General features: G+C 71.2%; 40 protein-coding genes and 1 pseudogene. 20 read left to right on the top strand and 21 right to left on the bottom strand.

Features of this window, described 5'->3' with window-relative positions:
• Positions 1–40: 40 nt before the first annotated feature.
• The 8 genes from AC5P1B_RS31355 to AC5P1B_RS31320 all read left to right on the top strand — a co-directional run bounded on the left by AC5P1B_RS31355 (position 41) and on the right by AC5P1B_RS31320 (position 9281).
• The gene (locus tag AC5P1B_RS31355) at positions 41–718 is read left to right on the top strand and encodes a response regulator (protein ID WP_493891376.1); all 678 of its coding nucleotides are present in this window, start codon (positions 41–43) and stop codon (positions 716–718) included.
• Positions 719–952: 234 nt separating this feature from the next.
• Complete coding sequence (locus tag AC5P1B_RS31350) at positions 953–3793, top strand: DNA translocase FtsK (protein ID WP_493891375.1); 2841 nt, start codon at positions 953–955, stop codon at positions 3791–3793.
• Between the two features lie 198 nt (positions 3794–3991).
• Positions 3992–4786, top strand: a complete 795-nt coding sequence (locus AC5P1B_RS31345; protein ID WP_493891374.1) for a helix-turn-helix domain-containing protein — start codon at positions 3992–3994, stop codon at positions 4784–4786.
• Positions 4787–4888: 102 nt separating this feature from the next.
• Positions 4889–6406, top strand: a complete 1518-nt coding sequence (rimO, locus tag AC5P1B_RS31340; protein WP_493891373.1) for a 30S ribosomal protein S12 methylthiotransferase RimO — start codon at positions 4889–4891, stop codon at positions 6404–6406.
• Entirely contained in the window at positions 6403–7050 is a 648-nt protein-coding gene (pgsA, locus tag AC5P1B_RS31335) for a CDP-diacylglycerol--glycerol-3-phosphate 3-phosphatidyltransferase (RefSeq protein ID WP_493891372.1), read from the top strand. The genes rimO and pgsA overlap by 4 nt, the downstream gene beginning before the upstream one ends.
• 167 nt (positions 7051–7217) lie before the next feature.
• Positions 7218–7700: a CinA family protein gene (locus AC5P1B_RS31330; protein ID WP_493891384.1), complete on the top strand. Its 483-nt coding sequence runs from the start codon at positions 7218–7220 to the stop codon at positions 7698–7700.
• A gap of 109 nt (positions 7701–7809) precedes the next feature.
• The gene (locus AC5P1B_RS31325) at positions 7810–8193 is read left to right on the top strand and encodes a helix-turn-helix domain-containing protein (RefSeq protein ID WP_493891371.1); all 384 of its coding nucleotides are present in this window, start codon (positions 7810–7812) and stop codon (positions 8191–8193) included.
• A gap of 605 nt (positions 8194–8798) precedes the next feature.
• Positions 8799–9281 carry a Dps family protein gene (locus AC5P1B_RS31320; RefSeq protein WP_493891370.1) on the top strand — a complete coding sequence of 161 codons (483 nt, stop codon included), beginning with the start codon at positions 8799–8801 and terminating at the stop codon, positions 9279–9281.
• A gap of 1013 nt (positions 9282–10294) precedes the next feature.
• On the opposite strand, the gene AC5P1B_RS31315 is transcribed toward AC5P1B_RS31320, so the two are convergent.
• The gene (locus tag AC5P1B_RS31315; RefSeq protein ID WP_493891369.1) at positions 10295–11155 is read right to left on the bottom strand and encodes an Fpg/Nei family DNA glycosylase; all 861 of its coding nucleotides are present in this window, start codon (positions 11153–11155) and stop codon (positions 10295–10297) included.
• A 221-nt stretch (positions 11156–11376) separates the two neighbouring features.
• The gene (locus AC5P1B_RS31310) at positions 11377–16404 is read right to left on the bottom strand and encodes an Lhr family ATP-dependent helicase (protein WP_493891368.1); all 5028 of its coding nucleotides are present in this window, start codon (positions 16402–16404) and stop codon (positions 11377–11379) included.
• Between the two features lie 165 nt (positions 16405–16569).
• Between AC5P1B_RS31310 and AC5P1B_RS31305 the strand changes: the two genes are divergently transcribed.
• The 3 genes and pseudogenes from AC5P1B_RS31305 (at position 16570) to AC5P1B_RS31295 (ending at position 19347) form a co-directional block, all read left to right on the top strand.
• Positions 16570–17439, top strand: coding sequence for an AraC family transcriptional regulator (locus tag AC5P1B_RS31305; protein ID WP_493891367.1), 870 nt, complete (start codon positions 16570–16572; stop codon positions 17437–17439).
• A 673-nt stretch (positions 17440–18112) separates the two neighbouring features.
• Positions 18113–18787, top strand: a pseudogene (locus AC5P1B_RS31300) (AzlC family ABC transporter permease); the annotation flags it as partial.
• 251 nt (positions 18788–19038) lie between these two features.
• On the top strand, positions 19039–19347 hold the full coding sequence (locus tag AC5P1B_RS31295; protein ID WP_493891366.1) for an AzlD domain-containing protein: 309 nt from the start codon (positions 19039–19041) through the stop codon (positions 19345–19347).
• Positions 19348–19431: 84 nt separating this feature from the next.
• Here AC5P1B_RS31295 and AC5P1B_RS31290 read toward each other — a convergent pair whose 3' ends face one another.
• Positions 19432–20376 carry a hypothetical protein gene (locus AC5P1B_RS31290; RefSeq protein WP_493891365.1) on the bottom strand — a complete coding sequence of 315 codons (945 nt, stop codon included), beginning with the start codon at positions 20374–20376 and terminating at the stop codon, positions 19432–19434.
• A gap of 79 nt (positions 20377–20455) precedes the next feature.
• Between AC5P1B_RS31290 and AC5P1B_RS31285 the strand changes: the two genes are divergently transcribed.
• From AC5P1B_RS31285 to recX, 4 genes are all read left to right on the top strand, one after another.
• Positions 20456–20650 (top strand): DUF3046 domain-containing protein, encoded by a 195-nt coding sequence (locus AC5P1B_RS31285; RefSeq protein WP_493891364.1) that lies wholly within the window; start codon positions 20456–20458, stop codon positions 20648–20650.
• Positions 20651–21009: 359 nt separating this feature from the next.
• Positions 21010–22227: an AI-2E family transporter gene (locus AC5P1B_RS31280; protein WP_493891363.1), complete on the top strand. Its 1218-nt coding sequence runs from the start codon at positions 21010–21012 to the stop codon at positions 22225–22227.
• A gap of 258 nt (positions 22228–22485) precedes the next feature.
• Complete coding sequence (gene recA / locus AC5P1B_RS31275; protein WP_493891362.1) at positions 22486–23610, top strand: recombinase RecA; 1125 nt, start codon at positions 22486–22488, stop codon at positions 23608–23610.
• A 3-nt stretch (positions 23611–23613) separates the two neighbouring features.
• A complete protein-coding gene (recX, locus tag AC5P1B_RS31270; protein ID WP_493891361.1) occupies positions 23614–24249 on the top strand; it encodes a recombination regulator RecX in 636 nt (211 codons plus the stop codon).
• A gap of 19 nt (positions 24250–24268) precedes the next feature.
• On the opposite strand, the gene AC5P1B_RS31265 is transcribed toward recX, so the two are convergent.
• From AC5P1B_RS31265 to AC5P1B_RS31230, 8 genes are all read right to left on the bottom strand, one after another.
• On the bottom strand, positions 24269–24703 hold the full coding sequence (locus AC5P1B_RS31265) for a rhodanese-like domain-containing protein (RefSeq protein ID WP_493891360.1): 435 nt from the start codon (positions 24701–24703) through the stop codon (positions 24269–24271).
• Positions 24700–25272, bottom strand: coding sequence for a cupin domain-containing protein (locus AC5P1B_RS31260; RefSeq protein WP_493891383.1), 573 nt, complete (start codon positions 25270–25272; stop codon positions 24700–24702). Before AC5P1B_RS31260 ends, AC5P1B_RS31265 begins: the two co-directional genes overlap by 4 nt.
• Before the next feature lie 172 nt (positions 25273–25444).
• Positions 25445–25531 carry a putative leader peptide gene (locus tag AC5P1B_RS31255; protein WP_493891382.1) on the bottom strand — a complete coding sequence of 29 codons (87 nt, stop codon included), beginning with the start codon at positions 25529–25531 and terminating at the stop codon, positions 25445–25447.
• A gap of 134 nt (positions 25532–25665) precedes the next feature.
• A complete protein-coding gene (locus AC5P1B_RS31250; RefSeq protein ID WP_493891359.1) occupies positions 25666–27459 on the bottom strand; it encodes an FAD-dependent monooxygenase in 1794 nt (597 codons plus the stop codon).
• 641 nt (positions 27460–28100) lie between these two features.
• Positions 28101–29024 (bottom strand): amino acid ABC transporter permease, encoded by a 924-nt coding sequence (locus tag AC5P1B_RS31245; RefSeq protein WP_493891358.1) that lies wholly within the window; start codon positions 29022–29024, stop codon positions 28101–28103.
• Positions 29021–29671 carry an amino acid ABC transporter permease gene (locus tag AC5P1B_RS31240; RefSeq protein ID WP_493891357.1) on the bottom strand — a complete coding sequence of 217 codons (651 nt, stop codon included), beginning with the start codon at positions 29669–29671 and terminating at the stop codon, positions 29021–29023. The genes AC5P1B_RS31245 and AC5P1B_RS31240 overlap by 4 nt, the downstream gene beginning before the upstream one ends.
• Before the next feature lie 121 nt (positions 29672–29792).
• Positions 29793–30695: a glutamate ABC transporter substrate-binding protein gene (locus AC5P1B_RS31235; protein ID WP_493891356.1), complete on the bottom strand. Its 903-nt coding sequence runs from the start codon at positions 30693–30695 to the stop codon at positions 29793–29795.
• Positions 30696–30730: 35 nt separating this feature from the next.
• Positions 30731–31507 (bottom strand): amino acid ABC transporter ATP-binding protein, encoded by a 777-nt coding sequence (locus tag AC5P1B_RS31230; protein ID WP_493891355.1) that lies wholly within the window; start codon positions 31505–31507, stop codon positions 30731–30733.
• Between the two features lie 645 nt (positions 31508–32152).
• Between AC5P1B_RS31230 and AC5P1B_RS31225 the strand changes: the two genes are divergently transcribed.
• Together AC5P1B_RS31225 and AC5P1B_RS31220 are read left to right on the top strand one after the other, a co-directional pair.
• Positions 32153–32857 (top strand): response regulator transcription factor, encoded by a 705-nt coding sequence (locus tag AC5P1B_RS31225; RefSeq protein WP_493891354.1) that lies wholly within the window; start codon positions 32153–32155, stop codon positions 32855–32857.
• Between the two features lie 12 nt (positions 32858–32869).
• Positions 32870–34300 (top strand): sensor histidine kinase, encoded by a 1431-nt coding sequence (locus AC5P1B_RS31220; RefSeq protein ID WP_493891353.1) that lies wholly within the window; start codon positions 32870–32872, stop codon positions 34298–34300.
• A gap of 347 nt (positions 34301–34647) precedes the next feature.
• Here the strand turns inward: AC5P1B_RS31220 and AC5P1B_RS31215 are convergent, their stop codons facing one another.
• From AC5P1B_RS31215 to AC5P1B_RS31190, 6 genes are all read right to left on the bottom strand, one after another.
• Entirely contained in the window at positions 34648–37719 is a 3072-nt protein-coding gene (locus tag AC5P1B_RS31215; protein WP_493891352.1) for an alpha-mannosidase, read from the bottom strand.
• Between the two features lie 116 nt (positions 37720–37835).
• Entirely contained in the window at positions 37836–39962 is a 2127-nt protein-coding gene (locus tag AC5P1B_RS31210) for an endo-beta-N-acetylglucosaminidase (protein ID WP_493891381.1), read from the bottom strand.
• A gap of 119 nt (positions 39963–40081) precedes the next feature.
• Positions 40082–41458 carry a glycoside hydrolase 5 family protein gene (locus tag AC5P1B_RS31205; RefSeq protein WP_493891351.1) on the bottom strand — a complete coding sequence of 459 codons (1377 nt, stop codon included), beginning with the start codon at positions 41456–41458 and terminating at the stop codon, positions 40082–40084.
• Positions 41459–41550: 92 nt separating this feature from the next.
• On the bottom strand, positions 41551–42468 hold the full coding sequence (locus AC5P1B_RS31200; RefSeq protein ID WP_493891350.1) for a carbohydrate ABC transporter permease: 918 nt from the start codon (positions 42466–42468) through the stop codon (positions 41551–41553).
• Positions 42465–43292, bottom strand: coding sequence for a carbohydrate ABC transporter permease (locus tag AC5P1B_RS31195; RefSeq protein WP_493891380.1), 828 nt, complete (start codon positions 43290–43292; stop codon positions 42465–42467). Before AC5P1B_RS31195 ends, AC5P1B_RS31200 begins: the two co-directional genes overlap by 4 nt.
• A gap of 391 nt (positions 43293–43683) precedes the next feature.
• Positions 43684–45030, bottom strand: a complete 1347-nt coding sequence (locus AC5P1B_RS31190; RefSeq protein ID WP_493891349.1) for an ABC transporter substrate-binding protein — start codon at positions 45028–45030, stop codon at positions 43684–43686.
• Between the two features lie 449 nt (positions 45031–45479).
• On the opposite strand from AC5P1B_RS31190, the gene AC5P1B_RS31185 reads away from it, so the two are divergent.
• The 3 genes from AC5P1B_RS31185 to AC5P1B_RS31175 are packed head-to-tail and all read left to right on the top strand — an operon-like array spanning position 45480 to position 53537.
• Positions 45480–51317 carry a glycoside hydrolase family 38 N-terminal domain-containing protein gene (locus tag AC5P1B_RS31185; RefSeq protein ID WP_493891348.1) on the top strand — a complete coding sequence of 1946 codons (5838 nt, stop codon included), beginning with the start codon at positions 45480–45482 and terminating at the stop codon, positions 51315–51317.
• Positions 51292–52425: a LacI family DNA-binding transcriptional regulator gene (locus tag AC5P1B_RS31180; RefSeq protein WP_493891347.1), complete on the top strand. Its 1134-nt coding sequence runs from the start codon at positions 51292–51294 to the stop codon at positions 52423–52425. Before AC5P1B_RS31185 ends, AC5P1B_RS31180 begins: the two co-directional genes overlap by 26 nt.
• On the top strand, positions 52422–53537 hold the full coding sequence (locus AC5P1B_RS31175; protein WP_493891346.1) for an ROK family protein: 1116 nt from the start codon (positions 52422–52424) through the stop codon (positions 53535–53537). Before AC5P1B_RS31180 ends, AC5P1B_RS31175 begins: the two co-directional genes overlap by 4 nt.
• A 44-nt stretch (positions 53538–53581) precedes the next feature.
• Here AC5P1B_RS31175 and AC5P1B_RS31170 read toward each other — a convergent pair whose 3' ends face one another.
• The 4 genes from AC5P1B_RS31170 to AC5P1B_RS31155 form a co-directional block, all read right to left on the bottom strand.
• Entirely contained in the window at positions 53582–54637 is a 1056-nt protein-coding gene (locus AC5P1B_RS31170; protein ID WP_493891345.1) for a TAXI family TRAP transporter solute-binding subunit, read from the bottom strand.
• Between the two features lie 485 nt (positions 54638–55122).
• The gene (locus AC5P1B_RS31165; RefSeq protein WP_493891344.1) at positions 55123–56238 is read right to left on the bottom strand and encodes a methyltransferase domain-containing protein; all 1116 of its coding nucleotides are present in this window, start codon (positions 56236–56238) and stop codon (positions 55123–55125) included.
• 74 nt (positions 56239–56312) lie between these two features.
• A complete protein-coding gene (locus AC5P1B_RS31160; RefSeq protein WP_493891343.1) occupies positions 56313–56465 on the bottom strand; it encodes a hypothetical protein in 153 nt (50 codons plus the stop codon).
• Positions 56466–56957: 492 nt separating this feature from the next.
• The gene (locus AC5P1B_RS31155) at positions 56958–57353 is read right to left on the bottom strand and encodes a hypothetical protein (RefSeq protein ID WP_493891342.1); all 396 of its coding nucleotides are present in this window, start codon (positions 57351–57353) and stop codon (positions 56958–56960) included.
• Positions 57354–57671 lie beyond the last annotated feature (318 nt).

Genomic DNA, 57671 nt, shown 5'->3' with positions numbered 1-57671 from the left:
GAGCTGGGGTGACCCCATGCCGGGACGAGGAGGACGGGGCATGGTGCAGAAGGCCAAGATCCTCCTGGTCGATGACCGGCCGGAAAATCTGCTGGCGTTGGAGGCGATTCTCTCCGCGCTGGATCAGACGCTGGTCCGGGCATCGTCAGGGGAGGAAGCGCTCAAGGCGCTGCTGACGGACGATTTCGCGGTCATCCTGCTGGATGTGCAGATGCCGGGCATGGATGGCTTCGAGACGGCCGCGCACATCAAGCGCAGGGAGCGGACGCGGGACATCCCGATCATCTTCCTCACCGCGATCAACCATGGCCCGCACCACACCTTCCGCGGGTACGCGGCTGGTGCCGTGGACTACATCTCCAAGCCGTTCGACCCGTGGGTGCTGCGCGCGAAGGTCTCCGTTTTCGTCGAGCTCTATATGAAGAACTGCCAGCTCCGGGAGCAGGCGGCGCTGTTGCGGCTGCAGCTGGAGAGCGGCCAGCAGACCGTGGAGGAGGCCAAGGAGCCCGTCGGTCTCCTCGCCGAGCTCTCCGCCCGGCTCGCCGCCGTGGAGGAGCAGGCCGAGGCCCTGTCCAAGCAGCTGGACGAGTCCGCGGACGCGGCCGCCGTGGCGACCGCGGCGCACCTGGAGCGCAAGCTCACCGGCCTGCGCCGCGCGCTCGACGCGCTGGAGCCGGGCGCGGGCAGCAGCGCCGGAACGGTGCCCCCGCAGGGCTGAGGCCCCGGGCTCACCGTTCCCCTGGCGATCGTTCTGACGTCATGTCAGCGAGCGTGGTTCTCACGCCGGCTACAACCCGGTGCCGACGCCACGGCGCCCGGCGCGGCCTTTCCGTCCGCGTCTGCCGCCGGGCCCGTTCCCGGCGTTGCCCCGTGCCCCGTCGCGGTGCCGTTGTCACAGCCGTAACCGCGGGCGTACGTGCCCCGTACGGCTGACGCGGGTAATCTCGGCGCCATGGCCTCTCGTACGTCCGGCAAGGGTTCCCAGAGCGCGGCGGGCACCTCGAAGCAGTCCGCCGGACGCGCCGGGGGACCCGCCAAGAAGGCAGCCGCCAAGCCCGCGAAGAAGGCGGCAGCCAAAAAGGCGCCCGCCAAGAAGTCCGCGGCGCCGAAGAAGGCGCCCGCGAAGAAGGCGGCGCCCAAGCCCGCCCCGTCCCCCACCAACGGCCTCTACCGCGTGGTGCGCGCGATCTGGCTGGGTCTCGCCCACACCGTGGGCGCGATGTTCCGCGGGATAGGGCGCGGTGCGCGCGGCCTCGACCCCGCGCACCGCAAGGACGGGCTCGCACTGCTGCTGCTCGGCGTGGCGCTGGTCGTGGCCGCCGGGACCTGGTCCAATCTGCGCGGCCCCGTCGGTGAACTGGTCGAGATGCTGGTGACCGGGACGTTCGGGCGCCTGGACCTGGTGGTGCCGGTCCTGTTCGCGGTCATCGCCGCCCGGCTGATCCGGCACCCGGAGAAGCCCGAGGCGAACGGACGGATCGTCATCGGTCTGTCCGCGCTGGTCATCGGCGTCCTGGGTCAGGTGCACATCGCGTGCGGCGCGCCGGGGCGCGGTGAGGGCACCGAGGCCATCCAGGACGCGGGCGGGCTGGTCGGCTGGGGCGCGTCCAAGCCGCTGATCTACACGGTCGGCGAGGTCCTGGCCGTGCCGCTGCTCGTCCTGGTGACGGTCTTCGGCCTGCTGGTCGTCACCGCCACGCCGGTCAACGCCATCCCGCAGCGGCTGCGGCAGCTCGGGGTCCGGCTCGGCCTGATCGACGACGCCGAGCACGAGTACGTCGATGACGACGCCTACGCCGACGCCTACGGTGATGAGTACGCCGAGGAATGGCGTCAGACGCCCGCGAGGCGCCCTCGCCGTGCCTCCCTGGACAAGGGCGGCCCCGAGCGGGAGGAAGACCCGGAGCGGGCCGAGGAGGAGGCGCTCAACAAGCGCCGCCGGTCACGCCGTTCCGCCGCGTCGGGCACGGGCAGCGTCCAGCCGCCGTCGGGCCGCCCGATGGACGCGGTGGATGTCGCCGCGGCCGCCGCGGCCGCCCTCGACGGGGCGGTGCTGCACGGCGTCCAGCCGTCGCCGATCGTCGCCGGGCTCAGCAGCGGCATCGTGGGCGAGCGCGGCACCGGTGTCCCCCCGGCGCGCGGCGCGAAACAGGACGGTGCCGCGCAGGGCGGCTCCGCGGGGCGCGACGGCGACGCGGGCGCACGCACGCGTGGGGACCGCGACGACTCCACCGGCATGGTGCCCGACCTGACGCGCCCCGCGCCCGAGCCGGGGCAGCCACTGCCCTCCCGCGCGGAGCAGTTGCAGCTCTCCGGTGACATCACCTACTCGCTGCCGTCGCTCGACCTGCTGGTGCGCGGCGGCCCCGGCAAGACACGCAGCGCCGCGAACGACGCCGTGGTGGCCTCACTGACGACCGTCTTCACGGAGTTCAAGGTGGACGCGGCGGTCACCGGCTTCACCCGAGGGCCGACGGTCACACGCTACGAGGTGGAGCTCGGCCCGGCCGTGAAGGTCGAGCGGATCACCGCGCTGACGAAGAACATCGCGTACGCCGTCGCGAGTCCGGACGTGCGCATCATCAGCCCGATCCCCGGCAAGTCGGCCGTCGGCATCGAGATTCCCAACAGCGACCGCGAGATGGTCAACCTCGGCGACGTGCTGCGGCTGGCCGACGCCGCCGGTGACGAGCACCCGATGCTCGTGGCGCTCGGCAAGGACGTCGAGGGCGGCTATGTGATGGCCAACCTGGCGAAGATGCCGCACGTGCTGGTGGCGGGAGCGACCGGCTCCGGAAAGTCGTCGTGCATCAACTGCCTGATCACCTCGGTCATGATCCGGGCGACCCCGGAGGATGTCCGGATGGTGCTGGTGGACCCCAAGCGCGTGGAGCTCACCGCGTACGAGGGCATCCCGCACCTGATCACGCCCATCATCACCAACCCCAAGCGGGCCGCCGAGGCGCTGCAGTGGGTCGTACGCGAGATGGACCTGCGCTACGACGACCTGGCGGCGTACGGCTTCCGGCACATCGACGACTTCAACGCCGCCGTCCGCGCGGGCAAGGTGAGCTCGCCCGAGGGCAGCGAGCGTGAGCTGTCCCCGTATCCGTACCTGCTGGTCATCGTGGACGAGCTGGCGGACCTGATGATGGTCGCGCCGCGGGATGTCGAGGACTCGATCGTCCGTATCACCCAGCTCGCCCGCGCCGCCGGCATCCACCTGGTGCTCGCCACCCAGCGGCCGTCCGTCGACGTCGTCACCGGTCTGATCAAGGCGAACGTGCCCTCCCGGCTCGCCTTCGCGACCTCCTCGCTCGCCGACAGCCGGGTCATTCTCGACCAGCCGGGAGCCGAAAAGCTCATCGGAAAGGGTGACGGGCTGTTCCTGCCGATGGGCGCGAACAAGCCGATCCGTATGCAGGGCGCCTTCGTCACCGAGGAGGAAGTGAGCGCCGTGGTCCAGCACTGCAAGGACCAGATGGCGCCCGTCTTCCGCGAGGACGTGACGGTGGGCACGGCCAGGAAGAAGGAGATCGACGAGGACATCGGCGATGACCTCGATCTGCTGTGCCAGGCCGCTGAGCTGGTGGTATCAACCCAGTTTGGCTCGACCTCGATGCTGCAGCGGAAGCTGCGTGTGGGCTTCGCGAAGGCGGGCAGGCTCATGGACCTGATGGAGTCGCGCAGCATCGTCGGCCCGAGCGAGGGGTCGAAAGCGCGCGATGTCCTCATCAAACCGGACGAACTGGACGGAGTCCTCGCCGTTATCCGTGGTGGGGAACACTCGTAAGGAGGACGCGGGCAACCGTTTCCTCTGCTGATACGTCAAGTTGAGGGAGGGGCCGGATGATGCGTCTCGACCGGACCACCGGGGACTGTGTGGCCATTCCGATGGCGTACAAAGACCGGCCTCCCGCTTGCCCGACCCTTTCGTACCACCCCTAGACTGAACCTCCAGCAGGTGGCTACACGCTCGAAAGGCGCCCCCGTGTCCATCGGCAACTCCTCCGCAGACGACCGGCCTTCCGTCGGTCGCGCCCTTCAGCAGGCCCGTATCGACGCAGGACTGACCGTCGACGAGGTCAGTACCGCCACCCGGGTGCGTGTCCCCATCGTGCACGGCATCGAGCAGGACGACTTCTCCCGCTGCGGTGGTGACGTCTACGCCCGGGGACACATCCGCTCGCTCGCCCGCGCCGTCGGACTCGATCCCGCCGGCCTCATCGATCAGTACGACGAGGAACACGGCGGCCGGCCCGAGCCCACCGCCGCCGCCCCGCTCTTCGAAGCCGAGCGCATCCGCTCCGAGCCGCGCCGCCCGAACTGGACGGCGGCGATGGTCGCCGCGATCGTCGCCGTCGTGGGGTTCGTCGGCTTCACGCTGTTCAGCGGCGGTGGCGACGGCGAGGGCACGACCGCGGAGAGCGCCCCGTCAGCGACGTCGACCGGCAAGCCCACCCCGACCAAGCCCGCCGACCCCAAGCCGGACCCGTCCGGCAGCGCCATCGCCGGTGTCCCGGCCAACAAGGTGACCGTCAAGCTCACCGCCGCCGACCGGCAGGCGTGGATCTCGGCGAAGGACCACAACGGGCGGCTGATCCACGTCGGTGTGATCAAGCAGGGCGCGTCCAAGACGTTCACCGACAGCAAGCGCCTCGACCTGGTGCTCGGCGACGCCGGGGCCGTGCAGCTTTTCGTCAACGGCAAGGAAGTCAAGCACCCGGGCGAAGACGGGCAGGTCCAGCGCCTGACGTACACGAAGGGTGATCCGGAGGCGGGCTGACCTGGCCGAGCGGGGGGCGGCGCACGGGGTGGTCGTCGCCCGGCGAGCGTTCGGTGTGCCCTTGGCGCGGGGACCGGTGCCGGGACAAAGTAGTCTGAGCGTATGCCCGAACGCCGTACCGTCGCCCTTGTCACTCTTGGCTGCGCCCGTAACGAGGTGGACTCGGAGGAGCTCGCAGGCCGCTTGGCAGCGGATGGCTGGGAGCTCGTCGAGGAAGCCTCCGACGCCGATGTCGCCGTCGTCAACACCTGCGGCTTTGTCGAAGCCGCCAAGAAGGACTCGGTCGACGCCCTCCTCGAAGCGAACGATCTCAAAGACCACGGCCGCACCCAGGCCGTCGTAGCGGTCGGCTGCATGGCCGAGAGATACGGCAAGGAGCTCGCCGAGGCGCTGCCCGAAGCCGACGGCGTGCTCGGCTTCGACGACTACGCCGACATCTCCGACCGGCTGCGCACCATCCTGTCCGGCGGTGTGCACGCCTCCCACACCCCGCGTGACCGGCGCAAGCTGCTGCCGGTCAGCCCCGCGCAGCGGCAGGGCACGACGGTGGCGCTCCCCGGCCACGGCGGCGTGGACGGGGCGGCCCCAGCGGCGGCCGAGCCCCCCGCCGACCTCGCGGACCTGGTGGACCTCCCCGAGGGCGTCGCCCCCGCCTCCGGCCCGCGCGCCCCGCTGCGCCGACGGCTGGGCACCAGCCCCGTCGCCTCCGTCAAGCTCGCCTCCGGCTGCGACCGGCGCTGCTCCTTCTGCGCCATCCCGTCCTTCCGCGGCTCGTTCATCTCGCGCCGCCCCTCGGACGTTCTGGGGGAGACGCGCTGGCTCGCCGAGCAGGGCGTGAAGGAGATCATGCTGGTCTCCGAGAACAACACCTCCTACGGCAAGGACCTCGGCGACATCCGGCTGCTGGAGACGCTGCTGCCCGAGCTGGCCGCGGTGGACGGGATCGAGCGCGTCCGGGTCAGCTACCTGCAGCCCGCCGAGATGCGCCCCGGCCTCATCGACGTACTGACCTCGACGGACAAGGTCGCGCCGTACTTCGACCTGTCCTTCCAGCACTCGGCGCCCGGTGTGCTGCGGGCGATGCGCCGGTTCGGTGACACCGACCGCTTCCTGGACCTGCTCGGCCAGATCCGGGCCAAGGCCCCGCAGGCCGGTGCCCGCTCCAACTTCATCGTCGGCTTCCCCGGCGAGAGCGAGGCCGACGTCGTCGAGCTGGAACGGTTTATCAGCGAGGCGCGACTGGACGCCATCGGGGTCTTCGGCTACTCCGACGAGGACGGCACCGAAGCCGCCACATACGGGGACAAGCTCGACCCGGATGTGGTCGCGGAGCGGCTGGCGCGCGTCTCACGGCTCGCGGAGGAGCTGACGGCGCAGCGCGCCGAGGAGCGCCTCGGTGAGACGGTGCGGGTGCTCGTCGACCGGGTCGACGAGGCGGACGGCACCGTCGGGCGTGGCGCGCACCAGGCACCCGAGACGGACGGGCAGACGGCCCTGCTGACCGACCGCGAACTTGTCCCCGGCCGTATCGTCGAGGCGAAGGTGATCGCGGCGGAGGGAGTGGACCTCGTCGCGGAGCCGCTGGCCGACGAGACGGGTCCCAAGGGGGCGGACAGATGACCGGAGTTCCGGCCTCCGCGACGGGAGGTGCCCGTGCGGTGGTGACCCCCCGGCCTGCCGGGTTGTGGAACATCGCCAACATCCTCACCATGGCCAGGCTCGCCCTGGTGCCGGGCTTCGTCATGCTCATCATGCACGGCGACGGCTACGACCCCGCGTGGCGCTCCTTCGCCTGGGCGGCGTTCTCGGTGGCGATGATCACCGACCTCTTCGACGGTCATCTGGCCCGCCGCTACAACCTGGTCACCGACTTCGGGAAGATCGCCGACCCGATAGCGGACAAGGCGATCATGGGCGCGGCGCTGATCTGCCTGTCCCTCCTGTCCGACCTGCCCTGGTGGGTCACCGGCGTCATCCTCTTCCGGGAGATCGGCATCACGCTGATGCGCTTCTGGGTGATCAAGCACGGCGTCATCCCGGCCAGCCGTGGCGGCAAGATGAAGACGCTCGCGCAGGGCACCGCCGTGGGGATGTACGTCCTCGCGCTGACGGGCCCGCTGGCGACGCTCCGCTTCTGGGTGATGGGCGTGGCCGTGCTGCTCACGCTGGCGACCGGGCTCGACTACGTACGGCAGGCCGTCGTCCTGCGCCGCGCGGGGCTGGCCGCCGAACGGGAGCGTGCGGGCCGGGAATCCGTGCGGTGAGCCTTCGTACGGTGCGTACGGCCAGTGGTGCGGGAACGGGTTCGCGGGTGACTGTGGAGGCGGACGGGCCTGGTGATGCCGCTGGTGGCCGTGGTGATGCCCTTGGTGCCGGTGGAGGGGTGGTTGTTCCGTCGGCGCGTGCGGCGCTCGTGGCCGAGGTGCTGTCCATGCTCGGCGGGCGCGGCGAGACCGTGGCTGTCGCCGAGTCGCTGACGGGCGGTCTGCCGGCCGCGGCCCTGACCGATGCCCCCGGGGCCTCCCTCGCTTTCCGTGGCTCCGTGACGGCGTACGCGGCCGATCTGAAGTCCCGGGTGCTGGGCGTGGACGGGGCGCTTCTGGACGAGCGCGGAGCGGTCGACGCCGAGGTGGCGCTGCGGACGGCGCAGGGCGTACGGCGGGCGCTGGGCTCCGACTGGGCAGCGGCGACCACGGGCGTCGCCGGACCCGAGCCGCGGGACGGTCAACCCGTGGGCACCGTCCACATAGCGGTCGCCGGGCCGCGTGGCGCGGCGGCGTCGGAGCGGCTGCGGCTCTCCGGAACCCGCGCGGAGATCCGCGCGCGGAGCGTCGTATCGGCCCTTGAGCTGCTACAGAGCCAACTGATCGAAAATGCGCGGGCACAGGATACGGAACAACGTGGGGGGATTTGATGTTTGCAGCCCTGAGTGAACACGACATCGCCCCCCGCACGGGTGGAGCCCGAGGCGGTACGGTGGGGCGAGAAGGAACCGGATACGCGGTCCGAGGAGGGAGCCAGCGATGATTCTGCTCCGTCGCCTGCTGGGTGACGTGCTGCGCCGACAGCGCCAGCGCCAGGGCCGGACTCTGCGCGAGGTCTCCTCGTCCGCTCGGGTCTCCCTCGGCTATCTCTCAGAGGTGGAGCGAGGGCAGAAGGAAGCATCCTCCGAGTTGCTTTCCGCCATCTGTGACGCCTTGGACGTACGGATGTCCCAGGTGATGCGGGAGGTGAGCGACGAACTGTCGCTGGCCGAGCTGGCGCAGTCCGCCGCAGCGAGCGAGCCCGTGCCCGCACCGATGAGGCCACGCCTGAATTCGGTGTCCGTGACGTCGGTGACGTCCGTGCCCGAGGAGCGGGTGACCATCAAGGCGCCCGCGGAAGCCGTCAACGTGGTCGCGGCCTGAGGAAACTCTCACCTGGTCTGCGACTGTTGTGCCTGTAAGCCCCGATCGGCTCCACGCCGACGGGGTTTCCTGGTTTTCGGCCTCCTGCGTCCGCGTGGGCGCGCTCCGGGCGGCTGGGGGCCGCACGGGGCACCGCACGGCCGCTCGGGGCTGCTATGGGCTGCTAGGGGTGTCCGACGGATCATGCGTGCCCGGGCATCGGGCTGCGCATGGGCCTTCCGGGCCCGCCAGGCCCAGGGGAAGCCCAGGGGAAGCCCAGGGGAAGCCCAGGGGAAGCAGCCCTGGCACAGCGAAAGGGTGTGCCCCGTCAGGGGCGCGGGGAACTGCGCGACCAGCCACGACGCACCCGCACTCCACGACGCACCGACAGGGGCCCAGCGCGATCCGCCGCCGGACGCGGCGTAGGGCTATCGCGGGGGCTGCACGCCTGCTTGGCGGTAGCCGGGTGCCGATGGCGGCCGCGGTGGGTGCGGCGGCAGGTCACTGGGGGCTGGGGAGGCCCGCCTGGTGGGGCAGGTCACCCTTGTATACGGCTCATATGACTGGGTAGTCGCGACTATGGGAAGGTGGATAAAGGGACTTTTCCGTCAATCAGGAGGAATTGGATGTCTGTCGTGAAGAGCTCGCTGTCCGAGGGCGACCGCAAGATCGTCGGCGACTGCCTCCAAGGCGCGCTTGTCGACCTCGTGGACTTGTCCCTGGTTGCCAAGCAGGTGCACTGGAACGTGGTCGGCCCCCGGTTCCGTTCCATCCACCTCCAGCTCGACGAAGTAGTGGAATCGGCTCGTACGCACACCGACACGGTGGCTGAGCGGGGGTCCGCGATCGGTGTCAATCCCGACGGGCGCGCGGAGAGCGTCGCCAAGACGAGCGGTATCGACACGGTGAAGGAAGGCTGGATCAAGGACACCGATGCCGTGAAGATCCTCGTCGGAGCCCTCACCGCCGTCATCGAACGGATGCGTCGGCGCATCGAGGCGACGGACAAGCCCGACCCGGTGACGCAGGACATCCTGATCGGGCTGACCGCCGATCTTGAGAAGCACGCGTGGATGTTCCAGGCCGAGGCCGTCACCGCTACTCAGTAGCGGCGGGGCTACGCGGCGCGGGCGCTCCGGCACCGACCACGGTGCGGCCACGCGCGCGGTGACGGCGCCGGTACGGCCCGCAGGTGGCGCTCAGGCCCGCGCATGCGGGTGGCGCTCAGACCCGCGGATGGCGCCCATGACGCCGGATGCGGCCGTGCGGCAAGCAGGCAGGCGAGGGAGACGGAGACGGCGCCCCGGCAAGAGGGCCGTGACAACGAAGGTGCCGCAGCGCGACGGCGGAAGGTGCTCGGACATGTCAGCTCTGGCAGCGCATGACCGGGGAACGGCGGCCCGTAAGCCCCGATCCCCTTCGTACGCGAAGGGCGAGCGGGCGACGGCCTGTGGTGTCTGAGCCCGCCCGGTGGGCTTGCGCGGTCGTGCTGGGCGGCGTGTGGTGGTGGGCTGCTTTCCGCCTCGCCGCCCAGCCCGCGCAGGCGGGGCCGCTCGAAGGGACGCTCGTGGCGGGCGGCTGGGGACTGAGCCTGTTGCCCGTGCACTGCGTACCGTGGTCCCGGCGGGTGAGGACGGCCCGCAGCCGGGCTGAAGGCGAACGGGCCGGACGTACGAGCGGTGATCGGACGTACGAGCAGTGATCGGTCGGCGCCCGGACCTTCCTCGCCGCCGTCCGCGATGACTGAACCTCCCCCCGCCGTCGGCCGCGACGACTGAAACTTGCTCGCCGTCGGCCGACCCACCGGGTCGGGGTCAGGGTCCGCCGTAGCTGCGACGTCCACCCGTAGGGGGGCGTTGCTCGTCCCCGACCGTCCGTACCGTCCCTGACTGTCCGTCCGCCCCTGGTTGAGCGTCCGGCCCCGGCTGTGGTGACGGTCCTCGGCCGTGACGCTCCCGGCTGTGACGTGGCCACGGGGCAAACAGGGGGTGTGCCGTCAGCACCTGTGCCCACGGGGCGCTCTGCGGGGCCTTGGGAACGGTGCCCGCCACAGCGCCGTCGTAGCACCGGAGTCGTCTCCGCGCGGGCTCTCGTCTGAGTCGTTTCCACGCGCTCTGCGTCTCTACGTGCCCGGTGCCGGCCCGGCCTGGCAGTGGGGGCACCAGTACGTGATGCGGGCCTGGCTCTCTCCGTTGGCCCGCCCGTCTCCCTGTTCGGCCGACCGGATCGGGGTCCCGCAGCGCACGCATGGCTTTCCGCCCCGGCCGTACACCCACAGGCGCAGGTCGGGGTGGCGCTCGGCCGTGGTGACGCGGACGGGGCGGGCCTTGTTGACCTCAAGGAGCTTCTTCGCCAGCGTGGTCAGCCGCTGGGGCGCGCCGAGCTCCGACACGGGCAGCCACGGCGTGACACGGAGCATGAAGCACAGCTCCGACTTGTACACATTGCCGATCCCCGCGAGGTTCCGCTGGTCGAGCAGGGCTTCACCGAGCGGGCACGCCGGGTCGGCCAGCAGACGGCGCAGCGCCTCAGCGGGGTCCCAGTCCGGGCCGAGCAGGTCGGGTCCGAGGTGGCCGACCACGGTGGGTTCGTCGGCGGTACGGATCAGGGCGAGCACCGGGAGCCGGTAGCCGACGGCCGTGCGGTCGGCCACGCCGAGAACGGCCCGGATCTCGTGCCCCGGGCCACCGCGCCAGCGTTCCCCGTTGCCGAAGACCCGCCAGGCGCCGTCCATACGCAGATGGGAGTGGAGCGTCAGACCGCCCTCCACCCGGATGAGGAGATGCTTACCGCGCGGCACCGCTTCAAGCACCCGCCGACCGGTCAGGTCGAGCGCGGCGAGACTGGGTTGCCGCTCACCCCACGCGTTCGGCCGCGTGGCGGGCCGGGAGGGGGCGCGCAGCTCCCAGCGGGTGAGCGGTTCGCCCGCCAGCGCGTCGTGCAGGCGGCGGGCGGTGCGCCAGACCGTGTCTCCCTCAGGCATGACCCCATGATGCCGCCATGGGTCTCAGGGAGTCGGGACCGGCCGGTCGCCCGACTGAGCCCGCGACGGGCGGGTCGGTCGACCGGGACCGCGACCGGCGCCCGACCGGTCGCGGTCCGGGATCTCACGGTGGTTGCGGGATCTCACGGTGGTGGGGGCATCGGCGGCGGGGGTTCGGGGCGGCGTCGGTACCTCTCGGTACCTCTGGATGCCTCCCGGTGTCACTGGGGTGAGCGCAGCCGTAGTCCGCGAGGGGTGGCGTGGAATCCGGCGGCTTCGAGCATGGCGCCGAACGGGGAGGACAGCGCGGCGGCGCCGTTGACCCGCTCGATGGTGATCGTGCCGAGCGCGCCCGCGCGGGCCGCCCCGGCCAGCGCCTCGACGGCCAGCGTCAGCCTCGTGTCCCCGCCCTCCCCGTCACCGGAGCCGGACGTGGCACCGGGGTATGCGGGGAACGGGCCGAACGCCGTCCCTCCAGGCCCCGCGCCCGGCAGCCCGGCCCCGGTCGGCCCGGTCGGTCCGGACCCCGACTGGCCGGATTCGGCCGTGCCGGGCCAGGCCAGCAGCGTCTTGCCGCCGCGCTCCATGTAGAGCACCAGCTCGCCGTCGACGAGAACGACGAGCGAACCCGCCTTGCGGCCCGGTTTGTGCGTCGAACCGGGCGGCGGGTCCGGCCAGCCGAGCGCGGCCCCGTACGCGTTGGCGGGGTCGGCCGCCGCGAGGACGACGGGCCGTGACGACTCGGCGGTCCGGCTTGAGCCGGTCCCGAAGCCGGAGCCGGGCCCCGGGTTCCGGTCGCGTGCCGTGCTGACGGCGCGCAGCCGGTCCACCGCTCCGTCCATGGCGAACTGGGCGGCGCCCAAGCCCTCCACCACATAGCCGCGGCGTGCCTGCCCGCTCTCCTCGAAGACGGACAGCACCCGGTAGGCGGCCGCGAATCCGCCCTCCACGCCCTCGGCGGCCACCGCGCCGCGCGTCACCACCCCGTGCCGGTCGAGCAGCGTGCCTGCCAGGGCATGGGCCCGGTGGGTGGGGTCTCCGGCGGGCTCGGGCAGCAGGGACCAGCGGCCCGCGACGGTGGGCGGCCCGCCGAACGAGGCGGTGGGCCGGACGCCGCGCCCCCCGACGCCGGGGCGGCTCGTGAGCGACCCGTACCGGCCCCGGGGCACAGCCCGCTTGGCGCGGTGGGCCGTGGCTCCCGCGGTGCGCCCGGAACCGAGGAACGCGCGCAACGGGGCGAGAGTGTCGTTGGTCAGGCGGCCGGACCAGGCGAGATCCCAGACCGCGTCGGCGATGTCGGCGTCGGCGCCCGCAGGGCTCGCCGGGGCGAGACCGGCGGCTCGTACCCGGTCCGCTATCTGGCGGAAGAACAGCCCGTAACCTCCCGACAGGGCGTCGAGCACCGCCTCGTGCAGCGGACCCAGCTCCAGCGGGCGCGCGCCGGGCAGCAGCAGCGGCGCCGCGTCCGCTACGTAGAGGGCGACCCAGCCGTCCTTGCCCGGCAGGGCCCCGGCGCCCGCCCAGATCACCTCTCCGGCCGCCGTCAGTTCGTCGAGCAGCGCCGGGGAATAGTCCGAGACGCGCGAGGACAGGACGAGCTTTTCCAGCGCGGACGCGGGAACCGCCGCGCCCTGCAACTGCTCGATGGCGCGGATCAGGCCGTCGGCGCCGCGCAGGCGCGCGGCGCCCAGATGCTGCCACTGCGGGAGGAAGGAGGCGAGCGCCGCGGGTGGGACAGGCTCAAGTTCCTGGCGCAGAGCGGCCAGCGAACGGCGCCGCAGGCGGCGCAGCACCGTGGTGTCGCACCATTCCTGGCCGACCCCCGCCGGATGGAACTCGCCGTGGACGACGCGGTTGTCGGCGGCCAGCCGGTGCAGCGCGCCGTCGGTGATGGCCGTGCCCAGGCCGAGGCGGGCGGCGGCGTCCGCTGAGGTGAACGGCCCGTGGGTGCGGGCGTAGCGGGCGAGGAGGTCGCCGAGCGGGTCCCGTACGGGCTCGGTGAAGGCCTCGGGGACCCCGACGGGCAGCGCTGTGCCCAGCGCGTCCCGCAGGCGGCCCGCGTCCTCGATGGCCGCCCAGTGGTCGCGGCCCGCGATCCGCACCCGGATGGCGCGGCGGGTCGCTTCCAGTTCGCGCGGCCACGCCGGCTCAGCACCGCGCTCGGCCAGCTCATCGTCGGTGAGCGGGCCGAGGACGCGCAGCGCGTCGGCGACGCCCTCAGCGTCCTTGATCCGGCGGTCCTCCGTGCGCCAGGCCAGCTCCCGCTCCAGTTCGGCGAGCACGTCGGCGTCGAGGAGCTCGCGGAGCTCGGCCTGACCGAGCAGTTCGGCGAGCAGCCGGGCATCGAGGGAGAGGGCGGCGGCACGGCGCTCGGCGAGCGGCGAGTCACCCTCGTACAGGAACTGCGCCACGTAACCGAACAGCAGCGAGCGGGCGAACGGGGAGGGCTCAGGGGTGGTCACCTCGACAAGCCGGACCCGGCGCGCCTCGATGTCGCCCATCAGCTCGGTCAGCCCCGGCACGTCGAACACGTCCTGGAGGCATTCGCGGACGGCTTCGAGGACGATGGGGAACGACCCGAACTCGCTTGCCACCTGGAGCAGCTGGGAGGCGCGCTGGCGCTGCTGCCACAGGGGGGTGCGTTTTCCGGGGTTGCGCCTCGGGAGCAGCAGAGCGCGGGCGGCGCACTCCCGGAAGCGGGCGGCGAACAGGGCGGAGCCGCCGATCTCGTCGGTGACCAGCTGAGCCACCTCACCCTGGTCGAAAGCGACATCCGCGGCGCCGACGGGAGACTGCTCACTGTCGTACGCCGTGCCCCAGTCACGGCCGGGCGTGGTGCCCGGTGTGGCGCCGGAGGCGGAGGGGGTACCGGGCGGGGCGTCGGTGGGCATGGGCCCGTCGAGCAGGTCGAGACCCAGCAGGTCGGCGTCGGGCAGGCGCAGCACGATGCCGTCGTCGGCATGCATGACCTGGGCGTCCATGCCGTAGCGCTCGGCGAGTCTGGCACCGAGGGCGAGCGCCCACGGCGCGTGCACCTGGGCACCGAAAGGGGAGTGGATGACCACCCGCCAGTCGCCCAGCTCGTCGCGGAACCGCTCGACGACGATGGTCCGGTCATCGGGAACGTGGCCGCAGGCGCGCCGCTGCTCGTCGAGGTAGGACAGCACATTGTCCGCCGCCCACGTGTCGAGACCAGCGGCGCTCAGCCGCGCTCGGGCGGTCTCGGGCGCCAGAGAGCCGATCTCGCGGAGGAACGAGCCGAGGGCGCGGCCCAGCTCCAGCGGCCGTCCCAGCTGGTCGCCCTTCCAGAACGGCAGCCGCCCCGGCACCCCGGGGGCGGGCGAGACCAGGACCTGGTCGCGGGTGATGTCCTCGATTCGCCAGGAGGTGGTCCCCAGCGTGAACACATCGCCCACCCGGGACTCGTAGACCATCTCCTCGTCGAGCTCGCCGACCCGCCGCCCACCGCTCCGGCCGGAGCCGCCCGACGCGCCCCCGGACCCGCCGCCGCTCCCGGCCGACTGGGAGCCGGCGAGGAAGACGCCGAACAGGCCCCTGTCCGGGATCGTGCCGCCGGAGGTGACAGCGAGCCGCTGCGCTCCCGGGCGGCCGGTGACCGTACCGGCGACGCGGTCCCACACGACTCGGGGCCGCAGCTCGGCGAAGGCGTCGGACGGATAGCGCCCGGCGAGCATGTCGAGGACCGCCGTGTACGCCGACTCGGGAAGCGTGGCGAACGGGGCGGCCCGGCGCACCACCGCGAGCAGTTCGTCGACGTCCCACGTGTCCATCGCCGTCATGGCGACCAGCTGCTGGGCCAGCACGTCGAGCGGGTTGGCAGGGACGCGCAGGGCTTCGATGGCGCCGCTGCGCATGCGTTCGGTGACGACCGCGGCCTGCACCAGGTCACCCCGGTACTTCGGGAAGACCACGCCGGTGGACACCGCCCCCACCTGGTGACCGGCGCGGCCCACCCGCTGGAGCCCGGAGGCGACCGAGGGCGGCGACTCGACCTGGACGACGAGGTCGACGGCGCCCATGTCGATGCCCAGTTCGAGACTGGACGTGGCGACCACCGCGGGCAGCCTGCCCGCCTTGAGGTCTTCCTCCACCAAGGCCCGCTGTTCCTTCGACACGGAGCCGTGGTGGGCGCGCGCGAGCACGGGTGGAGCGCCCTTGGCCGCGCCTGACTCCGCCATCATCTCGGCGGGCGAGTGATGCTCGGGCAGCGGCTCCCCGGTCGCCCGCTCGTACGCGATCTCGTTGAGGCGGTTGCACAGCCGCTCGGCGAGACGCCGCGAGTTCGCGAAGACGATGGTCGAACGATGCGCCTGGACCAGGTCGGCGATCCGCTCTTCCACATGCGGCCAGATCGAGGGCCGCTCCCCTTCCTGCCCCTCCTGGGCGGGAGAGCCGCCCAGCTCACCGAGGTCCTCGACAGGGACCACGACCGACAGGTCGAACCTCTTGCCTGACGGCGGCTGGACGATCTCCACCTTCCGCCCTGGCGAGAGATAGCGCGCCACCTCCTCCACTGGCCGCACCGTCGCGGACAGGCCGATCCGCCGCGCAGGACGGGCATGGCCATAGCCTGAGGGGCCCGCGCCGCGCAGCGCGTCGAGCCGCTCCAGCGACAACGCCAGATGCGCCCCGCGCTTCGTGCCGGCGACCGCGTGCACCTCATCGAGGATCACCGTCTCCACCCCGGCCAGGACCTCCCTGGCCGCGGACGTGAGCATCAGGAACAGCGACTCGGGGGTCGTGATCAGAATGTCCGGCGGTCGCGTGGCCAGCGAACGGCGCTCGGCGGCAGGGGTGTCGCCCGAACGGATTCCCACCCGCACCTCGGGCTCCGGCAGCCCGAGCCGCACCGCCTCCTGCCTGATGCCCGTGAGCGGACTGCGCAGGTTGCGTTCCACATCCACGGCGAGGGCCTTCAACGGCGAGATGTACAGCACGCGGCAGCGCTTCTTGGCCTCCGCCGGCGGGGGAGTGCCGGCCAGCTGGTCGAGGGCGGCCAGGAAGGCGGCGAGGGTCTTACCGGACCCGGTAGGCGCGACGACCAGCACATCGGAGCCTTCGCCGATCGCCCGCCAGGCGCCCGCCTGCGCCGCCGTCGGCGCGGTGAACGCCCCCGTGAACCAGCTGCGGGTCGCCGCGGAGAACGCCGCCAGAGCGTCGGCGTGCCCTGCCGCACCGCCCGGGTCCCCGCTCCCCGTCGGCTCGTCGCGCTGATCAGTTCTCGCCATGCCCCCCATCGTGCACCGCACCACTGACAACCGCCCGAAATGGCAGGTCACAGCGGTCGTCGCGCGGTTTGGCCGGACCGGCTGACGCGCTGACGAGCCGACGGATGAACCGGAGGGACGCGGCCTCCGGGCAACGTCCGCCGGGCGGCGGCGCAGAATGAACCCATGGCGGAGCGGGAGAGGGCACGGCACTGGCGCTACTCCGAGCTGCCTGGAGTGGATCTGCTGCGCGCCCGGTACGTCGGCCACTCCTTCCCCCGCCACACACACGACGGATACGTACTCGGTGCGATCACCGGCGGCGTCGAGGAGGTCACGCTGCCAGGCGGTGTCGAACGCGTCGGCCCCGGTGGCGTCGTCATGATCAACCCGGACGTCGCGCACACGGCCCGCGCCGGTGTCCCCGAGGGCTGGGCGTACCACGTCCTCTACCCGGCCGCCGCCACGGTCGCCGAGATAGCGGCAGAGGTGACCAGCGTCCGCGGGTCAGCCGGATTCTCCCGCCCCGTCGTGAATGACCCGGAGGCGGTCCGGCTCATCATGGCGGTGCACCGCGCCGCGGAGGAGGGCAACGCGCTCGCCGCCGACACCGTGCTGCGCGGCACCATCGCCCGGCTGCTCCGCGGCCATGGCGGAGCGCTCCCCCCGCGCACGGAGCACGGCGCGGGCGCCCGCACCGCCGTACGCGCTCGCGAAATCCTGGAAGACCGGATGGCCGACCCGCCGACCCTGGAAAAGCTCGCGGCCGAAGTGGGGACGAGTCCCTTCGCCCTGCTGCGCGCCTTCCGTACCGTGTACGGGATGCCGCCGCACACCTGGCTGACCGACGCCAGGGTCCGCCGCGCCCGCCGGATGCTGGAGTCCGGCACGGCGCCCGCGGAGGCGGCGACGCTCGTCGGCTTCACCGACCAGCCCCACCTGAACCGGCACTTCACCCGCATTGTCGGCGTGCCACCGGGCGCGTACCGGCGCGAACGCGCCGCTGGCCGTGACCGTCCAGCCGATCATGATCGTCCAGTGGGCCGTGACAGGTGAGCGGGCGGCGTCGGGTTTGATCGGGTCGCGTCGGCTCAGTTGGTCGTGACCGCCCAGCGCGGTCGTGAGCTTCAAGCGCGGTCGTGACCGCTTAGCCGGTCACGACCGCGCCAAGCCCTGTCGTCTCCCGCCACGGTGACCTGCGAGGGCGCAAGAACGTACAAGACAGAGCCGCAGCACGGCTCGTAGCGTCACGGCCGTGTCAGAACGAGCGGAAAGCGCCAAGGAACGGGGCCGCGCACGAGGGGCAGTGCGCCGTGTGACGCCCATGGAGCCCATCGAGCCCATCGCGACCGTGGACCCTGCGAGCCCAGTGACTGCGGTGACCAGTGTGAGCTCAGTGACCCCTGTGAGGTCTGCGAGCCCTCTGGAGCCTGTGATTGCCGCCGGTGCGGCCAGCCTCGGTGACCCGCCAGTCCCCTGCGGAGGAGGTCACTCCGACTCGGCGGGTTCGGCCGGACGCGCGGAGCGAGCCGTAGGGACGGGGCACGGAGCGGCTGGCACGGAGCACGGGGCGGGTTCGTCGTCTGTGACTCGCACGGAGGACGGGGCCGGGGCCGGGACGGGTCACGGGGCGCCGGGGACGGAGCACGGGGCCGCGGTGAACGAGGCGGAGGCAGGGGTGGGCAGCTGCCCACCGGGCGAGTCAGTCGGCTGTCACGACGGGGCGGACATCGACGAACGAGCGGTGATACGTGACGCGCTCGGTGTCGGTGTCGCTGTCGGCCTGTCCGGGTTCGCCTTCGGAGTGACCTCGGCCGGGGCCGGAATCAGCCTTCTGCAGACGTGCGTGCTCAGCCTTCTGGTCTTCACCGGGGCCTCGCAGTTCGCTCTCGTCGGAGCGCTCGCCGTGGGCGGGAATCCGCTGACCGCCGCTGCCGGGGCGTTCTTCCTCGGAGTGCGCAACGCGTTCTACGGGCTGCGCCTGTCCCAGCTTCTGGCGCTGCCCCGCTCCGTACGCCCCTTCGCCGCCCACTGGGTCATCGACGAGACCTCCATCGTCGCGCTCGCCCAGCGGAACCGGCGAAGTGCGCGCCTTGGTTTCGTCGTCACCGGTGCGTCGCTCTACGTCCTGTGGAACCTGACCACCTTCGTGGGCGCGGTCGGGGCGTCCGCCCTCGGCGACCCCCAGGACTGGGGACTGGACGCCGCCGGGCCCGCCGTCTTCCTGGCCTTGCTGGCTCCGATGCTCAGTACCGCTCTGGAGCGGGTGGTGGCCGGTCTCGGCGTACTGCTGGTGCTCGTGTGCGTTCCGCTGCTGCCCGCCGGGGTCCCGGTACTGGTGGCGGCACTCGCCGCGCCACTCGCGCTCGCTGTCGATGGACGCCGCACCAGGTCTGCCGCGCCAGGGTCCGCGCCCGGGCCGGAGTCCGAGTCCGTGCCCGAACCGAGTGGGCCGCCGACGACCCCAACGCCCGCGACCGCGACCGCGTCCACCCCATCAGCGCCTGCCACCCTCGCGCACCCGCGCGCGTGCTCAGCCTCCGCCGCGACCGCTACGACGGACGGAGCCCCAGACCCTGCCGCTGCCGCGCCTGCGGCTCCCGCCGACCGTGCCGCTCGCCGGGGTGCGCACCACGTCACCGAAGGAGAAGACCGATGAGTACGTGGATCGCCATCGGCGTCACCGTGGTCGGCTGCTACCTGGTGAAACTGCTCGGCCTCTCGGTTCCGTCCGGGGCGATGGAACGCCCCGTGGTCAAGCGGCTGGCCGCCCTGCTTCCGGTGGCGCTGCTGGCCGCCCTGATAGCGCAGCAGACGTTCAGCACGGACAGCGCCCTGGTCATCGACGCCCGTGCGGCCGGGCTTGGAGCGGCAGCCCTCGCCCTGGTGCTCCGCGCACCGTTCCTCCTGGTGGTCGCCATCGCCGTCGCTGCCACGGCGGCGGCACGGGCCCTGGGCGGCTAGCGGGGCCACCCTTCCGGCACGGCGGCGCGGCAGTGGCGGAGACGGAAGCGCCCGCTTCCGTCTCCGCCGCTCTCCGCCGCGCCGTCAGCCCAGACTTCGCCCGTACGCGCGCAGCGTGAGCAGGGCCTCGATGGTCACCATGGGGCGGCATTCCAGTGCCGTCCCCGGTGCCCACTCGCGCCAGTTGATGGGCCAGCCGCCGTCCTCCTCCTGGGAAGCCGCGAGGAAGTCCAGTGACCGCTCCAGCTCCGCGTCCGAGAACCAGGAGCGGGCGATGGACTGGGGCGTGCGCGCGAAGTCGTGCGGGAAGTGGTGCTCCCCGGGCCCGTACCCCTCGGGAACCGGGTAGTCGTCCGCGTGCTGGGGCTCAAGCACCACGAGCCGCCGTTCCCTGACATGCGTGCCCAGCCGTTCCGCCACCACGCTGGCGCGCGCCCGGTCCGGCGCCCCGTCCAGGAAGGCCACGGCGGCGATCACCTCGTACGGATGCGTCCGCGCGCCGTCAGCCAGTGCCTCGACCGCCGACCAGCAGAAGTCCGTGGCACGGAACAACCAGGCATGCCACACGCCGTTGCGGTGCAGCAGACCCGTCACGGGGCCGGTGGCGAGCAGATCGCTCGGGGGATCGTCCACCACCGGAATCCAGGGCGCCGCCGGGTAGCCGCGCAGTGCGGGATGGAGCGCGGGGAGCGCTCCGTCCGGGGTGGAGATGTCCGTCAGGTAGCGGCATACGCGCTCCATCCGCTGGCCGCCGCAGCGGCCCATGCCGTCCAGCACGCGCAGCGCGTGCGCGGTGTGCAGCGGCTGGCTGACGGGGCCGCGCAGGTCCGGCTCCAGGGCGCACCCGTAGCCCCCGTCGTCGTTGAGGTACGCGTCCAGCGCCGTCTCCACCGCGTCGGCGGCCCGCTCTGGGCCGCCCCGTGTCGGCAGGAAGTAGTACGCGAACCTGCGCTGCTCAAGTACCCGGGCGGTCAGCCAGACGAAGTGCTCGGCGCGGGCGAGAGGGGAGGTGGTGGGTGCTGGGTCCATGTCCCGACCGTAGGACGGAATGAGCGGTCGGACACCGGTTGAGGCGTGGCTGCACTCTCAGGGGCGCGATACTGGGCGTATGCGGTTGACGGCCTTCTGGCAACGAATGGCGGATTACTTCGGCGAGGCGTACGCCGACTCTTTCGCGCGTGATCATGTGATGTCCGAACTCGGCGGCCGGACCGTCCATGAGGCGCTCAGCGCGGGATGGAGCACCAAGGACGTCTGGCGCGGGGTGTGCGCGGCGCTCGACATCCCGTACGACAAGCGCTGACCGGCGACCGCCACCAGTGGCCCGGCGCCGTCCTTGAGTGGCCGCCGGTTTCCCCGTACGACCGTCCTGCCCCGCCCCGCCCGGCCACCCAGCCGCCCAGGCTCAGCCCCCGCGCTTCTTTTCGGTAGCGGCGCGCCCTCGTGCTGATCGCAGTCCGACCGTCCCGTCCCCCCATCCGACCGCCCCGCCCGACGTCCCGTGAGCACCGTGATACGGCTCCACGCCGGGTGGTCGGGGACATGACATGGGCCGGGGGGAGTGGCGTTTGGCGCATGCGCCACACTTGCTCCGTGGTAGCGACAGAGGAACCCGTTCAGAAAGACGCCAGACCGAGCCCGCAGGATGCCGCCGGCACGCGCATGCCCCGTTGGCTGCCCCGTGCCATGGTGCTCGCCCTCACGCTGGTCGCCTGTTTCCAGCTCGCCAGCTGGGCCTTCCACGAACTGACATCGCTGCTGCTCAACATCCTGATCGCGTTCTTCCTGGCGCTGGCGATCGAGCCCGCCGTGGACTGGATGGCGGCGCGCGGTGTGCGCCGGGGCGCGGCCACGGGGCTGGTCTTCCTCGGCATCGTCGTCGCTGTGGCGGGGTTCTTCACCCTGCTCGGGTCGATGCTGGCCGACCAGATCGTCACCATGGTCGACGACTTCCCGAAGTACCTGGACAAGGTGATCAGCTGGGTCAATGTCACCTTCCACACGGAGCTGTCGCGGGTCGAGGTGCAAGACAGCCTGCTGCACTCCGACTGGCTGCAGAAGTACGTCCAGGACAGTGCCAACAACGTGCTGGACGTCTCCACGCAGGTGCTCGGCGGCCTGTTCAAGGCGCTGACGGTGACGCTCTTCGCCTTCTACTTCGCTGCTGACGGCCCGCGGTTGCGCCGTGCCCTGTGCTCCGTGCTGCCGCCGCACCGGCAGTCAGAGGTGCTGCGGGCCTGGGAGATCGCCGTCGCCAAGACCGGCGGCTACATCTACTCGCGCGGTCTGATGGCGCTGATCTCCGGTGTGGCGCACTACATACTGCTGGAAATCCTCGGCGTGCCCTACGCCCCGGCGCTGGCGATCTGGGTGGGGCTGATCTCGCAGTTCATCCCGACCATCGGTACGTACCTGGCGGGTGCGCTGCCGATGCTGATCGCCTTCACCGTGGCCCCCTGGTACGCGGTGTGGGTGCTGGGCTTCGTCGTGGTCTACCAGCAGTTCGAGAACTATGTGCTCCAGCCGCGTATCACCGCCAAGACGGTGGACATCCACCCCGCCGTCGCCTTCGGTTCGGTGATCGCGGGGACCGCGCTGCTCGGCGCGGTGGGCGCCCTGATCGCCATTCCGGCGACCGCGACGCTGCAGGCGTTCCTCGGCGCGTACATCAAGCGCTACGAGGTCACCGACGACCCGCGGGTGCTGGGCGGTACGCGCAAGAGGCGCGGCGTCTCGCTGCTGGCGCGGGCACGGGGCGCGCTGCGCGAGGGAAACCGCCAGCCGCAGCCGAGCGGCCCGGAGATGGACAGCGGCGAGCTGGCGGGGGAGGCCGGGCTGGCACCGGACACGGGGCCGGCACCGACGCGCGACGTGTCCTGACAGCCGGCCCGGCCCGGGCCCGGACGGCCGTGCCGCAGGCGGGTCTCGTACCCCGGGAGCGGGCCATGACGGACGCCGCCGCGCGAGGTTCATGGTGTGCTTGACACCAAAATCGAACATCCATTCTTATGGGGGTGCTGGCGGGTCGTTGCGGCTTCGGTTTTCCACAGGCGAATAGGGCGTCCGAGCCGATTGTCAGTGGCAGGCGTTAGCGTCATGGACGTGAAGCGATCGACTCAAGCAAATCGGGTGGAACCCATGGCAGGAACTGACCGCGAGAAGGCGCTCGAAGCCGCGCTCGCACAGATTGAACGGCAATTCGGCAAGGGCGCGGTGATGCGCATGGGGGACCGTCCCAACGACCCCATCGAGGTCATCCCCACGGGGTCGACCGCGCTCGACGTCGCGCTCGGCGTCGGCGGGCTGCCCCGCGGCCGAGTCGTGGAGGTGTACGGGCCGGAGTCCTCCGGTAAGACGACCCTGACGCTGCATGCCGTGGCCAACGCCCAGCGGGCGGGTGGCACGGTGGCGTTCGTGGACGCGGAGCACGCCCTCGATCCCGACTACGCGCAGAAACTCGGCGTGGACACGGATTCACTGATCCTCTCCCAGCCCGACAACGGCGAGCAGGCGCTGGAGATCGTGGACATGCTGGTCCGCTCCGGTGCGCTGGACCTCATCGTCATCGACTCCGTGGCGGCGCTGGTGCCGCGCGCGGAGATCGAGGGTGAGATGGGCGACTCGCACGTCGGTCTCCAGGCCCGGCTGATGAGCCAGGCGCTCCGGAAGATCACCAGCGCGCTGAACCAGTCCAAGACCACGGCGATCTTCATCAACCAGCTGCGCGAGAAGATCGGCGTGATGTTCGGCTCGCCGGAGACGACGACCGGTGGCCGGGCGCTGAAGTTCTACGCGTCGGTCCGGCTCGACATCCGCCGCATCGAGACCCTCAAGGACGGCACCGACGCGGTGGGCAACCGCACGCGCGTCAAGGTCGTCAAGAACAAGGTCGCGCCGCCCTTCAAGCAGGCGGAGTTCGACATTCTCTACGGCCACGGCATCAGCCGCGAGGGCGGGCTGATCGACATGGGCGTCGATCACGGCTTCGTCCGCAAGTCCGGTGCCTGGTACACCTACGAGGGCGACCAGCTCGGCCAGGGCAAGGAGAACTCGCGCAACTTCCTGAAGGACAACCCCGCCCTCGCCGACGAGATCGAGAAGAAGATCAAGGACAAGCTCGGCATCGGCGTGAAGCCCGCGCCCGTTGAGCCCGCGGCGGAGGGTGCCGCGCCCGTCACCGAGGCCGCCTCGTCCGCGAAGGTGGTGCCGGCACCGGCTGCCAAGGCACCCAAGGCGTCCAAGGCCGCTGCGGCCAAGAGCTAGCCCATGACCCGGCGAAGCGACTGGCCGGACAGCAGCGGCGGCGCGGGGCAACAACAGGACAGCGGCGCACTCAGCCCGTCGAGGGCCGGGCGGAGGGCGTCGCGTGGGGGCCAGGGGGAAGCCCCCAGCACCATGGAGCCCGGTGAGCAGGCACGGTCGATCTGTCTGCGCCTGCTCACCGGGACACCGCGCACCCGCAAGCAACTCGCGGACGCGCTGCGCAAGCGTGAGATCCCCGACGAGGTGGCGGAGGAGGTGCTGTCCCGGTTCGAGGAAGTCGGGCTCATCAACGACGCGGCGTTCGCCGACGCGTGGGTGGAGTCCCGGCACCACAGCCGGGGCCTCGCTCGCCGCGCCCTCGTACGGGAGCTGCGCACCAAGGGTGTGGACGCCACGGTCATCGACGGGGCCGTTGGCCAACTCGACACCGAGCAGGAGGAGCGGACCGCTCGCGAACTGGTCGAGCGCAAGCTTCGGGCGACCCGTGGGCTCGACCGGGACAAGCGCATCCGCCGCCTCGCCGGAATGCTGGCCCGCAAGGGCTACCCGGAGGGCGTGGCCCTGCGGGTGGTGCGCCGCGCGCTGGAGGAGGAAGGCGAAGACCCGGAGCTGCTGGAGTTCCACCTCCCCGAGACCTGAGCCAGGGGCAGCGGGCGGGTTACGGGGCGGCGGGCCCCGCGGTGACCGGTGTCGAGGCTGCTCCCCGGACGGTTACGGGGAGCCCTGCCGCGCGCCACGCCTGGAAGCCGCCCGCCAGGTCGGTGGCCCGGGTCAGGCCCAGCTGCCGCAAGGAAAGGGCAGCGAGGCTGGAGGCGTATCCCTCGTTGCAGATGACCACAATGTGCAGGCCGTGCCCGGTGGCTTCGGGCAGCCGGTGGTCGCACTGAGGGTCGAGCCGCCATTCCAGCTCGTTGCGCTCGACGACCAAGGCTCCAGGGATCAGCCCGTCCCGGTCGCGGAGCGCGGCGTACCGGATGTCGACCAGCACGGCTCCCTCGTCCGCCGCCGTCGCGGCCTCTTGCGGACTGAGCCGGTCCAGGCCCGCGCGGGCCTGGTCGAGCAGAGCGTCGATGCCGCGCGGCTTCTCGCTCACGCCCACTCCTCGGGCTGTTCGACCTGCTCAAGCCGCAGCACCGGCCCCGTGCGGCTGTAGCGCCGCATCAAGGGCAAGGGAGGGTAGTAGGCGTGCACTGAGATGGCGTGCCGCTCCTCGGAGAGGTTCAGCACTTGGTGCACGTGGTGCGGACCGAAGGCCCGGCCCCTGCCGCCCGGCAGGGTGCGTTCGCGGTCCACTCCCTCCGCCAGCTCCAGTGTCTTCCAGCCCTCGGTGGGGAGCTGGGCGGCGAGAGACTGCTCTTTCAGCTCGCCCTGGGCGGTGGCGAAGGCTCCGTGCGAGCCGCCGTGGTCGTGCCAGCCGGTGCCCGTGCCGGGCGGCCAGCTGATCAGCCACGCCTCGCTGCCTCCCGGGCCCTCCAGCCTGATCCAGGTCCGGCCTTCGGGGTCGAGCGGCAGTGACGCGATGAGGTCGTCATCGGCAGCGACGCGGTGGACGAAGTCGAGAAGTTCGGTGAGCGAAACGCCGTCAGCGCCAGCCGAGGACGAGGGTGACGAAGCCGGACGGGCTCGGACGGGCTCGGGGCCCGACTGGGGCGAGCCGGGCAGGGCCGGTTCCGGTACGGGGGCTGGTTCCGGGGGCGTGGCATAGGTTGCCGCTGAGGTGATCGAGGCGGCGTCGGCTACGGCCGCGCCTGAGCTCGTCGCGCTGGATGACACAAAGACCGTCCTGAAAGATCGCGAGGGCGCGCGGCCAGGAGCCACGCGGTGGAAAAGCGGATCAACAGGACGACTGACACACGCAGCCCGCGTAGCGAAGGAGGTCCATATGGACTCTCCGCCACAGGTGCGGTTCGGTGTCAGCCATGGTTCGGAGTAGACCACGACGGCCATGCGCGGTCAACAGCCGACAGGAACGCGACAGGAGCACGTGCCCCGTCGCGCCCACGCGGCTACGGCCGACCCCACCAGCCACACGCGCCCCGCGTGCGTCGGCACCGGTCACCCCGGCGTATGAGCGGGTGCCTCCAGTGGGCCGCCCCGGGCCGCGTCCGCGCACGCGTAGAGCTCCGCGGGGCGCACGCCCGCCAGCGCCGTCACCAGGTGGCCGTCCGGCCGGACCAGCAGCACCGTGTGCGCCGCCGCGCCCGGGTAGCTCTCCGCGACCAGCAGTTCGGCCCGTACGGGGAGTGCCGTGACGGCGGCGGCGAGCCGGGGCATCAGTCCGGCGCCCAGCCAGTGCCGCCGTTCCCACACCCCCGTGCCCGGTGCCACCAGCACCACCAGCAGCTTGCCGCCGAACCGTTCATGGAGCCGGGCCACGGAGCCGTCCGGCGTCGTCACGGGCACGTCGGCCACCGGAGCGCCTGGCGCCGTGCCCACTGTCACACTGCCGGGTGGCCTCCCGGAGGGCGCCAGGGGCGTGCGGGGGTAGGCCGGGGGCGCGCCGAGCGGTCCGAGGCCCGCGTGGCCGTCGGTGAGCAGCGCGTCGTCGCCGCGCGCCGCGCCAGGCAGCACCGAGCGCCGCACAGCGGGCCAGCCGCCGGCCGCCCGGACCTGGGGCAGGGCCTGATCGGCGGTGCGCAGCCGGGCTCCGACGGCACCCCGCCGCTCCGTTTGATAGCTGTCGAGTAAGGCGTCCGAAGCCCCGTGGTGCCAGGCCAGTGCCAGCTTCCAGGCCAGGTTGTCGACGTCGCGCAGCCCCTCGTCGAGCCCCTGCGCGCCCAGCGCCCCGAGGAGATGCGCGGCGTCTCCGGCGAGGAACGCCCGGCCGACGCGCCAGCGGCGGGCGAGCCTGTGGTGGGCTACGTACACGCCGGTGTCGAGGAGTCCGTACGGGGGGATCGCGCCGCACCACCCGGTCAGGGTGTCCCGGATACGGCTCAGCAGCGCCTCGGGCGTGACCAGATCGCGGCCGGGCGGCAGCAGCCAGTCCAGCCGCCAGGCCCCGCCGGGGAGCGGGCGGGCCGCCACCTCGGCATCGGCTCCACGCCATGGCGGCGAACGGTGCAGCAGGGCTTCGCCGGGGGAGGGGAGGTCGGCGCGGAGCGCGGCCACGGCATGCCGTTCCACCGCTGTCCGGCCTGGGAAACGCACCCTGAGGAGCTTGCGGACGGTGGAACGGGGCCCGTCACAGCCGATCAGATAACTCCCACGCCACCAGATGTCGTTGCCTGAGGCCGCGGAGGCGGAACGCGCGCCGGGCACATCCGCCGCCGCTGCGGGGTCAGCGCCGTCGAGGAGTTCCACGGTGCGCGCGTCCCTGGTGTGGGCGCTGATCCCGGTCTCGTCCTGTTCGAGGACGTCCAGACGCCCGCCTGTGGCGATCTGGACGAGGCCGTTGCCGGTCTGTTCGGTGAACGGGGCGAGAGCGGCCCGCAGCGAGCGGATCAGCGCGTGCTGGGGGAGGTGCAGCGGCGAGGCGACACCGGCTGGTTCCACGGCACCGTCGTCCCCGTGTGCCGCGACGTCCAGGGCCGATGGCGGCGCGTCGAGGTTGTGTGGGTCCCGCGGGGGCTCGAAGACCACATGGCGGACCACGTGGCGGCGGCGCATCGTGCGCCAGCCCGTCCAGCGCGACCCGTTGTCGGAGGCCGCGGCGCACCCCAGGCGGCTGAGCATGTGGGCGGTGTCCGGGCGCAGCACGGCTGTCCGGGCGGGACGCTGCTCATCCGCTCGCGGGCGGCCCGGCGCCGCCCCCTCGTCGAGGAGCACGACAGGGACGTCGAGCCGGGCGAGGGCCAGCGTCAGTGTGAGTCCGACAGGGCCGGCCCCGACGACGATCACCGGGTCCACGGCGCTGCTCCCTGGGCCCGGCGGGAAAGGGGGGAGCTGGTGGTTGGAGCCCGGTGCGCGATCACAGAACGTATGCAACCCATTGCGGGTGCCCTCGTCAAGTGACTACAGGGGGGCACGAAGGGGCACGTCCCCACACGGCCGAACCAACGCTATACGTCCAGTACAGGGCCGGATACACGGGGTTGGCGGCGGCTCGTCAAATGACAGCAGGCTGGGCGCCGTATCCGGTCGCTCCGCCACTTCGTTCGCTCCGTGCCCCGTGCCCCGTGCTCCGTGCCCCGTGCCCCGTGCCCCGTGCCCCGTGCCCCGTGCCCCGTGCCCCGTCCCCGTGCCCCACGGCCCCAGGCCCCACGGCCCCAGGCCCCACCGACCGGTGTCCGTCACCGCCCGGCAAGGCCCCGCCCCGGCCCGCCGGCACGGAGGCAAGCCGTCCGGCCCCGGACAGCAAGCCGTCCGGCCCACAGGCGCCCGCCCGTCCGGCCCAGTCGTCCGGCTCCGGCGGCTGGTCCGTCACCGGCTTACGTGACACGACCGCGCTCCATCGCGCGCGTGGGGCGGCGATGGAGCGCGGTCGTATGGGTCAGTCGCGTCGGACAGAGCGCCAGGGCTCGGCTTGCCGCCCCGGTGGAGCGGCCGGGTCAGCCGGTCTTCGGGCCGGCTGGCGGCGGGGTGCCGTCGTCCGGCTCGGCCTCCGCGCTGTGCGAGGGGTTGGCCATGACGGTGGCCGGGCCCCCGGCGATGGCGGGAGGGGCGCCCTTCCGGCTGCGCTTGGTGCTCCGTTCGATCCAGGTGGCGACGGACGAAAGGGCCAGGCACAGCAGGATGTAGATGGAGCCGAAGACGATCACCATCGGGATGAAGGCGTAGACGCCGTTCTCCGGAGGTGTCCGCTCCGCGAACGCCTTGCCGACGTACAGCAGCTCCTCGTAAAGGATGATGAAGCCGAGCGAGGTGTCCTTGAGGGTGACCACCAGCTGGCTGATGATCGACGGCAGCATGGAGCGGACGGCCTGCGGGACGAGGACGTTCGTCATCACCTGCGTCTTGCGCAGGCCCATCGCGTACGCGGCCTCACTCTGCCCCTTGGGCACGGCGTTGATGCCCGCGCGGAAGATCTCCGACTGCACCGAGCCGTTGTAGAGCGTCAGCCCGATGACCAGTGCCCACATGGGCTGGGTGTCGAAGTACGCGTAGTACAGCAGGAAGATCATGATGAGCAGCGGCATGGCGCGGAAGAACTCCACGACCACAGTCGTCGGCCACCGTACCCACCGGTGGTCGGACAGCCGGCCCGCCGCCAGCGCCGCGCCGAGCACGAGGGAGAAGACCGCCGCCAGCGCGAACGTCTTGAGCGTCGTCACCAGGCCTTCGATGATGCGCTCTTGGGTGTTCGCGTACTGGTAGTCGTCCCACAGCCCGGCCTGGAACTGCCCCGTGTCGTCCAGCCGGTAGATGATGAAGCCGATCAGGCCGACGAGCGCGAGCGTGGAAAGCGCGCCGTAGAGCCGGTTGCGCCTGCGGGCCTTGGGGCCCGGTACGTCGTAGAGAACGCTGGAACTCAACGGGCCACCGCCAACCGGTTCTCCAGCAGCCGGAACAGGCCGCTGAGGGTGAGCGTGATGATCAGGTAGCAGACCGCGATCCAGAGGAAGATCACGAGGATGTCGTAGCCCGCGTCCGCGTTGAGCTGCTTCTGGAGGGCGCCGAGTTCCATGACGTCGAAGCCGGAAGCGATCGCGGAGTTCTTGGTGAGGGCGATGATGAGGCTGCCGACCGGGGGTATCGCGGTACGCGCCGCCTGCGGCAGCACGATCTGGGTCAGTGTCTGGGTGAAGGTCATGCCGATGCTGCGTGCTGCCTCAGCCTGGCCGACCGGCACCGTGTTGATGCCGGACCTGACGGCCTCGCAGATGAACGCCGAGGTGTAGCAGCCGAGTGCCATCACCGCGAGCCAGAAGGAGTCCCAGCCTTTCAGGCCGAGCGCGGGCAGGCCGAGCGTGACGACGAGGAAGAGGAGGACGAGGGGGGTGTTGCGGAGCAACGTCACCCATACGGTGCCGAAGATCCGCAGCGCGGGCACCGGAGACACGCGGAACGCCGCGATCAGGATGCCCAGGACCAGGGCGAGCAGCGCGCTGAGCGCCGTCAGTTCCACGGTTTTGAGGAAGCCGTCGCGGAATTCCGCGAAGTTGTCCGTCAGTACGTTCAAGTCAAGTCTCCGGAGGTGAGCATGGCGGCCGCCGGTGCCCGCGGCGCGCGGGCCTCAAGGGCCCGTCATCGGCGCCGCGGACACGTGGACGCTCAGGCGTCAGCCGTCGTGGGGCGGCGGCTCAGTAACGGTCGACCTTCGGCGGCTTGGGCGCCGCGATGCCGGACTTGCCGAGGGTGGCGTCGTACGCCTTCTTCCAGTCACCGTTCTTCTGGTGCGCCTCGATGGCCTTGTTGACGGCCTCGCGCAGCGCGTCGTCGCCCTTCTTCAGGCCGATGCCGTACGGCTCCTCGGAGAACGGCTTGCCGACGACCTTCAGCCCGTCGTTCTGGGCGGCGTAGCCCTTGAGGATCGTGTCGTCGGTCGTGACGGCGTCGACCTGCCCGTTGTTCAGGTCCTGCACGCACAGCTGGTAGCCCTGCTGCGCCTTCGTGCTCTTGACGCCGTACTTCTTCTCCTTGATTCGTTCAAGGGGCGTGGAGCCCGTGACGGAGCAGACCTTCTTGCCCTTGAGGTCGTCAGGACCCGCGATGTCGCTGTCCTTCTTCACCAGCAGGTCCTGGCCGGCCATGTAGTACGGGCCGCCGAAGCCGACCTGCTTCTTGCGCTCGTCGTTGATCGTGTACGTACCGACGTAGAGGTGGACGCCACCGCTGGAGATCTGCGTCTCACGGGCTTCGGACGGCACCGTCTTGAACTTGATGTGGTCCTTGTCGAAGCCGAGGTCGGCGGCGATCATCTTGGCGATCTCGACGTCGAAGCCGGAGCGCGTCTTGCTGCTCGGGTCCTCGTAGCCGAGGCCGGGCTGGTCCGCCTTGGTCCCGATCACGATCGTCTTGCCCTTGATCTTCGACCAGACCGGCGAGTCCTTGACGTCCGCGGCGGTGTTGACCTTGTAGGAGAGCTTCGGAGCGTCCTTGTCCTTCTTGTCGTCGTCCGGGCTGCCCTCCTTGCCACACGCCGTCGCCGCAGCAGTCAGGGCCAGCACCACGGCGGCCGCCGCGGCAGTCTTGCGGAGCTTCATGGTGAACATCCTTTACGTCGTCGAGCGGTGGGCGGTCAGTGGTGAAGGATCTTCGACAAAAAGTCCTTGGCCCTGTCGCTACGGGGATTGCTGAAGAACTGGTCCGGCGTCGCCTCTTCGACGATGCGGCCGTCGGCCATGAAGACCACGCGGTTCGCGGCGGAGCGGGCGAAGCCCATCTCGTGCGTGACGACGATCATCGTCATGCCCTCCCGGGCGAGCTGCTGCATGACCTCAAGCACCTCGTTGATCATTTCCGGGTCGAGCGCCGAGGTCGGCTCGTCGAAGAGCATCACCTTCGGGTCCATGGCCAGGGCGCGGGCGATCGCCACCCGCTGCTGCTGGCCGCCGGAGAGCTGCGCCGGGTACTTGTCGGCCTGGCTGCCCACTCCGACCCGGTCGAGCAGCGCGCGCGCCTTCTTCTCAGCGGCCTTCCGGTCCACCTTGCGGACCTTGACCTGGCCCAGCGTCACGTTCTCCAGCACCGTCTTGTGCGCGAAGAGATTGAAGGACTGGAAGACCATGCCGACGTCGGCGCGCAGCCGGGCGAGTTCCTTGCCCTCCTGCGGCAGTGGCTTGCCGTCGATGGTGATGGCACCGGAGTCGATGGTCTCCAGTCGGTTGATCGCGCGGCACAGCGTGGACTTTCCGGACCCGGAAGGCCCGATGACGACGACGACTTCGCCCCGGGCGATGGTCAGGTCGATGTCCTGGAGCACATGCAGCGCGCCGAAGTGCTTGTTGACTTTTGTCAGCGCGACCAGCTTGTCCGCTGCGGGTGCGGCGTCCTTGGTCACCGATACTTCGCTCATCGGCGTCTCGCTCCGTCCTCCTCGGTTGGGGAGGACCCTAATGAGCCGCCACGACCAGCGTCATTACATCTGAGCTGAAATTGAGCATAACGATCCGGCCGCAAAGCGACACTCTGCGTGAACGGGACGCGCAGCATGGTCGTCGTACGGCCAGGGAAACGGAAGAGTGGTCATACCGGCTACGTAACGGAAACAACTGGGTGACCGGATTCCCTTGACGCGCCCGGCCCGGATCGGCCTCTATGCCCTGTGGCCTAAGACGGGCCGCCGCCCGCACGGGGCACGGGGCGCCCTACGGGCGCCGCGCGCGGCCGGGAACCGGGACGGGGGCCGGTGGTGTCCTACGGGGCCGTACGGAGCGCCGTAGGGGCACTGGGCACGGCGCCGGGGCGGGGTACGCACGGGGCCGGGTACGAACGGGCACCATGGACGACCGCAACGCCAAGCACGACGAATACGACGCACGATCGCAACGACGCACGATCGCAACGCCGGGACAACCGAAACGCTGGGGACAACCGAAACGCTGGGGACAACCGAAACGACGCACGACCGAACACGACACACGACGCATGACACGACGCCTGACATGACGCACGACCGAACGCCGCGCATGACCGAAAACCGCTGAGGAGGGCTGGGCCGATGAGACTGCTACTGGTCGAAGACGACAACCACGTGGCCGCCGCCCTGTCCGCGGTGCTCGCCCGGCACGGCTTCGATGTCACCCACGCCCGCAACGGCGAGGAGGCGCTGCGGGCCCTGCTGCCGGACGAGAGCGCGCCGTACGGTGTCGTCCTGCTCGATCTGGGCCTGCCCGACCAGGACGGCTTCGAGGTCTGCGGCCGCATCCGCAAGCTCACCACCACCCCCGTGATCATGGTGACGGCGCGGGCTGACGTCCGCTCCCGCATACACGGCCTCAACCTCGGCGCCGACGACTACGTCGTCAAGCCGTACGACCCGATGGAACTCCTCGCCCGCATCCACGCCGTCAGCAGGCGCACCGTCCCCGCCGACGGGGCGGCTGAGGACGGCGCCGACGAACCCGTGGCCCCGCTGCTCCTCGGTCCCGTCAGCATCGAACTTCCCACCCGCCAGGTCCGAGTGAACGGCACCACCGTCCCGCTCACCCGCAAGGAGTTCGACCTGCTCGCCCTGCTCGCTCAGCGGCCCGGTGTGGTCTTCCGCCGGGAGCAGATCATCAGCGAGGTATGGCGCACCAGCTGGGAGGGGACCGGCCGCACCCTGGAGGTGCACGTCGCGTCGCTGCGCTCCAAGCTGCGGATGCCCGCGCTGATCGAGACGGTGCGCGGCGTCGGGTACCGCCTCGTCGCCCCGGCCGCCTGAGCCGGGATCACAGTGCGCACCCGACTCCTCCCCCTGCTCATCGTCCTCATGGCGGGCGTCCTGCTCGCGCTCGGCTTTCCGCTCGGGGCGAGCCTCGCCGCCGCCGAACAACAGCGAGTGGTCGTCGACCGGATCGACGACACCGCCCGGTTCGCTTCCCTCGCCCAGTACGTCACGGCCCGCCCCGCCGCCCTCAAGGACTCGGGGAACTCGGAGGACGAGGACGAGCGGCAGGCGACCCTCCGGGTCGAACTCACCCGCTACCACGAGCTCTACGGCATCCGCGTCGGCGTCTTCTACCGCGACCGGCAGCCCATGGCGGCCGCACCGGCCGACTGGGCCCCGTCCCGGGACGGGGAGCCGGGGCAGGCGTTCGAGGAGGCCCTGGCAGGCCGCCGCAGCCACGACCCCGAACAGGTCTGGCCCTGGCAGCGAGGACGCCTCACCGTCGCCTCGCCCGTGGTGCGCGACGGGGACGTGGTGGCCGTCGTCGTCACCGACTCGCCCACCGGCCAGATGCGGTCGCGCACGCTGCACGGCTGGCTGCTCATAGCCGCTGGTGAGGCCGCGGCCATGCTGCTGGCCGTGGCCGCGGCCTTCCGCCTCACGGGGTGGGTGCTGCGTCCCGTGCGGGTGCTCGACGCCGCCACGCACGACATCGCCACCGGGCAGATGGCGTCGCGCGTCGCGGCTTCCGGCGGTCCGCCCGAGCTGCGCCGCCTGGCCCGGTCGTTCAACGAGATGGCGGACCACGTGGAGGACGTGCTCGAACAGCAGCGGGCGTTCGTCGCCGACGCCTCGCACCAGCTGCGCAACCCGCTGTCCGCGCTGCTGCTCCGCATCGAACTGCTGGCGCTCGAACTCCCCGAAGGCAACGAGGAGGTCGCCTCCGTACGCACCGAGGGCAAACGGCTCGCCCGGGTCCTCGACGGCCTCCTCGATCTGGCACTCGCCGAGCACGCCCCGGCTGATCTGCGGCTGACCGACATCGCCGACCTCGCCACGGAACGGGTCGGCGCTTGGCGCCCGGTCGCCGACCGGGAAGGCGTCGAACTCGACTACGCCGGGCCGTCCGGAGCCACCGCCTGGGCCGACCCGGTCGCGCTCTCCAGCGCGCTGGACGCGGTGGTCGACAACGCGCTGAAGTTCACGCCGGAGGGCGAGCGAGTGGTTGTCGGGGTGCTGGTGGAGGGCGCCACCGTACGGATCACCGTCGCGGACGGCGGACCCGGCCTCACCGAAGAGGAACTGGCGCGCGTGGGGGACCGCTTCTGGCGCAGCGGCCGCCACCAGAACGTGTCCGGGTCCGGGCTGGGGCTGTCCATCACCCGCGCCCTGCTGGCGGCGGGCGGCGCCTCGATCGAGTACGGGCCGAACGAACCACGCGGGCTGCTGGTGACCATCTCCGTCCCACGCACGGCCCCACGGGAGCAGGAGCGGTAGGGCGAGCCTGAGGCCCGCGCACGGCTTGGCACGGGGCGGCCGCTCCGTGCTCCGTGCCCCGTGGGCCCTGAAGCGCTGCCCCGTGCCCCGTGCCCCGTGGGTGCTGAAGCGCTGCCCCGTGCCCCGTCGGTGGGGGAGCGTGCCCCGTGCCCCGTGCCTGGGGCGGGAGCGCGGTCCTGGCTCCGTGCTCCGTGCCCCGTGGTGCTGGGGCGCTCCGTGTCCCGCGCCCCGTTGCCGCGGGAGTGCCCGTGGCCCGCGCCAGCCCCCGGGGGGTGCGCGGGGCCGTCGTCCTGGCCCGCCCCGTCCCGCACACCCCCGCCCGCGTCCGCGTCCGCTCAGTTAGTCAGTCAGTCGGCCGGCCCGGTCTGGGAATCCAGCCGGTTTCGGCCTCGTAGGGCCAAGCGGAGCGTGAGGATCTGGAACGGGCGCAGGGTCAGGTCCGCCGTGCCTTCCGGGGACAGCTCGTGCGGCGGGGCGTCGTCCAGTGGGCGCTCCAGCAAGTCGGTCTCGGTCACCGAGGCGACCGGGACGCTGGTGGTGAGCGTGGTGGCGGCGCGGCCGCCGCCGGACTCGTACAGCCGGACGACGATGTCGCCGCTGCGGTCCTCCGCGAGCTTGACCGCCTCCACGATGACCTGGTCGCCCTCGACGGAGACCAGGGGTTCGACGGCCTGGCCGCCCGGGACGGTGCGCTCCGGGAGGTTGATCCGGTGCCCCTCGCGCACCGCGTCGGCGATCGTCGCGCCGGGTGCGAGCGCGAACCGGAGGCGGTGGTTGCCCTGGTCCGTCTCGGGGTCCGGGTAGCGGGGGGCACGGAGCAGCGACAGCCGCACCGTGGTGGTCTGCCCGCCGTCCGCGCGCATGTCGCGGGTCACGTCGTGGCCGTACGTCGAGTCGTTGACGACGGCGGCGCCCCAGCCGGGCTCCTCGACGTGAATCCAGCGGTGGGCGCAGATCTCGAACTTCGCCGCCTCCCACGAGGTGTTGGTGTGCGTGGCGCGGTAGACGTGCCCGAACTGGGTCTCGGAAGCCGACCGCTCGGCCTTCACATCCAGCGAGAAGGCCGCCTTGAGGAACTTCTCCGTCTCGTGCCAGTCCACCTCGGTGTCGACGTCGAGCACCTTCGAACCGGCGCGCAGCTCCAGTCGCTGGACCACCGTGGAACCGGCGTCGCCGAAGGAGCGGGACACCGAGATCACCGCTCGGTCGTCACTGGACTCGGCGACCGTCAGCTCGTCGACGGCGACCAGGTCGGTGACGTTGTGGCGGTAGAAGGCGTCGATGTCCCAGGCGTCCCACATGTTGGGGAAGTCCGGGTGGACCTGGAGCAGGTTCCCGGCGAGTCCTGGCGCGATGGCCTCACGCCCCGCCGCCAGGTCGTACGCCGATACCACCAGACCGCGCCCGTCGACCTCGGCGCGCAGCAGGCCGTTGGCGAGGACGAAGCCGCCGCCGTCCCGCTCCGTCACCGTCACCGGTGGGCCCATCCGCCCCGGTTCGATGACCGCACCTCCGGCCGGGACGCCGCGCCGTGCGTGCGGTGAGGCGTTGAAGACCACCGTTCGCTGCCCGTCGCCCGCCAGTGCCGTCTGCGCGGCGTTGACGATCTCGGTCAGCTCCGCGCGCACGCGCGCGTAGGTCTCCCGGGCCTCCCGGTGCACCCAGGCGATGGAGGAGCCCGGCAGGATGTCGTGGAACTGGTGCAGCAGCACCGTCTTCCAGATGCGCTCCAGGTCCTCGTACGGGTAGGGGAATCCGGGCACCGTGGTCGCGGCGGTGGCCGCCCACAGCTCTGCCTCGCGCAGCAGTGACTCGCTGTGCCGGTTGCCCTGCTTCGTCTTGGCCTGCGAGGTGTAGGTGCCCCGGTGCAGCTCCAGGTACAGCTCGCCCGCCCACACGGGCGCGTCCTCGTACTCCGCCTGGGCGGCGGCGAAGAACGCCGAAGGACGCTCCACCGTCACCCGGGGCGAGCCCTCCAGATCCTTGAGCCGTTCGGCGCGTGCCAGCATCTCCCGGGTGGGGCCACCGCCGCCGTCTCCCCAGCCGAACGGGGCCAGCGAGCGCGAGCCGCGCCCCTTCTCCTGGTAGTTGCGCGCGGCGTGCGCCATCTGCTCGCCGCCGAGGTCGGAGTTGTACGTGTCGACTGGGGGGAAGTGGGTGAACACCCGGGTGCCGTCGATGCCCTCCCACCAGAAGGAGTGGTGGGGGAACTTGTTGACCTGGCTCCAGGAGATCTTCTGCGTCAGGAACCAGGTGGAGCCCGACAGCTTCACCAACTGGGGCATCGCCGCCGTGTAGCCGAAGGAGTCCGGCAGCCACACCTCCTTGGTATCGATGCCGAACTCGTCCAGGAAGAACTTCTTCCCGTACAGGAACTGGCGGGCCATCGCCTCGCCACCGACCATGTTGGTGTCGGACTCCACCCACATGCCGCCCACCGGGATGAACTGCCCCTCGGCCACCTTCTTCTTGACCTTGCTGAAGACCTCGGGGCGATGCTCCTTGATCCAGGCGAGCTGCTGCGCCTGCGACATCGCGAAGACGAACTCCGGGTGGTCGTCCATCAGGTTGACCATGTTGGACGACGTGCGGGCCACCTTGCGCACCGTCTCGCGCAGCGGCCATAGCCAGGCCGAGTCGATGTGGGCGTGCCCGACGGCGCTGATCCGGTGCGCCGAGGCGTTCGCGGGGGCGGCGAGGACGCCCGCCAGGGCCGCGCGGGCGCGGGCGGCGGTCCCGGCGACGTCAGTCAGGTCCAGGGCGTCCAGGCAGTTCTCGATGGCCCGCAGGATGTCGAAACGGCGGGCGTCGCCGGTGGACAGCTGGGTCATCAGTCCGCCGAGCACCTCCAAGTCCTGTACCAGTTCCCACACCTCGTCCTCGAAGACGGCGAGGTCCATGCGCGCGATCCGGTACAGCGGCTGGTCGCCCGAGGTGAGCCGGTCGCCCTCGTAGGTCGGTGTGTGGTCCACCAGAATGGGGTTCGAGGCCGCCTCCACGTACAGCAGTACGTCCTCGCCGCCCGCCGCCGGGGCACCGAGGCGCACCCAGCCGTTGCGCGGGTTGAGCGCCTTCACGGCCTCCCCGTCCGGCCGGTAGACCAGCCCCTCACACTGGAAGCCCGGCATCATCCGGTCGAAACCGAGATCGAGTACGGCCTCCACGGTGCGGCCCGCCCACTCGGCCGGAATCCGCCCCGCCACCTTGAACCATGTGGTGCCCCAGGCCGGACCCCAGCTGTCCCCGGCGGCGGCCGGTACGTAGTCGGCGGCCAGGGCCTCGGCCACCGGCACCGGCTCGCCCGGCGCCTCCCAGCGCTCAATGGTCAGTGGCTGGGCGGAGCTGTAGACGGCGGGCTGGACGCGCTCGGCGAGGACGCGGCGAAGACGGTTTTCGACGATGCTGCGGTCGTCATGCATGACGGCGGCTCCGATGGCTCGCGGGGTGGAACGGCTGGCAGGAGGTGGGCCTCAACGTGCGGGCCCGGGGCCCGGACCAACGATCCGGGCCCCGGCTTACGGGTGCTCAGTGGGCATTACCACTGATGGGTGACGGAAACCGCTTCGGAAGCACGGAAGGTCTCACCGACGGCGCGCACTTCCAGGCGGGTGGCGGTCTCGTCGCCGGAGCGGCGCAGCGCCGGGACGAAGCACGCGGTGCCGCAGGTGCCGGTCAGGAAGCGGAACGTTCCGTCGGGCAGTGCCTGGCGCACTTCGTAGTGCCGCACCACCGCGCCGCCCTTGGCTGAGGAGGGCTGCCATTCCACGCGCAGCGCCGCTTCACCCGCCGGCGTGGCGGCCGAGCGGGCGATGGTGACGGAGCGCGGGGCACGGGGCGCGGCGGGCGCCCCGTCGCTGACCGCGAACGCGCCCAGCCTCCAGCGGACCTCCCCGCCGTCGCCCGCGCGCGTGAGGCGCACGCCCACGGCGTGGATGACCGAGCCGCCCGGCAGCCCACCGGCAGCGGCCGACGAGGTGCTCCAGCCGCCACCGGCGGGCACCGTTCCCGCGGGCAGGTACCTGAAGGCGGGTGGCTTGCCGGGGGAGCCGGGCTCCGTCAGGGCGACGGCGATCTCCACCTTCACCGGCGCCGAGCCGTCCTCCGTGCGGTGGGTGACCTCCAGCAGGGTGCCTTGGGAGCGCGGCAGGCGGGTCTGGAACAGCTCCAGCGTCGCGGGCTGGGGCAGGGGGCCTTCGACGAGCACGCTGCTGCCGCCGCGCCAGGCCGCCGCGAAGTCGAAGCCGACGCGTGGCTTCGCCCCGTCCGTGTGCACGGCCCAGCGGCGGCCCGGCAGCCGGTCCTGGAGCCCCAGGTGCTGCCACTCGGCGTCGCTGCTCCGTGCCCCGTTCTCGTACCAGGCGGTGCCATGGCCGGTGTTGAAGGTGGTGGCGAACGGGACGGCGCTGATCGTGGACCGGTCCGCGACGTGCCGGGCGGCGGGACGCCAGGAGCCGGGGCCGGCGGGTGCCGCGGGGTCGGTCCGCTCACCCGCCCAGAACTGGTCGTCCCGCGCGTGGAACTGGCCGGGCGTGCGGGTCTTCTCCGGCAGTGAGTGCAGCGTCCACTCAGGGCGGTACAGGCCGTAGGAGACGACGTGGTCCTTGCCGGTGGGCGCGAACGCTTCCCAGTCCACCGAGGTGCCCCAGCCGTTCGCCTCGACGTCGACGCCCGCCCACAGCTCGTACGGGGAGCGGCCGAGCCGTTTGGCGTACGCGGCGGACGAAGCGAGCCGTGCGGCACCGCCCGAGCGCCAGCGGAAGTCCAGGAACATCGTGTCGGAGAGCTTGGCACCGTCGCGCTGGAAGAACACCGCGTTCTTGTCGTTGAGCGCGCCCTGCCATCCCACCGCGCCGTCGGCGTTGAACGCGTCGTACCACGTGATCTTCAGCTCGGGCGCGCCGGAGCGCAGCGCGTGCAGGAAGTCCGCGAACTGCCGTGCCAGTGCCGCGTCGCCGCCATCCGTCTCGCCGTTGAGGAACCAGCCGTCGAATCCGTAGGTCCGCGCCACCTGGATCAGCTTGTCGGCGAGCGGGAAGCGGCCGAAGGAGTCCTTCTGCACCAGATCCCGCGTCCACCGCAGCTGTCCGCCGAACGCGGTCGGCGGCAGGAACACGTTGCCGAGGACGCGGACACCGTTGCGGTGGGCGGCGTCCACGACAGGCGCGTTCGGCGCGAGGATGATGCCCTCGCCGGACGAGCCGCCCCAGAAGACCAGCTCTTCCAGGTAGGCCCAGTGGGTGAGCGCGTAGAAGTCTGCCTTCGTGCCGCCCTGCGAGGGGTTGGCGGCGGTGCCGGCGAACGAGACCAGCGCTGAGATCCCGCCCTGCCCGCTACGGGCCGTAGGACTGGCAGGGACCGGCGTGAACCGCTTCGCGAGCGGCACCGTAGCGGTGTTGTACCGCAGGTCCTTGTCGTCCTGCGGCCGCCAGGACTTCAGGCTGCGCCATACGACACCGGCCGGAGGCTGCTGCCCTTCGGGGAAGCTGTCGGGGAACCAGTACGAGGCGTACGGCTGGATCGGTTCGGCCGCAGTCCCGGGGCGCGAGGCGGCTGTGCGCCGTGCCGCGCGCTCCGCGGCGCGGGCGGGCGTGGACGCGAACGCGGGCACGACGGCCGCTGCGGCCACCGTGGCGGCGCCCGCGACGAGGCCGCGGCGGGACACATCGCCGTCGGCGGCGGCGCCGCGCACGGGGCGGCGGGGTGAGCGGCGGGGAGCGGAACCGTTCACTGCGATCTCCTTGTCGTGGGACGTCGATAGGTCACGGAAGGGCGCCTCATCGCTCACCGCACCTCCGCTGGACGGAGCAGTTCCGTGATGCCGCGGGCGGCGAGGTGCGCGGGGTCCTCAGCGCGTTCCGTCAGCACGGCCGCCGCCCGTACGCCCTCGGCGGCGAGCCGGGCCCACGCCTCGAAGAACGCGCCGCCGGGGGCGCACGTGGAGCGGCCCGGGGCGGTGTCCTCGTCCCCCGCGTCCAGCAGCAGCCCGGTGGCGCGCCGTGCCGGCGCGGGGCGGTGCTGCCGCAGCCGCTCGGCGATGGCGGCGACGGCCTTGCCCGCGGGCTTGACGGCGCCTTCGGAGGTCAGCAGCCCCAGGCCGTATTCAAGTTCGGGGAAGTCGGCCAGTGACCGTGAGACGTCATGGGAGCACCACCAGGTGATGCCGTAGAGGTCCGTACACGTCAGGGCGTTGTCGATGGTCGCCTCGGTGAAGGCCGCGGCGTGGTCGGCGGGGATCAGCGGGGCGGGGGCGCCGACCTCCTGGAGCCACACGGGGCGGCGCGGCTCCGCCGCCCACGCCTTGGACAGTTCGATGAGGTACTCCGCGTGGTGGACGGTGGCGGCCCCGTCACGGCCGTGCCGCTGCGCTGTCCCGTTGAACACCCAGGAGTGGATGGTGGTCGCCCCGCCCAGCCGGGTGGCGTGCGCGGGCGTGAACGGGTGGCCGTCCTGGAACCACACCGCGTCGTACTCGGAATGGGTGTGGAGCCGCCCCGGTGCGGCTCGTTCGCAGGCGGTCAGCAGCCGCTCCAGCCAGCGGCCGGCCTCGTCGTACGTACAGCGGTCGGGGTCGGGATGCGGCTTGTCGGAGAACTGGTTGACCTCGTTGCCGAGTGTCATCCCGATGAAGTTCGGCCGGTCGGCGAGGGAGGTGGCGAGCGCCTCCAGATAGCGTGCCTCGCCGTCGATGACGTCCGGGTCGGTGAAGAGGTTGCGACGGTGCCAGCTGTGCAGCCATGACGGGATGAAGTCGAAGCTCGACAGGTGCCCCTGGAGGGCGTCCACGGCGACGTCGAGACCGCGTTCGGCGGCGGCGTCCACCAGCTGCCCGAGCTGTTCGATGGCGCGTGGCCGGATCAGCGTGCGGTTGGGCTGGAACAGCGGCCACAGGGCGAACACCCGGATGTGGTCGAGGCCGAGTCCGGCGAGTGAGTCGAAGTCCCGCCGTACGTCGTCGAGGCCGAAGTCCAGCCAGTGATGGAACCAGCCGTTGGAGGGCGTGTAGTTGGCACCGAGACGTACCGGACCGGCTGGGCTCACCGGCTCGTGGCCGCCCGCAGTGCCGGCCGTGACCGAGGGGGCAGGCACCGTAGGGGTGGCGTGGTCGGTGGAGGAGGCGAGACTGACTGGAGCGGCGGGCGGGGCAGGCGTGTTGGGCATGGGGGTGTCTGGTCTCCTGCTGGACGGGGCGGAGCCGCGCGCGGGGTGAACGGGGCGCGAGGGGACGACCGAGCGACGGGGCGCGGGGGGCGTCACGTTTTTATGGCCCCTTCGCCGACGCCCTTGAAGAAGTAGCGTTGCAGGGCGAAGAACAGCAGCATCATCGGCAGCAGCGCCGCCATGGCGCCCGCGGCGATGAGCCGCTGGTCGTTGGTGGTGGTGGCCCCGGCGAGTGACTTCAGGCCCAGTTGGAGGGTGTAGTTGTCGCTGTCGGTCAGCACGATCAGTGGCCACAGGAAGTCATCCCATGCGCCCATGAAGCTCGTGATGCAGACCACGGCCAGCGCGCCCTTCGCCGACGGCATGAACACCCTGGTGAACCGCTGCCACTCGTTGGCCCCGTCCAGGACTGCGGCCTCCTCGACCTCCTTCGGCACGGCGAGGAACGCCGCCCGCATGATCAGGAGGTTGAGGACCGAGACCGCGCCTGGCAGCCAGACGCCGATCAGGGTGTCGACGAGACCCATCTCCCGGACCGTGAGGAACATCGAGATCATCACGGACTCGAAGGGAAACATCAGGGTCGCCACGAGGATCGTGAACATCGTCTTGCGGCCCCGCCACCCCGCCCGGGAAAGCGCGTAGCCGCCCATTGACGCGAAGAGGCAGTTACTGGTGACCGCCAGCGCCGCGACGATCAGCGTGTTGCCGACATAGTCGAGCAGCGGGAAGGTGTCGGCCACCCGGGCGTAGTTGTCCAGTGTGGGTTGGCTGGGCAGCACCCCGCCGTAGACGTTCTCGCCGCGCCCCTTGAGGGAGGTGAGGAACTGCCAGACGATCGGTCCCAGCATGACCACGAGCATCAGGCAGAGTGTCAGGTAGCGACCGGTCAGCCCGAGGATGACGCGCTTGCGGCCCCGTCCGCGCTCGTACGTCGTGCTGGTGCGGCGCCGCTCGGCACCGTCGTCCTCACGGCTGGTATCGGTGCCTGTGGTGGACAGCGTGCTCAATTCTCGTCTCCCTTCGAGAGACGGTGCCCCAGCAGGCTGAAGATCAGCGTCAGCAGGAACAGCAGGATCGAGATGGCGGCGGCGTAGCCGGTCTCCCCGGCGAAGCCCAGGCCGACCTGGCGGATCATGAACGGCAGAGTGCGGGATTCGCCGCCCGGCCCGCCGCTCTCGCCGCCGAGTATGTAGATCTCGGTGAAGACGCGGAGCGCGGAGATGGCGGAGAGCGTGCCGACCAGCAGCATCATGGGCTTCACCGACGGCACCGTGATGTGGAAGAACCGGCGCGCGGCGCCCGCCCCGTCGATGGCAGCCGCCTCGTACAGCGACGTCGGCACGTTCCCGAGCGCGGCCAGGTAGAACACCATGTAGTAGCCGAGACCCTTCCAGATCGTGACGATCATGGCGGAGACCAGCAGCATGGTGCTGTCGGTCAGGAAGGGGACCGGTTCGGAGACCAGACGCAACTTCTGGAAGACGGTGTTGACCAGCCCGTCACTGCGCAAGATCCACTGCCACATCAGGCCGACGACGACCGCCGAGGCGATGACCGGCGTGTAGAAGGCGGAGCGGAAGAAGCCGATGCCGGGGATCTTCTTCTGTACGAGGACCGCGAGCGCCAGTGGCAGGAAGACCAGGCAGGGCACGACGACGACCGTGTAGAGCACGCTGTTGGTCAGCGCGCTCCAGAAGTCCGGATCGTCCAGCGCCCGGGTGTAGTTGTCGAAGCCGACGAACGTGCCGCCGCTGAGGATCTGGGCATCCGTGAACGACAGGATCACCGTGTTGACGAACGGCCACAGGCTGAACGTCAGCACCATGCCCATGCCGGGCAGCAGAAAGAGGTAGGGCGTCCACCAGTGGCGGTGCACCAGCCCCTGCTCCACGTTCATCGCCTTGATGCGCCGCTTGTCCGCGCGCCGTGCGGCGCGCTCGGCTCCGTGCCCCATGCCCCGTGCCCCGTCCCCCTTGGCGCCGCGCGCGCTCGGCTCCGTGCCCCGTGCTCCGTTCCCCGTGCCCCGTGCTCCAGCGGCGGCACCGGAGCCGTGCCCCGTACCGGGGCTGGAGACCGCGCCCGGCGGGTGTGTCGCGGGCCCTGCTGTGCTGTTCCGGCCCCGCGCGCCGTCGTCGGAGGCCGTCGCGCGCGCGTGTGCCGTGCCGGGCTGTTCCCGGCCGCCTGGCGGCGTACCGGCTTTCTGTGTCGCCATGACGGTGCCGTCACTTCTTGCGCTTCAACTGCTGCGCGAGGATCTTGTTCGCGGCCTTCTGGGCGTTCGAGACGGCGGTCTCCGGGTCCGTGTCGCCCTTGATGCCCTTCTGCATCTCGCGCACGACGGCGTCACCTATCTGGTTGGTCCACTCCACGGGGGTGTTGGCGTCGAGCTGGGCCTCGCGCAGCTCCTCGGAGCCGATGACGCGCGCCGTGGTCTCGGGGTCCTTGCCGTCGCCCTTGTCGGAGAAGAACGGGTCGTCCAGACCCTTGGCATTGGACGGGTAGATCGTCACCTGCTTGGAGAACTCGACCTGGTTGGGCCCGTTGGTGACCCACTTGGCGAACTCGGCGGCCGCGTCCGCGTGCTCGGTGTCCTTGCGGACGCCCAGCGACTGCGTGTAGATACCGATATGCCCGAGGGTGCCGGTGACCGCCTTCTCGACCTGGGTCTGCCGGTAGACCTTCGGTGAGTTCTCCTTGACGTCCTTGATGAAGCCGGGGGAGCCAGGGCCGAAGACGAGCTTGCTCGCCCCGTACAGCTGGTTGATGTCGTTGCTGTTGGTGAGCGACTCCTTGGGCATCGCGCCCTTCTTGTACAGGTCGCGCATGCGCTCCAGCCACATCACCGCCTTGGGCGTGTTGAACGTGAACTGGTCCTTGGCCTCGTTGAGGATCGGGACGCCCATCTTCATCCAGTCCCCGGGCAGCCGGTCCTTGGGGCTGGCGATGAAGGCGCTGTAGTCGCCGTCGGACCTCTCAGCGATCTGCTCGGCGTAGTCGAAGAACTGCTCCACCGTGGTCGGTGGCTTCTCCGGGTCGAGACCGGCCTTCTTGTACAGCGCCTTGTTGTACGTCAGGATCTCCGGCGTCACGTACCAGGGGTAGGCGTAGACGCCGCTCTTCCCCGGCAGCTTGTACTGGTCCCAGGCGCCGGGCACATACTCCTTCGCCACCTTGGGGTCGAGCTGGGCGACGTCGGCGAGCATGCCCCGGTCGGCGAGCAACTGGAAGGAGTCGGTGTTCAGGTTGACGACGTCCGGCAGTGAGCCCGCCTGAGCGTCGGCGACGAGCTTCTCGTTGTAGCCGTCGCCCGGCACGTCCTCCCACTTGACGTTCACCTTCGGGTACTTGTCCTCGAAGGCGTCGATGACGCCCTGGACGTACGACGTGAAGGTGGGCTTCAACTGGAGCGTCCGGAACGTGATGTCACCGGATACCTTGCCCGACTTCTTCGGCTCGTCCTTGTCAGCCGTGGATGAGTCCCCGCTGACGCCGCACGCGGTGGTGGACAGCAAGGCCCCCAGTGCGGCGGTGGCGATGGTGATGCGGGTCAGGCGCCTGCGAGTCGTCATGGTCGTTCCTCCTTGAGGAAACCGTGCGCGGCCGGAAAAGGCGAAGAATGGCAGGGGAAGGCAAGGAAATGGCAAGAAACCTGCCTGTCTCGGCGGGGCTTCGCGGGCCGCACTGCCGGATAGCGATGACAACGGTGTCTGGATGGCGCCCCCGCGTCAACAGGTAAGGCGTCGGGTGGCGTTCGACGAGATTGGCTATATCCCGGCAAAACGCCTGAACGGTGTGTGTGAATTGCCGTCTGGCGATCGCTCTGAGCTGGACTAATGCGCTTCAGCTCAAGTAACTGCCCAGTAGGTTGCGTTTGGGTAACGGGGTGAGCTCCTTGGGATTGTTTGACAGTCGTTCATGGGCACCGCAATGCTGGGATCGCTAAGGCGCTTTAGTGGTAGCGCGCTAAACCGCTTAACTTTGCTGCACGTCACTGCACGTCAAAGCGGGAGCGGTGGATATGGAAACGGGCGTTGCCGTTATCGCGGTCAGTACTCCTGACTGCCTGTTCACCGGCCCGGCCGACGACGCCCTCCAGGTCGTCCGGGTCGAGACGCTGCGCACCCGCCCCGTCGGTCCTTTGCGTATCCAGATCGACGGCCCCGGCGTGAGCACTCCCCAGCCCCGGCTGGTGCGCGCCGACACGGCGGCGGCCTACGCGGGCGTTGACGCCCGAGCGGACCTCGCGGCTCCGGCCGGCACGGCGGCGACGGCGGACGGAGCGGACGGGGCAGGCGGTCCGAGTAAGCCGGACGAGATCAGGGAGCCGCGCGGCGAGAGGCAAGCGGCGCATGGGGTTCCCAGCACTGAAGCGGCGTGCGGGGCGGACATGGTCAGTGGTTCCTCCGGAAAGGCTGAGGTAGCTCTGACTGCCGAGGTGCTCGGTGCCGCCGAGATGCGCGAGACGGTCGAGACGAGGGAAACAGCCGAGGAGCGTGGGCTACGGGAGACGGTTGAAGTCTCCATACGTACCCCCGGAGCCCGGCCAGGCCAACGGCTCCCCGCCACCGCCCGCGTCACCACCCTGGACGGCCGTGTCCTCGCAGAGCGCCCCTGCGAGATCGTCGCGGCCGAACCTGGCTGGACGATCCGCCTCGTACCGCACTTCCACTACGACCCGATGTGGTGGAACACCCAAGCCGCCTACACGGCGCTGTGGGACGCCCCACCACGCCCAGGTGAGCCCGAACGCGGCTGGGAGTACGTCGGCGTGCCCGCGTTCACCCTCGTGCCGCTCCATCTGCAGCAGGCGCGCGACGATCCCGGCTACCGCTTCGTCCTCTCCGAACTCGACTACCTCAAGCCCTTCTGGGACACCCACCCGGAACACCGCGCCGAGCTGCGCAGGCTGATCACCGAGGGCCGGGTGGAGATCGTCGGCGGCATGTACAACGAGCCCTCCACCAACCTCACCTCCGCCGAGACCACGGTGCGCGGCGCCGCCATCGGCCGCGCCTTTCACCACGGCGTCCTCGGCGCGAGCCCGCGCACCGCATGGCAGCTCGACGTCTTCGGCCACGACCCGTCCTTCCCCGCGCTGATGGCCGCCGCCGGACTCGACTCCGCCGTCATCGCCCGGGGGCCGCACCACCAGTGGGGCCCGATGATGGACTCGTGGGGCGCGGCGCTTCGGCCACCGACCGCCATGCAACTGCCCGCCGAGTACGAGTGGATCGGCCCCAGCGGAGCCGGGCTGCTGCTGCACTACCTCCCCGCGCACTACTCGGCGGGCTGGTTCTCCCACCAGGCGGAGACCGCCGAAGCCGCCACGGGGCAGCTCCTGGAGCTCTTCGGCCTGCTCCGGCAAGCCGCCGCGACCAAGAACGTCCTCATTCCGATGGGCACCGACTTCTCCTGGCCGCACCCCTGGGGGCTGCCCGTCCAGCGGGACTGGAACCGGCGCTACACCTGGCCCCGTATCGAACACACGGGGCCGCGCGAACACTTCGCGGCTGTGCGGAGCGAATTGGCGGCGCGCGGCGAGCGGCCCCTGCCCGTGACCCGCGAGATGGGCCCCGTCTACACCGGCAAAGACGTCACCTACGCGGATGTGAAACAGGCTCACCGGGCCGCGGAGAACCTCGTACAGCAGGCCGAGACCTTCGCCGCCCTCGCCCACGGCCTTGGCCTCATCCGCTATCCGGCGGCCGCTCTCGACAAGGCATGGCGCCACCTCGTGCACGCCGCCCACCACGACGCCGTCACCGGCACCTTCTCCGACCAGGTGTACCTCGACCTCCTCCCCACCTGGCGCGAGGCCCACGACCTCGCGGAGCGCGTACGGGACGGGGCGCTCCGCGCACTGGCCTCAGCCGCATCAGCCGACGACGGGCTGGGAGGCGACCACGGGGCCGGCGTCCAGGCCGACGCGGCCGCCCAGGGCACCGGCACCGCCAGCGCCGCCCAGGGCACAGGCAGGGCCTGGCGCCGGGGTGACGAGCTGGCCGTCACGGTGTTCAACCCGGTCTCCTGGCCCCGTACCGATCTCGTACGCGTCACCGTCGACCTCACGGCACTCAGTCTCCGCACCGCCTGCGGGGAGGACGCCGAACGGAGCGGCGAGCAGGCCGATACGGGGAGCGCCGTACGTGCCGTACGTACTGACGACGGGAGCCCCAGTCACCGCCGGCCTGGTGAACGGAGCGGCGACGGAACCCGCGAGCGGGCCGGTGAAGGGAGCGGCGAACAGCCCGGAGGGCGGTCCGGTGTGCGCCCCCGGGAGGAGGGTGGGGAGCCGTCCGGGGAGCGCGGCAGCGCAGGACGCGGTCAGCTGGGCAGCGCATGGAGCACGAGGAGCGCGTGGGGTGAGGGCGGTACGAGGCGCCTGGTGGTGCGGGATGACGTCGGGCTCTCGTACCCGGTCCATATCGAGTCCATCACCTACGACGCGAACGGAGCGCCCGTCACGGCCCATGTCGCCTTCCTCGCCCGTGAGGTCCCCGCGCTCGGCTACCGCACCTGGTGGCTGACAGAAGCCAGCCGCCCCCTTTCCGGCGGCTGGCGGGTCGTCAGGTCGACTGGGTCACCCCGGCCGGTGGGGGAGCCATCGGGGCGGCCAGGTGATGTGGAAGCCTCACCCAGCGAGCCGTACGCCATCGAGAACGGTGCCTTCCGCGTAGTCGCCGACCCGGCGAGGGGCGGTGGGCTGTGCCGCGTGACAGACCTGCGTACGGGGCGGGAGCTCCTCACGCCCGGCGAAGTCGACGACCTTGTCGTCCAGGAGGAGTACCCGGCTCACCCGTACTTCGAGGAAGGTCCCTGGCATCTGTTGCCCAAGGGCCCGGGAACGGGCTCCGCCGAGAGCCCCGCCGACTCCCTCACCGTCGAGCGTGGCCCGCTCGGCGTGCGCATCGTGGCAACGGGGCGCACGGGTCCGGTCGAGTGGACCCGGGTGACCACCCTCTGGGAGGGCCTGGACCGGATCGAACTCACGACCCAGGTCAACGGATTCGCGGGCAGCGACCAGTTGCTGCGGTTGCGCGTACCGGCGAACGTCCCCGGCGCGATGCCCGTCGCCGAGACCGCCGCCGCCACCGTCGGCAGGGGGTTCGCCTTCCCGGAGACCGATACCGGCGCGGATCACACGCGGGCTCCGTGGACCCTCGACAGCCCGTGCCTGAACTGGTTCGCCCTCTCCACCACGGCGCGGGTGTCGTTGCGCGGCCCGGATGGCAGGTGGGTGGGCGAACGCGGCCTCGGCGCGGGCGAGATCGTCCTGCCGGACGCGGGATTGCCCGGGTACGGGGCGCCTGCGGTGCCGCCCTGCCCGGCCGCGCGTACGGGCCCGGACGCGGTCACGGTGGCCGACGCCCCGGCTGCGGCGGAGCGCCCCGAGACGGCAGCCGCCTCCACGCCACCGGTCGCGCACGCCGCCCCGGGCCACGCTGACGGCTTGCGGGGCTTCGTCACCGCACTGAGCCGCTACGGCGTCACCACGACGCCGACGCGCGCCGCGGGCCCCCGCTGGGGAGACCTCGCCGTCGACAGCAGCCTGCCCGACTTCCGCGTCGCGCTGGGCGGACCCGAGTGCAACGCGTTCACGGCCGCTGTACTCGCCGACGCCGACCCGGCGTACACGGCCGCCGTCCGGACGGTCCAGCGGAGCCGGCCGGGCGGCCCAGGCGACGGGGCGGACGCGGACGGCCCCGTCCTGGTGTGGGTCCCGGCCCGACGACAGCTGCGGGAGGTGTGGCAGCCAGGTTGCGACCTGACGGGGCCCCGCGACCTGCCGGTGGCCATCCTGGTCGCTCCCGAACGACGCCTGCCCGCCGCGCTGGCGACGCTGGCGGCGGAGACAGCCGCCTCGGGCGGTCTGCGCGCCGTCCATCCACTGCCCGGCGACGGAAGCGGGTCGCGCGAGCACGCTGAGTTCGAGGACCGTACGATCGCGCTCATGGTCCGCGGCACGCCCAGCTTCGCCATCGACACCGCCGGACGACTGCACAGCTCGCTGCTGCGGTCCTGCACGGGCCGCCCCAGTGGCGAGTGGATGGACCCCCCGCGCCGCACCGCCCCCGACGGAAGCGCCTTCCAGCTCCAGCACTGGCCACATGTCTTCGAGCACGCCCTGGTGGCCGCTGACGGGGACTGGCGCGCGGCGGACCTGGTGCGCCGGGGCCGCGAGTTCAACAACCCGCTCTCCGCTGTCTGCGCGGCCCCGCCGCTGCCTCCGCCCGCGCCGCTGCCTCCATCGACTGCACAGCCCGCGTCACCGGGGCCCGGGGCGGACGCCGTACGCAGTGGCCTGCCTCGCGGCGGCTCGCTCTTGTCCGTTGAGCCTGCCGACCGGCTGCTCGTGGAGACCGTGGCCGTGGCTGGTGCGGAGCCGGACACGCTGTCCGTACGGCTGCGGGAGACCCATGGCCGCCCGGTCCACGGCGCGCTGCGCGCCGAGCTGAACGCGGGCGCGGCAACCAGCGTGAACTTCGCGCTCGGCGGCAGCGGTTACGGCACCGCGAACCTGGAGACGGGGCAGGGGGCCTCCGCGCATGCGGCCGCCACCGCGGCCGACACCTCTGCGCGGGTCAGCGGTCCGTCGACGGGCTCCGTCCCTCCTGCTGCCGCTCCCACAGCTCCGGCGGCCACGGAGAGGGCCGCGGCTCATCCGGCGCCGCCCGCCGTCGCACCCGACGCTGAGGCTGTGCAACCGGTCTTCAGCCGCTACTGGCTCCACAACACCGGGACGGCACCACTCGGCGACGCCCCCGTCTCGCTCACCATCGCCCCCACGACGCTGCGTGCTGACGTGCCACGCGCGCGCGGAGGCGTGGTCGGCGCGGATGCCGCTACGGTCACGCTCGCCACCACCGTGACCGTCTGCTCCAACATCAGCCCGGCTCCTGCCCCGTCCGGCTCCGACGGTGCCACCGGACCGCGCGCCGCAGTGGAACCCGGCACCGCCCCCTCCGTGCCCCACGGCCTCCCTGCCGCAGCCGCGGAACCTGCCGCCGACTCCGCCCGCGTCGCTGTCAGCGCCTCCGTAGCCGTCCCGGCCGCTGCCACCGCTCCCGCGCCCGGCGCCGTCGCCGACGTCACCGTGCAGGCCCCACCCGGCTGGACCGCCTCGTGGACGCGTCGGCGGATCGTCATCGCCCGTGGCGGCCACCAGCGTCTGCCACTCGTGCTCAGTGTTCCGACGGAGGCGTCCCCCGGTGACTACCTGGTGCCCGTTGTGGCCGATCTCGGCGGCATGGCGGTGGAGGACTGCCTGAAGGTCACCGTGCCCGCCGTGGACAACGGGCGCGGGGCGGCCACGGTGCTCGTCGAGCCGCCTCCGGGCATCGAGGCGCACACGTCTGTGACGACGCTGACCGTCCACGCGGGGGAGACCGGCGAACTGCGGGTGCGCGTACGGAACACGCTGCGCGGCGCACTGCACGGAGCGGCCATCCTGGTGTCCCCGTACGGCACGTGGCCCATGCTTCCCGATGCCGTTCTGCCGGTCACCGTGCCGGGGACCGGCCAGCCCCCTCGCTCCGTGGGCGCCCCGCTCGGGGTGTCACCGGACCGGAAACCGCCGCGTTCCGAACAGGCGTCGCTGGACGACGGGGCTGTGGAGGCGGGTGAGCCGGGGGAGTCCGAGATCGCCTTCGCCGTGCAGCCGCCCGGGCACACCCCTCCCGGCTCCTACTGGGCGCTGGTCAAGGTGGTCGCTCAGGGCCACGTCGCCTATGGCCCGGCCGTGGCCATCCACATCGCACCGCCGCACACGCCGACGCGGTCCGCGCACGCGGCCGGCCCCGGCGACCCACCGTACGAGGAGAGCACGCAGCATGGCAGCGCACACCGCACAGCCTGATGACGGGGCGCGGCGCAAGCCCGCGCGCAGGCCGACCATCAAGGACATCGCGCGCCGTTCGGGGGTCTCCGAGAGTGCCGTCTCCTTCGCGCTCAACGACCGCCCCGGGGTTTCGGCGGGTACGCGCGCGCGGGTGCGCCGGGTAGCGGAGGAACTGGGCTGGCAGGCGAACAGCGCGGCCCGCGCCCTCTCCGGCGAGCGTTCCGGGAGCGCGGGACTCGTCCTCGCCCGGCCGGCGCACACACTCGGTGTCGAGTCGTTCTTCCTGCAACTCGTCTCCGGCGTTCAGGAAGTGCTCTCCGCCCGGAACGTCGCGCTGCTGTTCCAGGTCGTCGAGGACCTGGACAGCGAATGCGTGCTGTACCGCCGCTGGTGGGCCGAGCGGCGGGTGGACGGTGTGCTCGTCGTCGACCCGCGCACCGTGGACCCCCGGCCGGAACTCCTCGCAGGGCTCGGCCTCCCCGCCGTGTTCATCGGAGGCATGGAAGCCAGCCCGCACCGGGCTCAGACGCCGCCCCCCGTCTCCAACGTCTGGGCCGACGACTCCGGCGCCATGGCCTCGATCCTCGATCATCTGCACGGCCTCGGTCACCGGCGGATCGTCCACGTCGCGGGCCTGCCGGGGCTGGCACACACCGAGCGGCGCATCCTGTCGCTACGCGCCGAGGCGGCCCGGCGCGGCCTCGACCCGGAGCATGTGCGGTCGGTGCCCACCGACTACTCCGACAAGGAGGGCGCTGAGGCCACTCGCCGCATCCTGGACTCGCCGCAACCGCCCACGGCCATCGTCTACGACAACGACGTGATGGCCGTGGCCGGAGCGTCCGTCGCCGCCGAACGGTCGGTCTCGGTCCCCGGTGAACTGTCCATCGTGGCCTGGGACGACTCCGCGCTCTGCCGGGTGACCCATCCCCGGCTCACCGCTCTCGTTCGGGACACTCCCGGCTTCGGCAGACTCGCCGCGCAGGAACTGCTGGATGTCCTCGACGGAGGTCCGGTACGGAGCCTGCAAGGCGAGCTGCCGCGGCTGGAGCCACGCGAGAGCACGGCCCCACCGGGAACCCCCACCACCCCGCCCAGCCTTCTCCAGGAGACCGACCGCCCATGACCGCCGCCGAAGCCGCGACCTCGTACCGCGCCGTGCCCGCCGTGGGCGGGGCTTTCTCAGCTGCCGGGAGCCCGGCCCTGACCGTCGCCATAGACATCGGTGGCACCAAGATCGCCGGGGCGCTCGTGGACCAGCGGGGCGTGTTGCACGCCTCCGCCCGTCGCCCCACGCCGCCGGGCACCGGCCCGTCCGGTGGCCCGTCCGGCAGTGACGGGCGGAGCCCTCGCCCCGCCCCCGGACAGCCCGCGCCTCAGCCCGTCAGCACGGCCGACGCGGTGATGGCCGCCGTGGAGGAGGTCATCGGTGAACTGGCGCGAGCGCCCGGCTGGGACTGGGTGACACGGTGCGGCATCGGCAGCGCGGGGCCCGTGGACGCCTTACGCGGCACCGTCAGCCCGGTCAACATCGCCGCCTGGCGCGACTTCCCGGTGCACGCCCGTACCGAGGACGCCCTCGCGCGCCGAGGCGCGCGCGTGCCCGCCGTCCTGGTCGGCGACGGTGTGGCGATGGCGGCGGCCGAGCACTGGCTCGGGGCGGCACGGGGCCGCCGCAACGCCTTGTGCATGGTGGTCTCCACCGGCGTCGGTGGTGGGCTGGTGCTCGAAGGGCGCCTTCACCCAGGCCCCACCGGAAACGCTGGTCACATCGGTCACATCAGCGTGGAGCTGGACGGGGAGCCGTGCGCCTGCGGCTCCCGGGGCTGCGTGGAGGTCATCGCCTCGGGCACCGCCATCGCTCGCCGCGCCCTCGCCCAGGGATGGCGGCCGAGCGGTGACGACCGTACGGCGGCGCGGGTCGCCGAGTCGGCGCGCGGCGGGGACCCCGTCGCGCTGGCCGCGTTCGACCGGGCGGGCCAGGCCCTGGCCGCCGCCATCGCCGGTACCGCGACCCAGATCGAGATCGAGGTGGCCGTGATCGGCGGGGGAGTCGCAGCGGCCGGAGAGGTGCTGTTCGCTCCGTTGCGGCGCCATCTCCGTATGTACGCGGCGCTGTCGTTCGTTCAGGGCCTGGAGGTCGTACCGGCGCGGCTGGGCACCGACGCGGGGCTTGTCGGCGCCGCAGCGGCGGCGGCCCAGCTTCTCCCCGACGCGGCCCGGCCGGGCTGCGCCTGACTCGGCCGGACGCGCCGGAAACCGCGCCTGGTCTCACACAGCGGTCAGGACTTGACCGAGCGGTAGTAGCGGCGGGCGCCGTCGTGCAGCCGTAGCGGATCGGTGTAGATCGCCGTCCGCAGGTCCACGAGCTGCGCCGCGTGCACCTCGCTGCCGATCCGGTCCCTGCTGTCGATCACGGTCCGGGTGATGCCCTCGGTCAGTCCCTGATCCGTCTGGGCCGTCGTGACCAGCAGGTTCGCGACCGCGATCGTCTTGATGGCCTTGCCCTTCTGGACCGCCGGATACGCGTCGGCGGGAAGTACCGCGGCACGGTAGTAGCGGCGGGCGCCACCCAGCTCGTGTACCCGGTCCACCAGGTCGCCGAGCTGGACGAGCTGGATCGGGAACTGCTCGGCCAACTGCGACACGGCAGCGGTCGGCACCCCTCCCGACCAGAAGAAGGCGTCGATCTTCCCCTCGCGCAGCATGGTGGTCATCTTGTTGATCCCCACCGGCACCGTGGTGAGGTCCTTGGCGGGGTCGAGTCCGGCCGCCGTCAGAAGACGGCCCGCTATGAGGCTGACCCCGGACCCCGGCTGGCCGATGGCGACCCGCTTGCCCTTCAGGTCGGACGCGCTGCGCACCTTCGAACCGGCGGGGACGACGAGCTGCATGTAGTCGTCGTAGAGCCGCGCACAGGCACGCAGCCGGTCCGCCCCCGTGCCGCCCTCGTCGCGATAGGTGGCGACCGCGTCGGCGGTGGCGATGGTGAAGGACGCCTCACCGTTGATCAGGCGCCGGATGTTCTGCACCGAACCCTGGCTCGGCCACAGCCGGACCTTCACCTGCGGCAGGTCCTTGCGGAGATGCTGCTTGAGGAGTTCGCCGTAGCGGGCGTACACCCCCGTGCGGACGCCCGTCGTGACCGTCACGCTGCCACGGGGCGCCGCCCCGTCGTCGAAGGGGAGTAGCCACCACGCCAGCAGCCCGAGCGCGACCACCGCCGTCACCGCCACCCGCCACAGGCGGCGGGCACGGCTGGTGCCAGGGCTGGCGGCAAGGCCGGTGGCACGCAGTACGGGCCATGTCTCCAGCCGCGCGGTCAGTCTCTTGAGCATGGTCGGGATACTGCCAGTACCGGAGCTGAGAAGGGAGGGGCGGAGCACGGAGCGAAGCACGTACCCTGGTCGATTGAGATGAGTGCGAAGACATACGAGGTGCGCACCTACGGGTGGCGGCTCTCACAAGCCCCAGGTCAACGGCTAACCTAGTGCTTCTAGCGGCCCTACCTGCAACGTCGCAGAACGCCCCGCCCAGCCCTTGGGGCGTTTGTGCGCGTGAGGCTCCAAGGGACCGAGTTCCATGCCGGGCGTCCGTGCTCAGCCACTCCTGGAGATCTCCAGCGCAGCTAAGACAACACGGCCCCCCTCTCCGACGGCTTGACGGAGAGGGGGGCCGCAGACGTGAGCCTACGCGGGCTGTGCGGGCCCGCAGGCTGAGACAGGGACATTGATGATGTTGCTGCCTCAGCGTCTGATGCACAGTTCCTGGAGGGTCAGGCGGCTACCTCCGCCGCAGTGGGCACGGCAGGTGCCCAGTCCGGCTACCGAGCCACCACGGGGTTGCCGGGTGAGTCCAGCCACGCGCGCTCGCCGTCAGCGTCGACGGTCAACCCGAAGCGGCTGAAGCCGGGGCGCTCTTGCTCCACCCACCATCTGTACGCGGCTTCTACTTCGTCCCAGAGACGTCGGGGACCCGACTGATACACCCTGGCTTCCTCACGGTCATCGCGGAAGACGACGACCGCCCATGACTTGTCCGAGAGTCCGTAGAACCACACGGCGCGCTTGCCGTCCCGTTTTCGGTCGGCAGTGTGGGCGACGGCAGGCACGCGCAAGCCCAAGGCGAATCCGATCACGTCGAAGTCTCCCGTGCCGCAGAACTCCGCCTCGGTCATCGTCGTGAACGACGTGCTGGCAGCATCCATCGCGCCCGCTGGCACGTACTCGTCATGCCGGGGCCACACGAACCGCTGAGAACGCATACGCATGAACGCCACGGGGCGCGTGAACGGTCCTGACGCACTCCGGCAGTCTTCGGCGACCACCAGGCGAGCGGTGGCTTCTCTGGGCCCGTAGTACGTCCCCCAGGGAACGAGGATCACTCCTCCGGGGCTGGACTGCTCCACCCATGCGAAGGGGACCTTTCGCATACCGCACGTGGCGATGACACGATCGTACGGTGCCCATTTCGCATGGCCGAGAAAGCCGTCTCCATGCACCACTTCTACCGGGAGCCCGAAGCGGTCCAGCGACTGCTGGGCTTCTGACGCGACGGTGCCGTCCACCTCCATGGTGACGACGTTCGCGGCTCCGAGTCGGTGCGCGAGAAGGGCGGCGTTCCATCCGGTTCCGGTGCCGATCTCCAACACGCGCTGACCCGGTTTTACGTCAAGGTCGGCCAGCATGGTGAAGACCAGGCTCGGCATGGACGACGACGAGCTGAACAACTTGCCCGGCTCGTGGCTGTCGTGCGCGCCGTCGTCCCACTGGGTGACGATGGGGTCGTCTGAGTCGGCGTACCTCTGCCACGCCTGCGGGTCCTGCTCTTTGTCGACCGCGATATTTCGGCCGGTAGCCATGTCATGCGGCCATATCAACTCTGGCAGGAAGTGGGAGCGGGGCACGTCTTCATAGGTCTTGGCCCAGTCGGGCGACATGGCATCTGCGTCCAGGAGGAGACGGCCCAACTCCTCACGAGCGGGCCGCCCCGCCTGCTCATCGGAACTCGTCACTACCGGTGGTCCCCATCGCCGGGAGGCGTCGAGCCGTCCGGGTGGGGCTCATCGGTCGGCGACCACGGCTGACCGGGGTGCCCGTCTCCTTCGCCCTCGTCCTTGCCGTGCCCGCCACCTTGTGCGACTTGGGTGATCAATCGAATGTTCACCGATTCTCCTCCTTGAGAGGCCGGGTCTTCATCCTGGTGTCAGTTGAGCCCCCAGGGAACGCGGCCTCAGCCAACTGACTCAAACGTGGGGTCGTTCCCACGCCGTTGTGCACTTGCTGACCCACCCATTGGGGTGGGGGTCTGTGGTGGTGACTGCGACCCTGACCCGATTCGGTCGCCACGGGGGGGCATGGCACCGGCGCTTGGGGCCCGGGACTGCGGCCTACCCATCCACGGGTGGTGATAGCCCAACTCGCGCAAAAGACAGACAACTTGGTCATGACCCCGCGTCCGCCGTGCCGATGCGCCCCGCTCCCAAGCCCCCGTTGTCCTGGTGAACAGCAGTCGAGCGGCCGGTAGTAGCAATGAGGGAGCCCGCGACGAGCGGCGCAGAGAAGCCCCCTCCTGGGCCTCGGCCGAGGAGGGGGCTGGTGGGCTGCAACCCTCCCACTGAAGGGGGGAGGTCTCCGCCTTGACGGCCGAGACAGAGGTTTAGAATCTGATCTTTGCCCTCTTAGCCAGTTTGGTTAGCCTTGGGTTGCTCCGCTTATGTTGGGAAGTCAGCACCCTGAGGAGTTCCTGGCTTGTGGGGTGAACTTGTGCCATCTGTGGGGCTAGATCCCAGGCACTTTCAAGGTGATCAAGGGCTCCGTCCCTGTCGCCGAGAGCAAGTTTCGACCTAGCGATGTTCATGTGCATTGGGCTTGTCCTTGTGGCGGGGAGAGACAAAGGCTTGGCGTTAACCCTAGTCAAGTCCTCCAGAACCCCGATTGCGTCAGCGTGCCTCCTCAGATCTCCGCTGGTTGCGATGACGTGGACTGCCGTGTTCTGGGGGCCGAAATGGAGCCCTCCCAGCCTGACTTTGTCCTCGCCGAACTCCTCGGACAAAGACCAGGCCCGCGCAATGTGCTGGTCCGCTGTCCTTTTTTCCCTAAGTCGGCCTGCCAGAGTGAGTCCGCGAAGGTGCAACAAGCCCAGGGCGTAAACCCGATCTTGCCCGCTCGCGGAACCAGCCTCTACCTGGCTAGTACTCCAGTCGCAGTTCGGTATCACCGCTGGTCAGGACCGGGTTTCTGAGTGTACTCGGCTGATGTGCCGTCAGGTTGCGGAAGTTCGTGACCTCTGGTGTGGCGGGCCGTTGTCTTGTCGTGCAAGATGATGTGCAGCCCGATGCCTGGTCCGCGGAACTGGAAGAGCTGCTGGTAC

Source organism: Streptomyces sp. A01, from assembly GCF_059026195.1.
Note: the sequence above shows the minus strand (reverse complement) of the source record. Positions and strands in the feature narration are given on the sequence as shown.

Excerpts from the sequence above, each read along its gene's own strand:
- AC5P1B_RS31355 (WP_493891376.1), top strand. The coding sequence starts at position 41 with ATGGTGCAGAAGGCCAAGATCCTCCTGGTCGATGACCGGCCGGAAAAT.
- AC5P1B_RS31350 (WP_493891375.1), top strand. The coding sequence starts at position 953 with ATGGCCTCTCGTACGTCCGGCAAGGGTTCCCAGAGCGCGGCGGGCACC.
- rimO (WP_493891373.1), top strand. The coding sequence starts at position 4,889 with ATGCCCGAACGCCGTACCGTCGCCCTTGTCACTCTTGGCTGCGCCCGT.
- pgsA (WP_493891372.1), top strand. The coding sequence starts at position 6,403 with ATGACCGGAGTTCCGGCCTCCGCGACGGGAGGTGCCCGTGCGGTGGTG.
- AC5P1B_RS31330 (WP_493891384.1), top strand. The coding sequence starts at position 7,218 with ATGCTCGGCGGGCGCGGCGAGACCGTGGCTGTCGCCGAGTCGCTGACG.
- AC5P1B_RS31325 (WP_493891371.1), top strand. The coding sequence starts at position 7,810 with ATGATTCTGCTCCGTCGCCTGCTGGGTGACGTGCTGCGCCGACAGCGC.
- AC5P1B_RS31320 (WP_493891370.1), top strand. The coding sequence starts at position 8,799 with ATGTCTGTCGTGAAGAGCTCGCTGTCCGAGGGCGACCGCAAGATCGTC.
- AC5P1B_RS31315 (WP_493891369.1), bottom strand. The coding sequence starts at position 11,155 with ATGCCTGAGGGAGACACGGTCTGGCGCACCGCCCGCCGCCTGCACGAC.
- AC5P1B_RS31310 (WP_493891368.1), bottom strand. The coding sequence starts at position 16,404 with ATGGCGAGAACTGATCAGCGCGACGAGCCGACGGGGAGCGGGGACCCG.
- AC5P1B_RS31305 (WP_493891367.1), top strand. The coding sequence starts at position 16,570 with ATGGCGGAGCGGGAGAGGGCACGGCACTGGCGCTACTCCGAGCTGCCT.
- AC5P1B_RS31295 (WP_493891366.1), top strand. The coding sequence starts at position 19,039 with ATGAGTACGTGGATCGCCATCGGCGTCACCGTGGTCGGCTGCTACCTG.
- AC5P1B_RS31290 (WP_493891365.1), bottom strand. The coding sequence starts at position 20,376 with ATGGACCCAGCACCCACCACCTCCCCTCTCGCCCGCGCCGAGCACTTC.
- AC5P1B_RS31285 (WP_493891364.1), top strand. The coding sequence starts at position 20,456 with ATGCGGTTGACGGCCTTCTGGCAACGAATGGCGGATTACTTCGGCGAG.
- AC5P1B_RS31280 (WP_493891363.1), top strand. The coding sequence starts at position 21,010 with ATGCCCCGTTGGCTGCCCCGTGCCATGGTGCTCGCCCTCACGCTGGTC.
- recA (WP_493891362.1), top strand. The coding sequence starts at position 22,486 with ATGGCAGGAACTGACCGCGAGAAGGCGCTCGAAGCCGCGCTCGCACAG.
- recX (WP_493891361.1), top strand. The coding sequence starts at position 23,614 with ATGACCCGGCGAAGCGACTGGCCGGACAGCAGCGGCGGCGCGGGGCAA.
- AC5P1B_RS31255 (WP_493891382.1), bottom strand. The coding sequence starts at position 25,531 with ATGGCTGACACCGAACCGCACCTGTGGCGGAGAGTCCATATGGACCTC.
- AC5P1B_RS31235 (WP_493891356.1), bottom strand. The coding sequence starts at position 30,695 with ATGAAGCTCCGCAAGACTGCCGCGGCGGCCGCCGTGGTGCTGGCCCTG.
- AC5P1B_RS31230 (WP_493891355.1), bottom strand. The coding sequence starts at position 31,507 with ATGAGCGAAGTATCGGTGACCAAGGACGCCGCACCCGCAGCGGACAAG.
- AC5P1B_RS31225 (WP_493891354.1), top strand. The coding sequence starts at position 32,153 with ATGAGACTGCTACTGGTCGAAGACGACAACCACGTGGCCGCCGCCCTG.
- AC5P1B_RS31215 (WP_493891352.1), bottom strand. The coding sequence starts at position 37,719 with ATGCATGACGACCGCAGCATCGTCGAAAACCGTCTTCGCCGCGTCCTC.
- AC5P1B_RS31205 (WP_493891351.1), bottom strand. The coding sequence starts at position 41,458 with ATGCCCAACACGCCTGCCCCGCCCGCCGCTCCAGTCAGTCTCGCCTCC.
- AC5P1B_RS31195 (WP_493891380.1), bottom strand. The coding sequence starts at position 43,292 with ATGGGCATGGTGCTGACGTTCAGCCTGTGGCCGTTCGTCAACACGGTG.
- AC5P1B_RS31190 (WP_493891349.1), bottom strand. The coding sequence starts at position 45,030 with ATGACGACTCGCAGGCGCCTGACCCGCATCACCATCGCCACCGCCGCA.
- AC5P1B_RS31185 (WP_493891348.1), top strand. The coding sequence starts at position 45,480 with ATGGAAACGGGCGTTGCCGTTATCGCGGTCAGTACTCCTGACTGCCTG.
- AC5P1B_RS31180 (WP_493891347.1), top strand. The coding sequence starts at position 51,292 with ATGGCAGCGCACACCGCACAGCCTGATGACGGGGCGCGGCGCAAGCCC.
- AC5P1B_RS31175 (WP_493891346.1), top strand. The coding sequence starts at position 52,422 with ATGACCGCCGCCGAAGCCGCGACCTCGTACCGCGCCGTGCCCGCCGTG.
- AC5P1B_RS31170 (WP_493891345.1), bottom strand. The coding sequence starts at position 54,637 with ATGCTCAAGAGACTGACCGCGCGGCTGGAGACATGGCCCGTACTGCGT.
- AC5P1B_RS31165 (WP_493891344.1), bottom strand. The coding sequence starts at position 56,238 with ATGTCGCCCGACTGGGCCAAGACCTATGAAGACGTGCCCCGCTCCCAC.